Annotated in this window: 47 protein-coding genes and 2 pseudogenes (2 of these 49 running past the window's edge); 23 read left to right on the top strand and 26 right to left on the bottom strand. The window is 44.3% G+C overall.

Going from position 1 to position 57,671, the window contains the following annotated elements; genetic code table 11:
* Positions 1-896: the 3' portion of a formate-dependent phosphoribosylglycinamide formyltransferase gene (gene purT, locus ACTS60_RS22790; protein WP_440890100.1), read on the top strand. It extends 280 nt beyond the left edge of the window; 896 of the gene's 1,176 nt are visible here — the last part of the coding sequence; its start codon lies beyond the left edge, outside the window; it ends in the stop codon at positions 894-896.
* Between the two features lie 79 nt (positions 897-975).
* Here the strand turns inward: purT and ACTS60_RS22785 are convergent, their stop codons facing one another.
* A complete protein-coding gene (locus ACTS60_RS22785) occupies positions 976-1,626 on the bottom strand; it encodes a thiopurine S-methyltransferase (RefSeq protein WP_440890099.1) in 651 nt (216 codons plus the stop codon).
* Positions 1,627-1,962: 336 nt separating this feature from the next.
* On the opposite strand from ACTS60_RS22785, the gene ACTS60_RS22780 reads away from it, so the two are divergent.
* Positions 1,963-2,736 carry a RelA/SpoT domain-containing protein gene (locus ACTS60_RS22780; protein WP_440890098.1) on the top strand — a complete coding sequence of 258 codons (774 nt, stop codon included), beginning with the start codon at positions 1,963-1,965 and terminating at the stop codon, positions 2,734-2,736.
* Between the two features lie 121 nt (positions 2,737-2,857).
* Here ACTS60_RS22780 and ihfA read toward each other — a convergent pair whose 3' ends face one another.
* Complete coding sequence (gene ihfA, locus ACTS60_RS22775; RefSeq protein ID WP_010448692.1) at positions 2,858-3,154, bottom strand: integration host factor subunit alpha; 297 nt, start codon at positions 3,152-3,154, stop codon at positions 2,858-2,860.
* A gap of 540 nt (positions 3,155-3,694) precedes the next feature.
* Here ihfA and ACTS60_RS22770 point away from each other — a divergent pair.
* Positions 3,695-4,419 (top strand): annotated as a pseudogene (locus tag ACTS60_RS22770) (metallophosphoesterase family protein).
* Positions 4,420-4,513: 94 nt separating this feature from the next.
* On the opposite strand, the gene pheT reads toward ACTS60_RS22770, so the two are convergent.
* The 13 genes and pseudogenes from pheT to ACTS60_RS22705 all read right to left on the bottom strand — a co-directional run bounded on the left by pheT (position 4,514) and on the right by ACTS60_RS22705 (position 17,966).
* On the bottom strand, positions 4,514-6,901 hold the full coding sequence (pheT, locus tag ACTS60_RS22765) for a phenylalanine--tRNA ligase subunit beta (RefSeq protein ID WP_440890097.1): 2,388 nt from the start codon (positions 6,899-6,901) through the stop codon (positions 4,514-4,516).
* An 18-nt stretch (positions 6,902-6,919) separates the two neighbouring features.
* Entirely contained in the window at positions 6,920-7,903 is a 984-nt protein-coding gene (gene pheS / locus ACTS60_RS22760) for a phenylalanine--tRNA ligase subunit alpha (RefSeq protein WP_005439802.1), read from the bottom strand.
* 235 nt (positions 7,904-8,138) lie between these two features.
* Entirely contained in the window at positions 8,139-9,257 is a 1,119-nt protein-coding gene (locus ACTS60_RS22755; protein WP_440890096.1) for a GGDEF domain-containing protein, read from the bottom strand.
* 244 nt (positions 9,258-9,501) lie between these two features.
* On the bottom strand, positions 9,502-10,311 hold the full coding sequence (locus ACTS60_RS22750) for a helix-turn-helix domain-containing protein (RefSeq protein ID WP_440890095.1): 810 nt from the start codon (positions 10,309-10,311) through the stop codon (positions 9,502-9,504).
* A 339-nt stretch (positions 10,312-10,650) separates the two neighbouring features.
* The gene (locus tag ACTS60_RS22745; protein ID WP_440890094.1) at positions 10,651-11,106 is read right to left on the bottom strand and encodes a hypothetical protein; all 456 of its coding nucleotides are present in this window, start codon (positions 11,104-11,106) and stop codon (positions 10,651-10,653) included.
* Between the two features lie 144 nt (positions 11,107-11,250).
* Positions 11,251-11,565 carry a heavy metal-binding domain-containing protein gene (locus ACTS60_RS22740; protein ID WP_440890093.1) on the bottom strand — a complete coding sequence of 105 codons (315 nt, stop codon included), beginning with the start codon at positions 11,563-11,565 and terminating at the stop codon, positions 11,251-11,253.
* Position 11,566: 1 nt separating this feature from the next.
* Positions 11,567-11,674 (bottom strand): annotated as a pseudogene (locus tag ACTS60_RS22735) (VOC family protein); the annotation flags it as partial.
* A 191-nt stretch (positions 11,675-11,865) separates the two neighbouring features.
* Positions 11,866-12,219, bottom strand: a complete 354-nt coding sequence (rplT, locus tag ACTS60_RS22730; RefSeq protein ID WP_004727974.1) for a 50S ribosomal protein L20 — start codon at positions 12,217-12,219, stop codon at positions 11,866-11,868.
* Positions 12,220-12,259: 40 nt separating this feature from the next.
* A complete protein-coding gene (gene rpmI / locus ACTS60_RS22725; RefSeq protein ID WP_009705876.1) occupies positions 12,260-12,454 on the bottom strand; it encodes a 50S ribosomal protein L35 in 195 nt (64 codons plus the stop codon).
* Between the two features lie 123 nt (positions 12,455-12,577).
* Positions 12,578-13,129: a translation initiation factor IF-3 gene (gene infC / locus ACTS60_RS22720; RefSeq protein ID WP_081469140.1), complete on the bottom strand. Its 552-nt coding sequence runs from the start codon at positions 13,127-13,129 to the stop codon at positions 12,578-12,580.
* A gap of 3 nt (positions 13,130-13,132) precedes the next feature.
* Positions 13,133-15,061, bottom strand: a complete 1,929-nt coding sequence (gene thrS / locus ACTS60_RS22715; protein ID WP_440890092.1) for a threonine--tRNA ligase — start codon at positions 15,059-15,061, stop codon at positions 13,133-13,135.
* 401 nt (positions 15,062-15,462) lie between these two features.
* Positions 15,463-16,878 (bottom strand): diguanylate cyclase, encoded by a 1,416-nt coding sequence (locus ACTS60_RS22710; protein ID WP_440890091.1) that lies wholly within the window; start codon positions 16,876-16,878, stop codon positions 15,463-15,465.
* 347 nt (positions 16,879-17,225) lie between these two features.
* Positions 17,226-17,966 carry a sporulation protein gene (locus ACTS60_RS22705; RefSeq protein ID WP_440890090.1) on the bottom strand — a complete coding sequence of 247 codons (741 nt, stop codon included), beginning with the start codon at positions 17,964-17,966 and terminating at the stop codon, positions 17,226-17,228.
* A gap of 189 nt (positions 17,967-18,155) precedes the next feature.
* Between ACTS60_RS22705 and hutC the strand changes: the two genes are divergently transcribed.
* The 6 genes from hutC to ACTS60_RS22675 all read left to right on the top strand — a co-directional run bounded on the left by hutC (position 18,156) and on the right by ACTS60_RS22675 (position 25,590).
* Positions 18,156-18,863: a histidine utilization repressor gene (gene hutC, locus ACTS60_RS22700; RefSeq protein ID WP_440890089.1), complete on the top strand. Its 708-nt coding sequence runs from the start codon at positions 18,156-18,158 to the stop codon at positions 18,861-18,863.
* A 120-nt stretch (positions 18,864-18,983) separates the two neighbouring features.
* Positions 18,984-20,234 carry an imidazolonepropionase gene (hutI, locus tag ACTS60_RS22695; RefSeq protein WP_440890088.1) on the top strand — a complete coding sequence of 417 codons (1,251 nt, stop codon included), beginning with the start codon at positions 18,984-18,986 and terminating at the stop codon, positions 20,232-20,234.
* A 1-nt stretch (position 20,235) separates the two neighbouring features.
* Positions 20,236-21,249, top strand: coding sequence for a formimidoylglutamase (gene hutG / locus ACTS60_RS22690; protein ID WP_440890087.1), 1,014 nt, complete (start codon positions 20,236-20,238; stop codon positions 21,247-21,249).
* Between the two features lie 112 nt (positions 21,250-21,361).
* Positions 21,362-23,059: a urocanate hydratase gene (gene hutU / locus ACTS60_RS22685; RefSeq protein WP_440890086.1), complete on the top strand. Its 1,698-nt coding sequence runs from the start codon at positions 21,362-21,364 to the stop codon at positions 23,057-23,059.
* Positions 23,060-23,070: 11 nt separating this feature from the next.
* Positions 23,071-24,606: a histidine ammonia-lyase gene (gene hutH / locus ACTS60_RS22680; protein WP_440890085.1), complete on the top strand. Its 1,536-nt coding sequence runs from the start codon at positions 23,071-23,073 to the stop codon at positions 24,604-24,606.
* Positions 24,607-24,864: 258 nt separating this feature from the next.
* On the top strand, positions 24,865-25,590 hold the full coding sequence (locus tag ACTS60_RS22675; RefSeq protein ID WP_440890084.1) for a DUF3581 domain-containing protein: 726 nt from the start codon (positions 24,865-24,867) through the stop codon (positions 25,588-25,590).
* A gap of 80 nt (positions 25,591-25,670) precedes the next feature.
* Here the strand turns inward: ACTS60_RS22675 and ACTS60_RS22670 are convergent, their stop codons facing one another.
* Together ACTS60_RS22670 and ydiJ are read right to left on the bottom strand one after the other, a co-directional pair.
* Entirely contained in the window at positions 25,671-26,132 is a 462-nt protein-coding gene (locus ACTS60_RS22670) for a methyltransferase family protein (protein WP_440890083.1), read from the bottom strand.
* Between the two features lie 92 nt (positions 26,133-26,224).
* Positions 26,225-29,260: a D-2-hydroxyglutarate dehydrogenase YdiJ gene (gene ydiJ / locus ACTS60_RS22665; protein ID WP_440890082.1), complete on the bottom strand. Its 3,036-nt coding sequence runs from the start codon at positions 29,258-29,260 to the stop codon at positions 26,225-26,227.
* A gap of 265 nt (positions 29,261-29,525) precedes the next feature.
* Here ydiJ and ACTS60_RS22660 point away from each other — a divergent pair, with 265 nt between their 5' ends.
* The 7 genes from ACTS60_RS22660 (at position 29,526) to ACTS60_RS22630 (ending at position 35,433) form a co-directional block, all read left to right on the top strand.
* Positions 29,526-30,206: a DUF3334 family protein gene (locus tag ACTS60_RS22660; RefSeq protein WP_440890081.1), complete on the top strand. Its 681-nt coding sequence runs from the start codon at positions 29,526-29,528 to the stop codon at positions 30,204-30,206.
* Positions 30,207-30,378: 172 nt separating this feature from the next.
* On the top strand, positions 30,379-31,068 hold the full coding sequence (locus ACTS60_RS22655) for a DUF2786 domain-containing protein (RefSeq protein WP_440890080.1): 690 nt from the start codon (positions 30,379-30,381) through the stop codon (positions 31,066-31,068).
* A 130-nt stretch (positions 31,069-31,198) separates the two neighbouring features.
* Positions 31,199-31,858 (top strand): OmpA family protein, encoded by a 660-nt coding sequence (locus ACTS60_RS22650; protein ID WP_440890158.1) that lies wholly within the window; start codon positions 31,199-31,201, stop codon positions 31,856-31,858.
* Between the two features lie 76 nt (positions 31,859-31,934).
* Positions 31,935-32,915 (top strand): J domain-containing protein, encoded by a 981-nt coding sequence (locus ACTS60_RS22645; RefSeq protein WP_440890079.1) that lies wholly within the window; start codon positions 31,935-31,937, stop codon positions 32,913-32,915.
* Between the two features lie 178 nt (positions 32,916-33,093).
* A complete protein-coding gene (locus ACTS60_RS22640; protein WP_440890078.1) occupies positions 33,094-33,279 on the top strand; it encodes a hypothetical protein in 186 nt (61 codons plus the stop codon).
* A 453-nt stretch (positions 33,280-33,732) separates the two neighbouring features.
* Positions 33,733-34,125, top strand: coding sequence for a SulA-like leucine-rich domain-containing protein (locus ACTS60_RS22635; protein WP_010448625.1), 393 nt, complete (start codon positions 33,733-33,735; stop codon positions 34,123-34,125).
* A 204-nt stretch (positions 34,126-34,329) separates the two neighbouring features.
* Positions 34,330-35,433, top strand: a complete 1,104-nt coding sequence (locus ACTS60_RS22630) for a phosphoribosylaminoimidazolesuccinocarboxamide synthase (RefSeq protein ID WP_440890077.1) — start codon at positions 34,330-34,332, stop codon at positions 35,431-35,433.
* Positions 35,434-35,525: 92 nt separating this feature from the next.
* Here ACTS60_RS22630 and ACTS60_RS22625 read toward each other — a convergent pair whose 3' ends face one another.
* The 4 genes from ACTS60_RS22625 to ACTS60_RS22610 form a co-directional block, all read right to left on the bottom strand.
* Positions 35,526-37,202: an alkaline phosphatase D family protein gene (locus tag ACTS60_RS22625; protein WP_440890076.1), complete on the bottom strand. Its 1,677-nt coding sequence runs from the start codon at positions 37,200-37,202 to the stop codon at positions 35,526-35,528.
* A gap of 308 nt (positions 37,203-37,510) precedes the next feature.
* Entirely contained in the window at positions 37,511-37,888 is a 378-nt protein-coding gene (locus ACTS60_RS22620) for a transporter (protein ID WP_440890157.1), read from the bottom strand.
* Positions 37,889-38,122: 234 nt separating this feature from the next.
* A complete protein-coding gene (locus ACTS60_RS22615) occupies positions 38,123-38,881 on the bottom strand; it encodes a phospholipase A (protein WP_440890075.1) in 759 nt (252 codons plus the stop codon).
* A gap of 134 nt (positions 38,882-39,015) precedes the next feature.
* A complete protein-coding gene (locus tag ACTS60_RS22610) occupies positions 39,016-41,370 on the bottom strand; it encodes a helicase-related protein (RefSeq protein ID WP_440890074.1) in 2,355 nt (784 codons plus the stop codon).
* Between the two features lie 217 nt (positions 41,371-41,587).
* Between ACTS60_RS22610 and ACTS60_RS22605 the strand changes: the two genes are divergently transcribed.
* The 3 genes from ACTS60_RS22605 to ACTS60_RS22595 all read left to right on the top strand — a co-directional run bounded on the left by ACTS60_RS22605 (position 41,588) and on the right by ACTS60_RS22595 (position 45,755).
* Positions 41,588-43,276, top strand: a complete 1,689-nt coding sequence (locus ACTS60_RS22605; protein WP_440890073.1) for an NAD-dependent malic enzyme — start codon at positions 41,588-41,590, stop codon at positions 43,274-43,276.
* 201 nt (positions 43,277-43,477) lie between these two features.
* Complete coding sequence (locus ACTS60_RS22600) at positions 43,478-44,203, top strand: SanA/YdcF family protein (RefSeq protein WP_440890072.1); 726 nt, start codon at positions 43,478-43,480, stop codon at positions 44,201-44,203.
* A gap of 181 nt (positions 44,204-44,384) precedes the next feature.
* Positions 44,385-45,755, top strand: a complete 1,371-nt coding sequence (locus tag ACTS60_RS22595; protein WP_440890071.1) for an SLC13 family permease — start codon at positions 44,385-44,387, stop codon at positions 45,753-45,755.
* A gap of 161 nt (positions 45,756-45,916) precedes the next feature.
* Here ACTS60_RS22595 and ACTS60_RS22590 read toward each other — a convergent pair whose 3' ends face one another.
* Positions 45,917-47,242, bottom strand: coding sequence for a diguanylate cyclase (locus ACTS60_RS22590; RefSeq protein WP_440890070.1), 1,326 nt, complete (start codon positions 47,240-47,242; stop codon positions 45,917-45,919).
* Between the two features lie 270 nt (positions 47,243-47,512).
* Here ACTS60_RS22590 and ACTS60_RS22585 point away from each other — a divergent pair, with 270 nt between their 5' ends.
* Positions 47,513-48,337, top strand: a complete 825-nt coding sequence (locus ACTS60_RS22585) for a DUF2797 domain-containing protein (RefSeq protein WP_440890069.1) — start codon at positions 47,513-47,515, stop codon at positions 48,335-48,337.
* Positions 48,338-48,412: 75 nt separating this feature from the next.
* On the opposite strand, the gene ACTS60_RS22580 is transcribed toward ACTS60_RS22585, so the two are convergent.
* On the bottom strand, positions 48,413-49,648 hold the full coding sequence (locus ACTS60_RS22580) for a cysteine desulfurase-like protein (protein ID WP_440890068.1): 1,236 nt from the start codon (positions 49,646-49,648) through the stop codon (positions 48,413-48,415).
* Complete coding sequence (locus ACTS60_RS22575; RefSeq protein WP_010448603.1) at positions 49,632-50,291, bottom strand: 2OG-Fe dioxygenase family protein; 660 nt, start codon at positions 50,289-50,291, stop codon at positions 49,632-49,634. Before ACTS60_RS22575 ends, ACTS60_RS22580 begins: the two co-directional genes overlap by 17 nt.
* 367 nt (positions 50,292-50,658) lie before the next feature.
* On the opposite strand from ACTS60_RS22575, the gene trxB reads away from it, so the two are divergent.
* The 3 genes from trxB (at position 50,659) to cydC (ending at position 55,226) form a co-directional block, all read left to right on the top strand.
* Positions 50,659-51,618, top strand: coding sequence for a thioredoxin-disulfide reductase (gene trxB, locus ACTS60_RS22570; RefSeq protein WP_440890067.1), 960 nt, complete (start codon positions 50,659-50,661; stop codon positions 51,616-51,618).
* 103 nt (positions 51,619-51,721) lie between these two features.
* A complete protein-coding gene (cydD, locus tag ACTS60_RS22565) occupies positions 51,722-53,509 on the top strand; it encodes a heme ABC transporter permease/ATP-binding protein CydD (protein ID WP_440890066.1) in 1,788 nt (595 codons plus the stop codon).
* Entirely contained in the window at positions 53,502-55,226 is a 1,725-nt protein-coding gene (gene cydC / locus ACTS60_RS22560) for a heme ABC transporter ATP-binding protein/permease CydC (protein WP_440890065.1), read from the top strand. The genes cydD and cydC overlap by 8 nt, the downstream gene beginning before the upstream one ends.
* Before the next feature lie 89 nt (positions 55,227-55,315).
* Here the strand turns inward: cydC and ACTS60_RS22555 are convergent, their stop codons facing one another.
* Together ACTS60_RS22555 and dsdX are read right to left on the bottom strand one after the other, a co-directional pair.
* Positions 55,316-56,647 carry a D-serine ammonia-lyase gene (locus tag ACTS60_RS22555; protein WP_440890064.1) on the bottom strand — a complete coding sequence of 444 codons (1,332 nt, stop codon included), beginning with the start codon at positions 56,645-56,647 and terminating at the stop codon, positions 55,316-55,318.
* Between the two features lie 15 nt (positions 56,648-56,662).
* Positions 56,663-57,671, bottom strand: partial view of a D-serine transporter DsdX gene (dsdX, locus tag ACTS60_RS22550; RefSeq protein ID WP_440890063.1) — the 3' portion only. It continues 329 nt past the right edge of the window; 1,009 of the gene's 1,338 nt are visible here — the last part of the coding sequence; its start codon lies off the right edge, out of view — the gene reads right to left on this strand; the stop codon is at positions 56,663-56,665.

Genomic DNA, 57,671 nt, shown 5'->3' with positions numbered 1-57,671 from the left:
AAAAAGGGTTGAACGTAGTCCCTACAGCGCAAGCCACCAAGTTGACTATGAACCGTGAAGGTATTCGTCGTTTGGCCGCAGAAGAATTAGGTTTAACCACCTCCCCTTATCAGTTTGCCGATAACGTTGAAGACTTCAAAGCAGCTGTGGAACATGTTGGTATCCCATGTGTTGTTAAACCGGTGATGAGCTCTTCTGGTAAAGGCCAAAGCGTGATTAAAACAGAAGACGATGTTCTGACAGCTTGGGAATATGCGCAAGAAGGCGGCCGCACGGGCGCTGGTCGGGTCATTGTTGAAGGCTTTATTGATTTCGACTATGAAATCACACTTCTAACGGTACGTGCAGTGGACGGCGTACATTTCTGTGCTCCGATTGGACATCGCCAAGAAGATGGTGATTACCGTGAATCCTGGCAGCCACAAGCCATGTCAGAGAACGCAATAAAAGCCGCTGAATACACGGCAGAAAAAGTGGTTGATGCCCTTGGCGGCTTCGGTATCTTCGGTGTCGAGCTGTTTGTTAAAGGCGACAAAGTTATTTTCAACGAAGTCTCCCCTCGCCCGCACGATACTGGCATGGTGACTATGATTTCTCAAGAGATGTCTGAGTTTGCGCTCCATGTTCGCGCATTTACAGGTATGCCAATCAACAACATCGTTCAATATGGTCCATCTGCATCTGCAGTAATTCTTGGCCAAGGTACCTCAACTGATATTCGCTTTGACAACTTGGGCAAAACACTGGCTCAGCCGCAAACTCAAGTTCGTCTGTTTGGTAAGCCAGAAATCGATGGTCGCCGTCGCTTAGGTGTTGTTTTAACGCGCCGTAAGACTATTGAAGATTCGATTGAAGATGCAGTGAACAGCGCTTCTAAAGTGCAGATCATTTACTAATTCCGCGAATCCACTCAAGAAAAACAAAAGCGCAGCTCAATTGGCTGCGCTTTTTCTTTGTATAAACTTAAGTAGCCCTTTATTTGCTCTCAATCAAATACACTTCTTCGGAGAAGCGGCTGAGTCCTTTCTTAGCGATTTTAGGATGGTTCTCATCGGCCTTGTCTACGTTCAAACACGTAATTTTGTAACCCGAAAACAATTGTTCAATCTCCTCAACTGGAACACTAAACGGAGGTCCTGCCATCTCATCCTGAGGATAGTTGAGCGTCACTAATAAAATTCGCCCACCCGGATTTAGTAACTGCTTAACGCGCGCGGCGTACTCTTCTCTCATCTCTTGAGGCAACGCCACAAGCGCCGCACGATCATAAATAATGTCTGCCTTAGTCACAGGAGCGGTGAAAAAGTCCCCCGTATAGATAGACAGTTCATCGAACTGATACAGTTCATGCATGCCATTTACTGGCGTCACCATAGGCGTATAAAAATGTTCAGCAAAAAATGCGCGTACAGCTATTTGGCTTAGCTCCACACCTTGCACTTCATTATGTTTCATCGCAAGCCAAATTAGGTCTTCTGACTTGCCGCATAATGGAACCAATACGGTATCTTCACGTGTTGGCTTTGTATCCTGCCAAAACGCAGGTAATAGTGGATTCACATCTTCAAGGTGGAAACCAATTTGGTTACTCGCCCATTTGTAGTGCCAAAATTCTTGATCTCTCATTTTTCTTCTACTTGTCGGCTGATTGTGGATTCGAGCTTTGAGCTTCACTTTTGTGGACTAAGACTAATGATTTTTCCAAATTTGTCTATGCCGTTCATCTTTGGTTAATACTGCAATGGTAGGATGGCTATCGTTCAAGAATGAACCCTTGCTTTTTCTGGTTGTCAGATTAAAGGAAGGAAAAATGGTGATCTAGAACACGATTCCACTATAAGGCAAAAAAGCGACCTTGGAATCTTCCATAGAGACCCCATTAATTAGGTAGTACCTGATTTGTTAATCTTAGTGACCTTTTCGTTACCCATTTTCTAAGTGCAAGCAAGTTAAGGAGAGTGAATGAGCTTATTTTTACGTACTACAGCATTGATGCTTCTAGTACTAAGCCGTGCGCCGGCATTCGCCGCACTTCCAAATGTCCCGAGTAACGAGCAAGACCGTTCTGCTGGCCAAAACGAAGTCTGCTCAAAATTGTTCAAGCATAGCCTTAGTGGTTTGTATGGCATTCAGTCAATCGACTCCAAACCAACTCAACCTTATTCAGATTTCGACATCCTTTACAGCAAAGCTCACCAAGCACAATTCGAGCTAGAAACCATCTGTAAAAGCACGGCCCTTCTTACCGATGCTCAGCCTTACTTTGCTGGCGTTAAATCTCAGCAACGTGCCCAAGAAAAAATCGCTCTCGAGCTTGACGGCCAAGTAGAGCGCATTACTGACTTAGCACGTGCGACCATCGTTGCAGATGACGTAGCAAGCTTAGTATCTGTGTATGAAGCATTGGAGCGTGAAACAACGATTGTAAAAGTAAAAAACCGCTTTAAAAAACCAACTGTTTCTGGCTACCGAGACTTGAACCTGTTAGTTCGTCTCCCTAAAACCAACCTTATTGCCGAAGTTCAATTACACCTAAAAGCAATCGCTGATGTTAAGAACGGTCCTGAACATGATTTATACGAACAAATTCAGAACCTAGAACGTCAAGCGCTAGTCGAGGGTCGTAGCCTTAACGACATCGAGACGGCATCGATTAAAAACATGCGTGCTCAATCTAAAAACTTGTACCAAGACGCTTGGCATCCATATCTAACCACTCACTTAGAAGCCGCTTAAACTAATAGACTTATCCTGAAACTAAAAACCACCGCAATTGCGGTGGTTTTTTATTTGTTCTTTTGAAACCTAAAGACAAAAAGACCACGGCAAAGCGTGGTCTCATTCCATGTCACATGGCTTACTGGTCAATCTTTATGTTCTCTACGCGAGCTTTTAACTTCTGACCCGGGCGGAACGTAACGACTCGTCGAGCAGTAATTGGAATATCTTCACCAGTTTTCGGGTTACGACCAGGTCGTTCGTTTTTGTCACGAAGGTCAAAATTACCAAAACCTGACAGTTTTACCTGTTCGCCACTTTCGAGTGCCTTACGAATTTCTTCAAAAAACACTTCCACCGTTTCCTTGGCGTCCCGTTTACTAAATCCCAATTTATCAAACAGGTTTTCTGCAAGTTCGGCTTTTGTGAGCGCCATAAAACTTTCCTCAAAGCTATGTTAAACAATGCTACCTTAGCGTAGCGCCAGAGCAGTTTTACCCTACCAATTCAACAACATATCGGGGTTACATCAGGAAGTGTATGCCAAGCTTATGATTTTCGCCAACTTTTTTCTTTGCTAATATATGCTTTATCTCGCAGGTAAAACATTATACCTTTCAATAACCCAATATTTTTCTTTGCATTTATCTTCCAAAAAACCACCGACGCAGATAAACACACTGCACAAAAACAAAATGTTAGCATTAATAACTATTTAATAAAAATATCAGATACAGGTCATTTTACAAACAATTGACAAAAAACTTTCTAATTTTTCAGTAGTTTGAAAGCATCGAGCATCTTAACGACTGAACCACATTTAGAGTATTTTTGCCCATATACTGCAGTCCCTTTCTAAACGAAGAAGTCCTAGGTCTTAGCAACATGGCAAGGTGATACCACTATCTTTCCACTAAAGAAAGCGGTTAAATGACAGACAAACACAGCGAGAGTTATACTCTTACCGATAATCAGTATGAAATCAATTATCCAGATCAGCGATTGCCATTTAAGTGATCAATCTAGCTTTGAAAACCTGCGCAAAGCCCTACGTTTTGTTCACAACGAATCATCCTGCGATACCCTTTGCTTACTGGTGATCTTTGTTGCCATCCCAAAGCTGGTGATTACCACGCTCTACTAAGCTTTGTAGAAGAACACATCCAAGATAAGTACATCTTTGCGATTGCTGGTAACCATGATGACTCTAAATTAATGGAAAAAGAGCTCCGTGGCAGTTGTATCAAAGTTACCGATAAAGCGAGAATCAACAACCGTGAGGTATTGTTCTTAGATTCCAGTGCTAAACCATTGGATAAGCGCCACCCTCTGGGGACAGGTCGTGTCGATAGACGTGAAGTAGCACGTCTAACAAAGCAGCTTCGCCATACAACCAACCCAATCGTTGTTGTCCACCACCCTATTATTCCTGTCGGTTCAGATTGGATGCAAGCCATTTGCCTAGAGAACGACGCTAGCTTACTGAAGCTGCTAGGTAAGCATCAAGTTCGCGACGTTCTCTGCGGACACGGCCATGATGCACTTACTGTAACGCGAAAAGGGATCACTCAATACATGGCACCTGCGACGGCATACGGATTTGACCACAGTGTCGATGAATATAACCAAACGGAAAAGATCGGTGTGAATAAGATTTGCTTCGAAGGTGAGAGGATAAAAGTGGAGACAATTTGGCTCTAGCTATTCCCTATTCCCTATTCCCTATTCCCAAAATACAAAAAACCCTGCCAAACTGGCAGGGTTTTCATTTCTTAAGAAGATACGTTACGTGATATTAGTCACGCAGAGACGCACCAAACTTCTCAGAAACGTGAGCAACGATAGCGTCAACCGCACCAGCGATATCTGCATCTTCAAGCGTACGCTCAAGTGACTGTAGAGTCAGAGCGATTGCTAGGCTCTTCTTACCTTCTTCAACGCCTTTACCTACGTAAACGTCGAACAGTTTCGCATCTTTAAGGAACTCGCCACCTTGCTCTAGACAAGCGTTAACGATGTCACCAGATGCTACAGCTTCGTCCACTACTACCGCGATATCACGACGGTTTGAAGGGAACTTAGAAAGTGCTACCGCTTCTGGGATCACTTTGCTGTTGATTGCAGACCATTCGATTTCGAATACGATAGTACGACCGTTTAGACCGAACTTACGCTCAAGCTCAGGGTGAACTGTACCGATCACGCCCACATCTTTGCCATCTACAATGATTGCCGCAGATTGACCTGGGTGAAGTGCTGGGTGCTTAGCTGCAGCGAAAGAGTATGCTTTTTCGTTAGCAGATAGCTCTAGAATCGCTTCTAAATCGCCCTTAAGGTCGAAGAAATCAACAGTGTTAGTTTCGATATCCCAGTGCTCTTCACCGCGAGTACCTGCGATAACACCTGCAAGCATTGGCTCTTGGCGCATGCCGTTTTCTGCAGATTCACATGGGATGAAACGTAGGCCGTATTCGAATAGACGAACGCGGGGCTGTTGACGCTTCTGGTTGTGAACAACCGTGTTCAGCAGGCCTTGGATAAGACCAAGACGCATTGCTGACATGTCTGCAGAAATTGGGTTTGGAAGCACTAGAGGCTCAACACCAGGTACAACTAGCTTTTGTTGTTCAGGCTCAACGAAGCTGTATGTAATTGCTTCGTGGTAACCACGGTCAACAAGAAGATCACGAACGCGTTTCAGTGGAAGATCCGCTTCAACGTGGTTGTGCATCTTAAGTGCTGCTGCTGGGTGTTGGTTAGGAATGTTGTCGTAACCGTAGATACGGCCAACTTCTTCAATCAGGTCTTGCTCGATAGCGATATCGAAACGCCATGTTGGTGCTACTGCTAGCCAACCTTCTTCTGAAGCTTCAACAGTCAAACCTAGACGCTCTAGGATTTCTACTACGTCAGCATCAGCGATGTGGTGACCTAGTAGGTTGTCTAGTTTAGTGCGACGTAGAGCAACTTTGTTTGGTTTAGGTAGGTCTGCTTCAGACTCTACAGCAACAACAGGTGCTACTTCACCGCCACAGATTTCAACAAGAAGCTGAGTTGCACGATCCATTGCGCTTACTTGCAGTGCGTAATCCACACCACGTTCGAAACGCATTGAAGAATCAGTGTGAAGACCGTAGTTACGTGCGCGACCACGGATATGGTCAGGTGCAAAGAATGCACACTCTAGTAGAACATCTTTAGTCTCAGTGGTTACACCAGACTCTTCACCACCAAAGATACCTGCGATTGCAAGTGCTTTATTGTGGTCTGCTACTACTAGTGTATCTGCGTTTAGTTCTGCTTCGCTGCCGTCAAGAAGTGTTAGCTTCTCACCTTGCTCAGCCATACGAACGACGATGCCACCTTCGATCTTCGCTAGATCGAATGCGTGCATTGGTTGGCCTTGCTCTAGAAGAACGTAGTTAGTGATGTCTACTACAGGGTCGATAGAGCGGATACCACAACGACGCAATTTCTCTTGCATCCATAGTGGCGTTTCTGCTTGAACGTTTACGTTCTTAACCACACGACCTAGGTAACGTGGACACGCAGCTGGCGCTTTCACTTCGATAGACACTTTGTCTTCGATTGAAGCCGCTACTGCTTCTACTGATGGCTCAGTCACGTCAGCGCGGTTTAGTACGCCAACTTCACGAGCTAGACCACGAATGCTGAAACAGTCAGCGCGGTTCGCTGTTAGGTCTACGTCTACTGTTACGTCATCTAGACCTAGGAATTCACGGAAATCGGTACCGATTACTGCGTCTTCTGCTAGCTCCATGATGCCGTCTGACTCAACGTCGATACCCAGTTCAGTGAATGAACAAAGCATGCCGTGAGAAGGTTGACCACGTAGTTTCGCTTTTTTGATTTTGAAATCGCCTGGAAGAACAGCACCAACCGTTGCTACTGCTACTTTCAGACCTTGGCGACAGTTAGATGCGCCACAAACGATGTCTAGAAGCTCTTCTTCACCCACGTCAACTTTAGTCACGCGCAGCTTGTCTGCATCTGGGTGTTGACCACATTCAACAACGTGACCAACTTTAACGCCGTTGAACGTACCTGCTACAGGTAGCACGTCATCAACTTCTAGACCCGCCATTGTAATTTGGTGAGTTAGTTCGTCAGTGGTAATCGAAGGACTAACCCACTCACGAAGCCATGATTCGCTGAATTTCATAGTGATTTATCCCCTGGATTACTTGAACTGTTTTAGGAAACGAAGATCGTTCTCGAAGAACGCACGTAGGTCGTTTACGCCGTAACGAAGCATTGTTAGACGCTCAACACCCATACCGAATGCGAAACCAGAGTATTTTTCAGGGTCGATGCCTACGCTACGTAGTACGTTCGGGTGAACCATACCGCAACCCAGTACTTCTAGCCATTTACCGTTTTTGCCTTTCACGTCAACTTCTGCAGAAGGCTCTGTGAATGGGAAGTAAGATGGACGGAAACGTACTTCCACTTCCTCTTCGAAGAAGTTACATAGGAAATCGTGCAGGATACCTTTCAGCTGTGCGAAGTTTACGTTCTCATCAACCAGCATACCTTCCACTTGGTGGAACATTGGCGTGTGTGTTTGGTCGTAGTCGTTACGGTATACACGGCCTGGTGCGATGAAACGGAATGGTGGTTTACCATTTTCCATCGTACGGATCTGTACGCCTGACGTATGAGTACGAAGCATCAAATCTGGGTTGAAGAAGAAAGTATCGTGGTCAGTACGCGCTGGGTGATCAGCTGCGATGTTTAGTGCATCAAAGTTGTGGAATGCATCTTCGATTTCTGGACCAGACTCTGTGTTAAAGCCAAGTTCGCCAAAGAACTTCTCAATACGCTCAACAGTACGAGTAACTGGGTGTAGACCACCGTTCTCGATACGACGACCTGGTAGTGTCACGTCAATCGTTTCTGCTGCTAGCTTCGCTTCTAGCTCTGCACGTTGTAGTGCATCTTTACGAGCTGCGATAGCTTGCTGAACTACGCCTTTCGCTTTGTTGATCTCTTGACCAGCTTCACGGCGCTCTTCTGGTGGTAGTTTACCTAGGCTTTGAAGTTGAGCCGTTAGCTCACCTTTTTTACCTAGATACTGAACACGCACTTCATCAAGTACGACTAGCGATTCTGCAGCTTCAATTGCTGCACTCGCGTTAGCAATGATCTCTTCTAGATGTTGCATCGTTTCCTCATCTACCTATTGGTAGTGTCCATAAAGGAGTGATTGGTTTTTTGATAGCTGTACATAGTAGCCAAACCAGCCACCAATGCCAAATTGAATTACGAAAAGAAGAGGTTATTGAATAAAAAGAAGGCAAAAACGCAAAAAAACAACTAACCATACAAACCTTGATACCGCACTCAATAAACTCGAGTGCGTTTTTAGATACACTATGGTTGTGTTTTTACTTACTTAATCACAGCGATGGCTCTTGGACTGAGCACACTGTGTTTTTGCCATTTTGTTTAGCTAAATAGACAGACTCATCGGCAGCTTTGATGAGATCAGTATACGTTTTCATTTCGTTGCGACGCTCAGCAACACCCACGCTTATACTGCCTCGCCAAGGCTCAAGACCTGTTGGTATGAGGATATGAGAAATTTGCTTTCTTACCGCTTCAGCGACATGTAAACCGCCTTTTAGCTGTGTTTCTGGACAAATTACTAAGAATTCATCACCACCTAGACGACAGACAATATCATCACTTCTGAAATAATGTCTTAACGCCTTGGCCAACTCACAGAGCACAATATCTCCAGCATCATGGCCACAGGTGTCATTCACCTGTTTAAAATAATCAGCATCAATCATGATACAAACTAAAGGCTCTAGCTCCATATCCTGCTCTTGCCAACAATCTTTAAGCGTACGAATTGCTGAGCGACGATTAGGTAACCCAGTCAACGAGTCAGTGAGTGATAGTTCTTCCAGTTGCTTATTGGCTTGAGATAGCTGTTTAGTTCGCTCGGCTACTTTTTCTTCTAGTACCAAGTTAAGCTTCAATAACTCACGATTTCGCTCTGACACTTGGAGAAAGAGTGCGCTTAATGCCTCAAGCAAAGGCTCTGTAGAGTCGTCAGCTTTACGCTCTTCGGCTTCATAAGCTTCCAACGCTGAGCTACCATTTTTGATCGCTTCAACTTGACGAGCCATATTTTGGTCAATGCCCAGAATATGGTATGCCAACCAATGAATTAGAAAATCAAGAAGTTGCTCCGCTGCTTTTTTGTTCTCATCACTAATAAAGCTTTGCATACTGACAATGTCTGTCATGAAAGAACGATGAACCTGTATATGCTTTTGAATGTGATCGTAGTGGACTCCAACTTCTCGCATTAGGTTTTCTTCTTCTTTGAAGTGGAACTCTGCGTAGCGAGAAAGCTCAAATAAAGCTAATTGAATATCTTGCAGTGATATGTTGTTGTGCGCGATGAGCTCACCATATTTATTTATGAATTCTACGAGATACTGGTGCTGCTCATCGACTAGGTCTATCCCAGTTTCAAAATACTTATCCCAACGAAATGAATTCACCGTTACAACTCCTAACCAACTAGCGGGCATACCCGGTTGCTTATGTGCAGCAACCAATACCACAATTAATATAAGGAATAGTAACGATAAACATCTGTAATTGCTTTAATAGTCAGCCAAAATAATGATATAGATCTCCATACCATACAACTTTTAACTTAGCTTTCTAATCCAACCTAAAGTCGTATCGGATTGAGCTCAACAAATTCGTCCCATGAAGAAGGTGCGAAAAATCGATAGGCGTTTATATAGATAAGCTAGGTTTATCACCTGCCGAGGCTATCGCATAACGAATATCATCGATAAAGTTTTCTTCCGTTTGAATAATACCATCCGAAAAAGTAACAGGTTGATGTGGCCCCGCAATCAACAAAACATTGGTAAAGTCCGATACATTGAAATTCTCAGCAACCACGTTTTTTGAGTGAAAGTCGAGAACGGTATTTGCCACCTGTTCTTCCAATAGTAGTAATTGCTCTTCTGTAATTTTCATGCGAGACAAGGCTACTCGTACACATTTTTCATGAGTCGTAGTCTGTTCCTTAATTATCTCAGTATATTTGTCGTTAAGCTTTGAGTTGTCGGCATAACTATAATAAAGAGGACCATGCAACGTGATGTTGTTTTCCTCGTCGACATAAACCAGATCGAGCAGTTCGAGCGCTCCCAGATAATCTGACATGCTTTGTTTTGAAAGATCATACTTTTTCATAAGAATACTGTAGCCGTCTTTCCCACGTAGCATGCGTAACTCACGATAGAAATCATACAAGTGTGGAAATTGAAAAAAGACTTCGTCTTGTGTATGGCTAAAGTAGTCCTGATCTTCAGCTTGAAGTTGATTCGCCAGTTTTTGTAACTCATCTAACGTGCAATCTACTGCTCGGCAGTACTCTAGCAGTTTATCTAAAGCTAGGTTGGTGCTGGTAAGATGGCGCTTAAAGGTGGACAGTGGCATCCCCATTTTTTCTGATAGCTCTCGATACGTTAGCCCTTTTGTTTTTATCGCCTGCCTCAATGCGGCCAACAAGTACTCGGGAGTGAGTTCTCTCATTAAAAATTCCTAGTTCTCTGTTACGTTTATATTATATTTGTAACAATTTAGAACCAAGTAGCAAGACATAAGTTCATATTTTTATAAGAAAAGTATGAATTAATATACCATCCCTCACATTTGTGAGCCCAACACTACCCATCAAAATGCATTCAGTTTCATTATAAATTGCAAATCAATCAGATTATAAACATTGCAAACAACATGCTATTTGTCGCATTAAATGCTATTTTTGAGCGGTACTTTGAGTATTTCTTACTCAAAGCATCATCCTAATTTAGAATATTCATCCTAAAAAGCATGCTGGCAAAATTGCATTTTTATGCAATGTCGTGATGTTTATTTTCGGTAAATTGCTTTTTTGCAAACACTACGATCGACATCAACCAGGTGAGCACGTAAAAACAGTAAGTGGATAACGGAGATTCCGACAATAATGATAGGAATGTAGATACTAGATACTGATATCACGATATGAACCAACGTCATTTTGAGCTTTTCAATTACACCAACTGAATGCTCGATACCCTTCGTATTGCCATCAGAAAAAATACCAAAAGCAAGGTAATACAACATCAGGAACATCAAGATAGATTCTTTCCACTGCCCCCTCTCCAAGTGAAGAATCGCCACACCGGAAACAAGCCAAGATAAAAGTAATAAAGTAAGTAAACCCAAGAAGTCGATAGGAAAAGACAACATGGTGGTAAGTAGATTGCCTTTAGTCGCTAACGTCGCAACAAGTAAGCAAACGCAGAAAGTCACAATCGTATTGTTTAACACCGTATCACGCATAAATACACCTCCCTTGTTAGGGGGCGGATTATGAATCACAATCGACAATCTGCGTTTTTACTTGAGATGGTTAGCCGAGGAAGAGCTTACTAATCCATCTTATTAATCATGACCTTGCAACACACCGTACAGTGCCAACCATTTCTAGACAAGCTTTACGGCGGTGCCGAATGCAAGAATTTCTGAAGAACCATCGACGATCGAACTGGTGGTAAAACGAATACCAACAACAGCATCTGCTCCTAGGTTCGCGGCATCCTCTACCATGCGTTGAATAGCGATATTTCTGGCTTCAGTCATCATTTCTGTATAACCCCGAATTTCACCACCAACAATACTTTTTAAGCCAGCCATTAGATCACGACCAATATGCTTTGACTGAACTACATTCCCTGTCACAACACCTTTTATCTCGGCTATTTCTCGTCCTGGAATTGTCTCTGTTGTTGAATAAATCATGTTATCCCTCAGTAAGATAGTTAGATAGCTCAATCAAGTTACCATCTGGGGCTCTATTGTAAACCAATAGACTGTTACTAATTGCGCCAGTTCTTTGAACTGCTCCATCCTTCCCCTGTAGAACACACCTTGAACGGGAAACGGGAAACGGGAAACGGGAAACGGGAAACGGGAAACGGGAAACGGGAAACGGGAAACGGGAAACGGGAAACGGGAAACGGGAAAGTTTATGACAAGTAAAACAGAAGGCAATAAAAAAGGAGAGCTAATGCTCTCCTTTTCTTAATCCTAAACTGCTAATTAAAGAGCAGCTTTCGCTTTTTCAACTAGAACAGCAAATGCTGCTTTGTCGAATACTGCGATGTCCGCTAGGATCTTACGGTCGATCTCGATAGATGCTTTCTTAAGACCGTTGATGAAACGGCTGTAAGATAGACCATTTTGACGAGATGCTGCGTTGATACGTGCAATCCATAGTTGACGGAATTGACGTTTCTTAGCGCGACGGTCACGGTAAGCGTATTGACCAGCTTTAGTAACTGCTTGGAAAGCTACGCGGTAAACACGTGAACGTGCACCGTAGTAACCTTTAGCTTGTTTTAGAACTTTCTTATGACGTGCACGAGCTTGTACACCACGTTTTACGCGAGGCATTATGCTTCTCCTAAACTAAACGATTGATAACTATAAAGAATTAAGCGTATGGCAACATACGAACAACTGCAGCAACTTCACAACGTGGAAGAATTGCATTTGGACGTAGTTGACGCTTGTTCTTAGTAGTACGCTTAGTCAGGATGTGACGTTTAGTAGCGTGCTTGTACTTAATACCACCAGCAGTTTTCTTAAAACGCTTAGCAGCACCTTTGTTGGTTTTCATCTTAGGCATGATGAATAACTCCGCATTGAGTAGGTTTAATAAACAACGTAATTAGGGCGAACAAAACCCAGCCGCTATACCTTTTATTAGAAGGAAAGGCGGCTAGGTCTTAATTACTTGATGAGCCGTTAATTACTTCTTTTTAGGGGCAAGAACCATGATCATCTGACGACCTTCAATCTTACTTGGGAAAGATTCCACTACAGCAAAGTCTACAGTGTCTTCTTTCAAGCGATTTAGAACGTCAACACCGATGTCTTGGTGTGCCATTTCTCGGCCACGGAAGCGAATTGTTACCTTCACTTTGTTGCCTTCTTCAAGGAAACGCGTCAGGTTGCGTAGTTTTACCTGATAGTCTCCAATATCAGTTCCAGGACGGAATTTTACTTCCTTAATCTGAACCTGCTTTTGCTTTTTCTTCTGCTCTTTAGCAGATTTGCTCTTCTCAAAGAGGAATTTGCCGTAGTCCATAACACGACATACTGGCGGCTCAGCGTTAGGACTGATCTCCACAAGATCCATGCCTGCTTCTTCAGCAGCTGCGATCGCTTCTTGAATCGATACAACACCAACTGATTCACCGTCAGCGCCAGTTAGTCGAACTTCACGAACGCCACGAATTTCACCGTTCATACGGTGTGGGTTTTGTTTTACCGGCTGTTGGCCGCGTCTTCCGCCTTTAATAGCTTATTCCTCCAGATTGAGCTTACGGCTTGAAATCTCGTCTTGGATGTATGAAATGAAATCATCCACTTTAAATTTGCCGAGATCTTTACCTTTACGAGTACGTACTGCGATTTCGCCTGCTTCCATCTCTTGGTCACCGACAACAAGCATATACGGTACACGCTTCAAAGTGTGTTCGCGGATTTTAAAGCCAATCTTCTCATTTCTCAAGTCCGCTTTAGCTCTAATTCCACTTTTTTGTAGTTTTTGTACTACTTCTTGAACATAATCTGACTGTTTATCAGTAATGTTCATAAGAATTGCCTGTTCCGGCGCCAACCAAGTTGGGAAGAAACCTGCATAATCTTCAATAAGAATACCAATGAAACGCTCTAGCGAACCTAGAATTGCACGGTGAATCATCACCGGAACAAGACGTTCATTGTTTTCACCTACATAAGTTGCACCTAAGCGACCTGGTAGGTTGAAGTCTAACTGAACAGTACCACACTGCCATGCACGATCTAGACAGTCGTATAGCGTGAATTCAATCTTAGGACCGTAGAATGCACCCTCACCTTCTTGAATCTCGTATGGAATTTCCATTGATTCTAGAGATTGTTTTAGTGCTTCTTCTGATTGATCCCAGATTTCATCTGAGCCTACACGTTTTTCTGGACGAGTAGACAGTTTCACTACGATATTGTCGAAACCAAATGTTTGGTACGTATCGTACACCATCTTGATGCAGTTTGTTACTTCTTCTTGAATTTGACTCTCAGTACAGAAGATATGAGCGTCATCCTGAGTGAAGCCACGTACACGCATAATGCCGTGTAGTGCACCAGATGGTTCGTTACGGTGACATGAGCCGAACTCAGCCATACGTAGCGGTAAGTCACGGTATGATTTTAGACCTTGGTTAAAGATCTGTACGTGACCAGGACAGTTCATTGGTTTAATCGCGTATTCACGGTTCTCAGAAGAAGTTGTGAACATTGCGTCTGCGTATTTGTCCCAGTGACCAGAGCGTTCCCAAAGAACACGGTCCATCATTAGAGGACCTTTTACTTCTTGGTAGCCATATTCATCTAGCTTAGCACGGATAAATACTTCTAGATCACGGAAGATAGACCAACCATTGTGGTGCCAGAACACCATACCTGGTGCTTCTTGCTGCATGTGAAATAGGTCTAGTTGCTTACCAATCTTACGGTGGTCACGTTTCGCCGCTTCTTCTAAGCGAGTTAGATGCGCTTTCAGTGCTTTCTTATCGTGGAAAGCAGTACCGTAGATACGTTGAAGCATTTTGTTGTCGCTGTTACCACGCCAGTAAGCACCTGCAACATTCAATAGAGTGAAATGTTGGCAGAAGCCCATGTTAGGAACGTGAGGGCCGCGACACATGTCGATGTATTCTTCATGGTGGTAAAGACCTGGACGATCATCACGAGATACGTTTTCGTCTAGGATTTCCACTTTGTATGGTTCGCCACGTGATTCAAACGTATCACGTGCTTCCTGCCAGCTTACTTTTTTCTTAACAACTTCGTACTTGGTTTTCGCTAGTTCTTTCATGCGCTTTTCAATCTTTTCAAGATCGTCTTGCGTTAGAGACTCGTCTAGGTCAATGTCGTAGTAGAAACCGTTATCGATGGTTGGACCAATCGCCATTTTAGCTTGAGGGTAAAGCTGTTTAAGAGCGTGACCAAGAAGGTGAGCACAAGAGTGACGAACGATTTCTAGACCGTCTACTTCATCTTTAACTGTGATGATTTCTAGGCTTGCGTCTTCTTCAATTAAATCACACGCATCAACGCGGTTACCGTTTACACGACCAGCGATAGTTGCTTTTGCAAGACCAGGACCGATCGATTGCGCAACTTCCATAGTAGAAACTGGGTTGTCAAATTGACGCTGACTGCCGTCAGGAAGAGTAATAATAGGCATGCTATATCCTTTACAGTGGTGTTGCATACCAAGCAACACATGATTTTAGTTTTTTGCATTTGTAGCAATGATTTCGTCGTTCAGCTAATGATAGCTAAACGTTGTTGGTACAAAACTTGGTACAAATACCGATGTACACCTTTTTTGTACGAACGAGCATTGTAAAGAAACGACATGAAATCACAACCGCTTTCTCTGCTTCTATTATTACTGTAATAAGAAGTAAGCATTCCAACCATTGAGATGCCACAAATCCAGAACTATTATTGGTTTCGCCCTATTGAGATTGGCTACAAAAACATACGACTAAGAAGTCTATCTTTAAACATAACAAATCGCATTTCGGGCAAAGAAAGCAGAGATACATTTAAGCACCAACTCCCTTAAAAACAAATATTTATCTAACGTACTTTAATCTGATTTCTGCCGCTCTTTTTTGCATCATATAGAGCTAAATCGGCCCTATCCATCGCAGATTTAAAACTGTCGTTTATCAGAATATCTGTAATGCCGATAGACAATGAAACCATCGTTTCTTTCTCAACACTCTCCAGCATCCTATTGGCAATATGAATAACTTCTTGAGCTTTAATGTCAAAAAGGATAATGAATTCATCCCCACCCCACCGAATAAACTCATCACTCTCTCTTAAGCAACGTCTAACTATTGTCGCGACTTGCGTTAAGGTACGATCACCTTCTAGATGACCAAGTGTGTCATTAACATGTTTAAAATGGTCAATATCAAAGACAATCATTGAACACCCTGATTGCTGAACATCTTGCCAATAACCACGTTTTTGCTTTCTACTTTCGATGTATTGCCGATTACGACAAAAAGTCAGTGAATCATAATAAGCTGTACGTGATAATTTTTTATTCTGATAAAGAAGATTAAATAGATTTAAGATCACAATAACTACTGTCAATCCTAAACCAATAAGGAACGAATATAAATGTTGCCTTATTGATTGAACATAATAATCTGTAATATCCATTTTAATGAGAAGCATTCTATTAATCTCTTTAAAATGGTGTATATATAACAACTCACTCTTATTTAAGCTGTATTCATAAACAATACGGTCCTGCTTTTTAGCAGCTTCATACTGTTCATAAGATATGTTCTGGAAAAGAGTAAATATAGACTCTCCTTTTATCTTCTTCGGAAGCCTTACTTCTCCATCTTTGGTTAAGAATAAAACACTGACATTTTCATCCAATCCCTGAACCTTTCTGTAAAACGCTTCATAGTTTATTCCTACACCAAAAATACCGATAACTTGGCCAAGATGATTTTTAAGTTTGTGATCATAATAAAACGAGTACAACGGCTCATACTCAGATTGGTCTGGGTCGTAGAAATGATATCGAGAATCTTCTTTTTGATCTATAAACTCTTGAACCCACCTATCTCTTTCCGACGTTGTATCAATTGAAAGCACACGACCAAAACTATCCAAATAGAGATTATTTCTAATATCCACCAAACCAATAGTATGAACAGAAAGTTGCTTTTTTTTACTCTTAAGGTCTAGCAATATCTCTTCAATATTATAATGGTTCTGTAGCTTATACTCATATAATTCTGCCAAGGTTTTGCTTAAGCATGTATACGTATTATTAACATCTTCTAGCGTTCTTGAAATATAGTTAGTAGTTCTTTGAAGAGCTGTATCAGAAATATTTTTCTGAAAAATTTCAAGTGCCATGTAAAAATGAGCAACATTAAGAATAGAAAACACCAAGATAACGACTATCGCAACTCTAACCGTCTCAAGTATATGACCATCAAACCGTTGCCACTTACTTCTCATGCATACCTCATGAACTCTCTTGGATGGGATTCAAGGTAAAAATCTCTTTTTATCACGCTTCATTTTTAATCATAGAATAAATGTACAGTTGAAAATGCCAAGTCAATCTCATTCTGATAGCAGTATGAAATGGACTAGAACTTAATTATCGACACTTAGGTATCGCTTATGCTGCCCAAAGATGATGGACAAACGGACAGCGAACAGAAGAAAAAGAATGCCGCAGATAAAGCACAAAAGAACGATAAAGCATTGTACTTCTGATTATTTGAACTTTGGCACTCAATTTATCGAATTCGTTTGCTTATCGTATATAAGTATCGAACGAACAACAAACAAAGAGTATTTTAACCGATAACAGATGCAAGAGCTGAGGCGACCTGGCTGCCGGATGCGTCCTGCGGTAAAGTAAATGAACGGTATTGGTCACCCGACATGCTAAATGAGCGGTCGATCTCCGCTAAACAATGAATCGTTCCACCGTCCAAGATAAAGGAAAGCTCAATCTCTTTAGTAGAAACAAAACCGTTATTACGAAACTCTAGCTCTTGGTAAATGCCAGAGCGAGAAGAGAAGGTATTGCCACGTAAGAAACCTTTCTCTACATCTGCTTTCACCATAGTAAAGCCCGCTTGTTCAATCGCTTGAATCACGCGAGAGACTACTGGTAACGGCTTTACTTCAATATAATCACGGTCGCGAGGATCAATTGCAAAACCGATATCAAGAGTCGTTTCCACCCATACATAGCAGTGGTTCTTTAATGCGCTCACTGCCGTGATAGGTGTTTCATCGTGCAACTTGAGTTCAAAGGGGACTTGCTTTTCTTCATTCGGTTGAATAACAAATGGTTCTACTGCTTTCAGCTGATCGATAGTGAAAGTTTGGTAGCTAACGCTATCATCTACTTCCACTTTCATTTCCGTATTCAACTTGATGGTGATGGCATCAATTTGTTGCTCCACATCACCACCTTTGATTTGAACGTGACCGCGTAAAGTCGCGCCTTGATATACGCTCATCTCATCTAAAATCGTATCTACTTTTGCTGATCCGATACCAAGTGACGCTTTTAGTTTCTTAAACATGTGATTCCTTCGTGACTGTCTGTTTTCATTATTTTGATATCTGTTTACACAACAGATACAGCTCCTGCAAGTAATAGACTGTAAGAATGCGGAGTAATTCCTTTTATCAGCGCACAAAATGACTCTATCTGTTTGCAATTTGTGCATAGATTACGCACTATTTGTATAGTCAATTAAAAGGAAGTTATTATGTCTGCGCCCCTCTACATGCAAATCAAACAGTTTATCCTCGATAAAATTGATTCGGGTGAGTGGATGGTGGGGCATCGTATCGCAACTGAAATCGAATTAACGGAACAGTTTGGTGTGAGCCGAATGACCGTTAACAAAGCGATTCGAGACTTAGTTAATGAAGGTAAACTGCAACGCCGCCCTCGCCTCGGCACCTTTGTTTGTGATCCGGCTGAGAAGTCTGAATCTCCCCTATTAGACATTCGCAACATTGCCGATGAAATAACGAATCGGGGCCGCGCTCACCACAGTGAAGTGCTGCAACAAATCGCTATCAAAGCCGATGACAGTATTGCGACAAAACTTGGCGTGATGCTTGGTACCACAGTGTTTTACAGCGAGATCATCCACTTTGAAGACGGCAATCCAATCCAGCTTGAGCTGCGTTGGGTAAACAGCCAGTACGCGCCTAGTTACCTACGACAAGACTTTACTTGCATGACACCAAACCAGTACCTTTCTGATAGCTGTCCTCTCAGTGCAATAGAGCACACTGTCGAGGCGATAGTGCCAGAAGGACGCGTTAAACAAGACTTGAAAATGCAAGCTAACGAGCCTTGTTTACTGCTCAACCGCCGAACGTGGAGTCAAGATAAACTGGTGAGTACTGCGCTACTTTACCACCCGGGCAATAAGTACAAATTAAGCTCTAAGATCCTGCTATAAACTAGGAGTTACTTCTTCGTTTTGATCACATTTCAGCAACATTAGCCTTGCCACTGATGCTCTTTTCTCCTATTTATTTGTATATACATTTAAAAGTACAAATCAAAAGGAAGTATCAGAATGGATTTGCTGATTGAAAATGCACGCCTCGTCACTATGCAAGAAGGAGAGCAAGGCTACCTACCCTCTCCCCTTGCTCGCGTCGGCATTCGGTCAGGAAAAATTGTTGCACTCAGTACCGCAGCAAGAGGCGAAGACAGCGCAGAAACCGAATCCATCCTGAATCCAAACCACTACGAACAGTCCATTGACCTTCAAGGCAAGCTGTTGCTACCAGGTTTGATTGATTGCCACACTCATCTTGTGTACGCCGGAAATCGTGCCAAGGAGTTTGAAATGCGCCTAAACGGCGTGCCTTATGAAAAGATCGCCAAGCAAGGCGGCGGTATTCTTTCTACCGTTCGTGCTACTCGTGCCGCTACAGAAGAGCAACTTATTGAACTTGCTCTACCACGTTTAGATGGATTGCTTGCAAGCGGTGTTACCTCTATCGAAGTTAAGTCAGGTTACGGACTGACACTGCAAGATGAAATCAAGATGCTGCTCGCAGCGAAAGCCTTAGAGCAAGAACGCAAAGTAAAAGTCACCACAACCCTACTCGCCGCTCATGCACTTCCACCAGAATTTAAAGACCGCGCTGACGACTATATCCAACACATTTGTGATGACATCATTCCCCTCGTGGCAGAAGAAAAGCTCGCCACCAGCGTCGATGTGTTTTGTGAATCGATAGGTTTTAACTTAGCGCAAACCGAGCGTGTCTTCGAGGCAGCAAAAAAACACGGCTTGCATGTGAAAGGCCATACTGAACAGCTTTCTGATTTAGGCGGCACTGCGCTAACGGCAAAATACAATGGCCTTTCTGCCGATCATATTGAGTATCTCGATGAAATTGGTGTGCGTGCCCTTGCCAATTCCTCGACCGTGGCAACCTTGCTCCCTGGTGCATTTTACTTCTTACGTGAAACCCAGTTGCCTCCTATCGACTTACTCAGGACGCACAAGGTGCCAATGGCGATAGCGACAGACATCAACCCGGGGACATCGCCATTTGCTGATTTAACCTTGATGCTGAACATGGCTTGCACTCTTTTCCGCTTAACCCCTCAAGAAGCACTGCGTGGCGTCACTCAAAACGCAGCAAAAGCATTGGGTTATGGGGAGTCTCGTGGCGTAATTGAAGTCGGTTATGACGCAGATTGCTCAATTTGGGATATCGAACACCCGGCAGACCTTAGTTACCAAGTCGGCGCAAAACGTTTAGTAGGTCGTATAGTAAATGGTGAATATGTCTCTGACGGAGGACTGTAACATGGCTCAATCAGATCCAAATACCGCTCCATTTCACTGGCAAGGTCGCCACGATGCAGAAGATGGAGAACTGGGTAAACGCGTTCACCACGTGATTAAAAATATTTCTGTCGAAGAGTTGTCGAGCAAAAGCGAAGGCGTCTCGATCCTTGGTTTTGCGACCGATGCAGGTGTTGCCAGAAACAAAGGCCGTATTGGCGCGAAAAAGTCACCGGATTTAATCCGTCGTGCCCTAGCCAATCTCGCTTGGCACCAAGATGCGCCGCTTTATTACCTCGGTACTGTCGTTTGCGAAGACGACTTACTAGAAAGCAGCCAATCGCAATGCGCAGCCACGGTTGCTCAAGCGCTGCCCCATTCACCTGTCGTGGTATTAGGGGGCGGACACGAGATCGCATGGGCGTCATTTTCTGGGTTGGCCGAATACTTCAAAACTCATCACCCAGAAAAGCAGCCGAAGATTGGCATTATCAACTTCGATGCACATTTCGACCTGCGCGCTTTTGAAAGTTCGCTGGCAGATGTAAAACCGAGCTCAGGCACACCATTTAATCAGATTCATCACTTCTGCCAACGCAATGATTGGAAGTTTCATTACGCTTGCATTGGCGTCAGTCGCAGCAGCAATACCAAAGCGCTATTCCAGAAAGCGGACGAACTCAATGTTTGGTATGTGGAAGACAAACAGCTTTGCTACATGAACCACAGCTACCATTTAACGCAGCTACAGCACTTTATCGACGACTGCGACTACCTCTATCTAACGATTGATTTGGACGTGTTCCCTGCGGCAACAGCTCCGGGTGTAAGCGCTCCAGCAGCAAGAGGGGTCAGTTACGACATCATTTCGCCGTTTCTCGACCGAATCCTACATTACAAAAACAAGCTCATGCTGGCAGACATTGCCGAGTATAACCCTACTTATGACGTCGATAGCCAAACCGCTCGATTGGCAGCCCGCCTATGTTGGGACATCGCCAATGCTATGGCAGAGAAAGACCATAAACCAAAATAACCTAACCCAATAACGATCAACTCGAACAAGGCACAGCTCAAACAGCACTTTACTCGAGTAGAAATAGCCAAGCACAGACTTGGTACACACGTGAAACTAAAGGAGTCTTAAAATGACACAGCGCCAGGGACAAGATCCACGACTTGATACCAGCAGAACGATTCGTGCTCCACACGGTACACAACTGCGCGCCAAATCTTGGCTGACTGAAGCCCCACTTCGTATGCTGATGAACAACCTTGACCCAGACGTAGCCGAGCACCCTCACTCGCTCGTTGTATACGGTGGTATTGGCCGAGCAGCACGCAATTGGGAATGCTTCGATAAGATTGTTGAAGTGTTAGAAAGACTCGACGATGACCAAACGCTTCTCGTCCAATCAGGCAAACCAGTGGGCGTATTTCCGACTCATAAAAATGCGCCACGCGTTCTGATTGCTAACTCAAACCTCGTACCACATTGGGCCAATTGGGAGCACTTCAATGAGCTCGATAAAGAAGGCTTGATGATGTACGGACAGATGACTGCAGGTAGCTGGATTTACATCGGCTCACAAGGCATTGTTCAAGGCACTTACGAAACCTTTGTATCAGTCGCGAAGAAACACTTTAACGGCGACGCGAAAGGTCGATGGATCCTGACAGGCGGCCTTGGTGGTATGGGCGGCGCTCAACCTCTAGCTGGCACAATGGCAGGTTTCTCAATGATTGCTGTTGAGTGTGACGAGTCACGCATCGATTACCGTCTACGCACAGGCTACGTCGACAAGAAAGCCACATCGCTAGATGAAGCACTAGCGATGATTAAGGAATCCGACGCGCCTATTTCTGTCGGTCTACTAGGCAACGCAGCAGACATCTTCCCGGAGCTTGTGGAACGTAACATCACGCCAGATGTAGTAACAGACCAAACCTCTGCGCACGATCCATTGAACGGTTACTTGCCTCAAGGTTGGAGTATGTCTCACGCAGCAGAAATGCGCTTGCAAGATGAAGGGGCCGTGGTTAAAGCTGCGAAACAATCAATGGCTGTGCAGGTTCAAGCCATGCTGGAGCTGCAAAACCGGGGCGCTGCAACACTGGATTACGGTAACAACATCCGTCAAATGGCGTTGGAAGAAGGCGTCGAAAACGCGTTTGATTTCCCAGGTTTCGTACCGGCTTACATTCGTCCTTTATTCTGTGAAGGTATTGGGCCATTCCGTTGGGCAGCGTTGTCTGGCGATCCAGAGGACATCTACAAAACCGATCAGAAAGTAAAAGAACTGATCCCAGATAACCCTCACCTACATAACTGGCTAGACATGGCACGTGAACGCATTCAGTTCCAAGGTCTGCCTGCGCGCATCTGTTGGGTAGGTCTGAAAGACCGAGAACGCCTTGGCCAAGCCTTCAATGAAATGGTGAAAAACGGTGAACTGAAAGCGCCGGTTGTGATTGGCCGTGACCACCTAGACTCTGGCTCGGTAGCCAGTCCGAACCGTGAAACTGAAGGCATGATGGATGGCTCTGATGCGGTATCGGATTGGCCATTACTTAATGCCCTATTGAATACCGCGGGTGGTGCAACTTGGGTATCACTTCACCATGGTGGTGGCGTCGGCATGGGCTTCTCTCAACACTCAGGTATGGTGATTTGTTGTGACGGCAGTGATGATGCGTCTGAGCGTATTGCTCGCGTACTTCACAATGACCCTGCGACGGGCGTTATGCGTCATGCCGATGCGGGATATGACATCGCAAAACAATGTGCAGCTGAGCAAAAACTGGATTTGCCAATGCTCAATGAAGAACTGAAAAAGCTGAAGTAAGGATGAAAGACATGCTCAATTTAACGCTAAAGCCAGGCTATATTAGCTTAAACGAACTGCGTCAGGTGAGCCGCTCACCTGTCAACCTTACTCTCGATCCAGAAGCGATTCCGGCCATTGAGGAAAGCACTCAAGTTGTCGACCGCGTGATTGCAGAAGATCGCACCGTTTATGGCATCAATACGGGTTTCGGTCTACTCGCGAACACACGTATTGCACCAGAAGATTTAGAAACGCTGCAACGCAGTATTGTGCTTTCACACGCTGCGGGCATCGGTAAATTCATGTCAGATGAAACCGTTCGTTTGATGATGGTGCTGAAAATCAACAGTCTTGCACGTGGCTTCTCAGGCTTGCGTTTGAAAGTCATCAACATGCTGATTGACCTTGTGAACGCACAAGTATACCCATGCGTGCCTCAAAAGGGCTCTGTCGGCGCATCGGGTGACTTAGCGCCGCTGGCTCACATGAGTACGGTGCTTCTTGGTGAAGGCCAAGCGCGTCACAATGGCAAGGTAATATCAGGTCTAGAAGCTCTGCAAATTGCTGGTCTAGAACCAATTACACTAGCGCCTAAAGAAGGTCTTGCACTGCTTAACGGTACTCAAGCGTCAACGGCGTTTGCGCTAGAAGGCTTGTTCATTGCCGAGGATCTATTCTCATCGGCGACCGTTTGTGGTGCGATGTCGGTAGAAGCGGCACTAGGCAGTCGTCGTCCATTCGATCCACGTATCCATCGTGTTCGTGGCCATCGTAGCCAAATGGATGCGGCGTTAGCGTATCGACATATGCTAGAAGCAACCAGCGAGATTGGTGAATCGCACACCAACTGTGAGAAGGTTCAAGACCCATACTCACTGCGCTGTCAGCCTCAAGTTATGGGTGCTTGTTTACAGCAAATTCGCAACGCGGCAGACACTCTGCAAGTAGAGGCGAACTCGGTGTCGGACAACCCGCTTGTGTTTGCGGAAGATAACGACATTATCTCTGGCGGTAACTTCCACGCTGAGCCCGTTGCTATGGCCGCGGATAACCTTGCACTGGCGATTGCAGAGATTGGTAGCTTGTCAGAGCGTCGCATGGCACTACTTATTGATAGCGCGCTATCTAAACTTCCTCCATTCTTGGTCGACAATGGCGGCGTTAACTCAGGCTTTATGATTGCGCAGGTGACGTCAGCAGCACTGGCGAGTGAAAACAAAACGCTCGCTCACCCTGCTTCTGTCGATAGCTTGCCTACGTCTGCAAACCAAGAAGATCACGTCTCAATGGCCACGTTTGCGGCTCGTCGTTTGAAAGAAATGGGAGAGAATACGCGTGGTATTTTGGCGGTTGAATACTTGTCAGCCGCGCAAGGGTTGGATTTCCGAGCGCCAAACAAATCTTCTGAGCGTATCGAAATTGCCAAGCAAATGCTGCGCGAGAAAGTATCGTTCTACGATAAAGACCGCTACTTCGCGCCAGATATTGAGCAAGCCAATGCCCTACTCAAGCTTGCTCTGCATAACGCATTGATGCCAGAAAGCTTACTGCCAAGCGTGCATTAATCTATCGTGCTAATGATCCTAAAGGCCCCTTCTTGGAGCCTTTATTGTATTTATACGCATCAAGTCCCTCAATGATATGGTAAATTACTGATTTATAGCCATACTGAATAGTGCAATACAAAAGCGCCATTTTTGGTGCTTTATTCCGCTGCGTTATCGTTTCATTGTTAAGATACAGTGAAGTTTTCACTGGATGGACCATTGCTACGCAGATATTCGCATATAATCCCTGACAGTTTTGGTTACTACGTAAAAATTATGTTTCTAACACCTTATTTTTCAAACACTAATCACCAATTTCAGTTCACTCGTGAGCAAGCAAGTCACTTCGCAAAACGCGTAGCTGGTGATTACAACCCTATCCATGATGAAGACAACAAACGCTTTTGTGTGCCAGGCGATCTGCTTTTTGCTGTTTTGCTGAGCAAAGAAGGCGTAAGCCAAAAGATGCGTTTCGATTTCTCTGGAATGGTGAATGATGGCGTTGCACTTCATATTGAGAATAAGTGTGAGAAAGAAAGCGCCGTAGTTGATAACGCAGGTAAAGAATATCTGCACATGTCGCGTGAAGGTGAAACTAACCACAATCCTGCGTTCATTGAGCATGTAGTAACAAACTACGTGCAATTCTCAGGCATGAACTTCCCACACATCATGGTTCCTCTCATGGAAGAGAAGCAAATGATGATCAACTGCCAACGACCTCTAGTAATCTACGAGAGTATGGAAGTGGAGTTCAACCGTCTAGACCTAACTCATCCAGAAGTGGATTTTACTGGCGCAACATTTGATGTTGAAGGCAAACGCGGTCTTGTAACACTGAACTTCGCATTCAAAGAAGATGGTGAGATCGTTGGTAAAGGCATTAAGCGAATGGTAGCTAGTGGTCTTAAGCCATACGATCAAGAGGCGGTAGACGATTTAGTTCAACGCTTCCACGAACGCAAAGATGCTTTTTTAGCAAAGTTCGCTAAGGCAGCTTAATCAGCCGCCGTCAAACTTAAAAAGAAAACCCAGCTACTTAGCTGGGTTTTCTTTTTAATACCAGTGTCCACGGGCTTTCATTAAATCCAACGACGAACTTGGTTCTTGTAATCCAAATAATCTTCACCAAACAATCTTTCTAATGCGCGTTCTTCTGGCTTAATTTGAAAACGATTCATATATGCGACAAACAATATGCTACACAAAATGACACTTAGATGTTGCCACCATAAGCCAATCGCAATAATGACCAATAGTAGAGCTACGTACATTGGATTACGCGTGTAAGCAAAAATGCCTGTATCGACCACCATCGATGCGGTTTCTGGCTTAACGGGGTTTACCGTCGTCTTAGCTTTACGAAACTCGTAAACCCCAGCAATACCGACTGCACCTGCAAGAGCGATTAGCCCTACGGTAACAAACTCAACAAAAGGCACCGTAATCTTCATCTCTGGCAACGTTCCCTTTAACCAGTACATCAATAGTACCATCAGCAAAAAAAGAGCAACGGGCGGTACTTTAAGCTCTAGCTTTTTCACTCTTCATATCCTTATGAGAATAAATCATTGTTATGATTGGTAACGTTTCGCTACTGACAAAAAGCCCAGTTAGACTGGGCTTTGGTTAAGTATTATATCAAGGTTAGCAAAGCTTGAACTGGGTGCTTAGGTTTTACTCCTTCAAAGCGCTTGACTTGGCTTCGGCAGGAGTATCCGGTAATTAAACAGCGCTCATTATCGAGTTTATCCAAGTTTGGCTTCCAACTCAGATCATAAATATCACGCGACATTGATAGCTTATCCACCTCATGACCAAATGTGCCAGCCATACCACAACAACCTACTGGAACAGTATTAAGAACCGCTCCAAAGTGAGCAAAAATAGCCCCCCACTCTTTCTCTGCATTTGGCATTTTAGTTTTCTCAGTACAGTGAGCGAATAAATACCAAGGCGCTTGCTGTTTAGGTTCAAATGCGTCGAAATCACTCAATCTTGGGTAAAGCCACTCATGCGCAGTAAGAACGTCAAATTCGCCACGTTTACTACCCAGCACTTCTGCGTATTCATCTCGGTAACAGAGCACCAGTGCAGGATCGACCCCCACCATTGGGATATCCAAATCCGCAACCATTTCCAAGAACTTCGCGGTGTCTTGAGCTGTGTTTCTAAACTGACGTAAGAACCCCTTAATATGTTGTGCTTTGCCGTTTGGTTTAAATGGCAACAATACCGGATTCATACCCAGTTTCTTTACTAACTTAATAAAATCTTCGACCACGTCAGCATCGTAGTAGCTGGTAAATGGGTCTTGAACAATCAGCACATGCTTTTTCTTATCTTCGCTAGATAAGCCGCTTAGAGCTTGCAGTTCGTAGGCCGTTGTTAAGGCTTCAACGCGCTGCTTCAACGTCGGAACTGACAGCAATGGTGCATCTACATAACCTACTGTCGAAGCAGTTAAGCTTTGAACCCAAGATTGCTTCAATACACCATTAACTACTTTTGGCGCTTTCGCCATCAATGGCAACATGGATTCGATGTTCGACACCAAGTAGTCTTTTGCCGGACGTTGGTAACGTGAGTGGTAAATATTGAGGAAGCGAGAGCGAAAGCTAGGCACATCCACTTTGATAGGACACTGGCTCGCACACGCTTTACACGCCAAACAACCATTCATTGCTTCGTACACTTCGTGTGAGAAGTCATACTCATGACGACGATTAATCGAATGACGGACACGATCAATCATGGTTTTGATGGATGTCTTGTTTTCTAGCGTTTGCTGCTCCAGATCGAGAATATCGATACCCTGCTCTGTTAACTGGCGTAACCATTCACGAACCAAACCTGCACGCCCTTTTGGTGAATGACGACGGTCTGCCGTCACCTTCATCGAAGGACACATTGGTGAACTGGTGTCGTAGTTAAAGCACAATCCGTTACCGTTACATTCCATCGCCTGTTTGAAGCTGTCGCGGACTTGAACGTCAATCTGGCGGTCGAAGTAGCCGCGTTTGGTATCGGAGACTTTTACCAGCTCTGCATCGCTATTTAGCGGCGTACAGATCTTACCCGGATTCATTTTATTGTGCGGGTCGAAAGCTGCTTTTACTCGGCGTAACTCAGTAAAGAGTTCTTCACCAAAAAACTCAGGCCCATATTCAGAGCGGAAACCTTTCCCGTGCTCACCCCACATTAAGCCGCCGTATTTCGCCACCAGCTTAACCACCTCATCTGAGATTTCATGCATCAATGCTTCTTGGTGAGGGTCGCACAGATCCAGTGCTGGGCGAACGTGAAGCACCCCCGCATCTACGTGCCCAAACATACCGTAGTTGAGTGATTTCGCGTCTAGTAACTCACGGAACTCAACAATAAAATCCGCCAGGTTTTCTGGTGGTACACAAGTATCTTCCGCGAAGGCGACTGGCTTAGCGCGCCCTTTAGCAGCACCAAGCAGGCCAACCGCTTTTTTGCGCATATTGTAAATACGGCCGATACTCGCCACATCATTACTCACTTGATAACCGATAATGCCTGCTTCTTCAGTTTCTAACATGCTATCTAGCTGTGCGGTCAGAGAAGCAACTTGCGATTCGACCTCTTGCTCATCTTGCCCTGCATATTCCACCATGTTGATGCCAAGCATCTCTTTATCTGGAACGTCAGTGATTAAGTCGCTGACCGTGTGCCAAACAATATCTTGTTTGGCAAGATTAAGAACTTTTGAATCGACGGTTTCAACCGACATCGCATTCGCTTGCACCATAAACGGCGCGTTACGAAGTGCAGAGTCAAAACTGTTATACTTGACGTTTACCAAGGTACGCGCTTTGGGAATACGAGTTAGGTTAAGCTTAGCTTCAGTAATAAAGGCTAAAGAACCTTCTGCGCCACATAATACACGCGTAATGTCGAAGCTACCCGTTTCTTCATCAAGTGCATTCTTTAAATCATAGCCCGTTAGAAATCGGTTTAAAGGTGGAAACTTATCGTTAATTTTCTGGCGATTTTCACGACACACCGACTCAGTCACACTCATTGCGGTATGCGCAAACTCACCTTCAGTTGGCAAACCATTCGAAAGGTCTGATTCGAGGACTGAACCGTCAGCGAAAACCGCTTGTAATGACAACACATGATCAGACGTCTTACCGTATTTGAGAGAACCTTGGCCAGATGCATCGGTGTTGATCATCCCGCCAATGGTAGCTCGATTGCTAGTGGATAAATCTGGCGAGAAAAAATAACCGTAAGGTCGGACGGCATCATTGAGTTGGTCTTTTACCACACCCGTTTGAACACGAACCCAACCTTCTTCTTCATTCACCTCAATAACTTTGTTCATGTGGCGAGACAAATCAACCACTATCCCTTTGGTTAGTGACTGACCATTAGTCCCAGTTCCACCTCCACGCGGAGAAAAGGTAATTCGTTCGTACTCTTCTTTGTTGCTTAGTTGTCCAATTAGAGACACATCGTGCGTTGATTTAGGATGGATAACAGCCTGAGGTAGTTGCTGATAAACGCTGTTATCAGTCGCCATTGCGAGACGGCTAGAGTATTGGCTTTCGATATCGCCTGTGAATCCTGCATTTTCTAGTTCTTTCAAAAAAGATAATACGAGAGGATCGACATCTGTTTGAGAGTGTAATCTTGGTAACATTGCTTCCTGCCCCTACGACACTATTCCGATCAGTGATAGGTATTGTTTTTTGTTTACTTTGCCTGTTCAACAATCTGCTATTGCGATAATTGAAGAAGTTGATAGGTTAAGTAATATTCTTTGAATTTCGTCACTTTACAACATTTAAAAAAGTGATCAAATCAGAATCTCATTGCAACAATTCAACTTATGCTTTCTTTTTTAGCTATTCACACCTACATTGATGCAAAACTCGCTTTCAAGACCAATATATTGAGCATTTAGAATGAAAAAAAATAAAGTAGTCACTACTGAGGATATCCTTTTAAAACTTTGTCAGTCAGTTTCTGGCGTCTTAACTTCAGCAACATCTTCTCAAGTTCACTATTCAGCAATGGTGCAAAAGATCAACAAAACCAGTCTTAAGCCAGATTTTGGCTGCTTTGTCCTTTTTGACGGTGGTTTTACTGGCTTAGTTGTTATTAACTTTACCGCAAAGGCAGCACTAGAGATCTATACGAATTACATGCGAAATATGGGCATGCCTGAAGAAGAACTAGCAATCTCTCACACTTCTGACGAAGTCGGTGATGTCCTTGGTGAGCTGATGAACCAATTAGTGGGTGACTTCACAAATAAAATCCGTAAAGAGCTACAAACAAACATCACTCAGAACCAACCTAAGATGCTAGCACTGAACAAACAGGTCATCTTACAAGTTGACACGAACCTAGACCGCCCACAAGCACGTCGAGTGACATTCTCTACAGCGAACAACAACATCTTCTATTTAGAACTAGCAATGGATAAAACTGAATTTATCCAGCTAGAAGAGTTTGAAATTACTGAAGATGAAACGCCAGATGACATCTTAGAAGCCACTCGCAAGAGCATGGAAGAAAAGTCGAAGCCAGAGACAACATCACATAGCTCAGCAGATGACCTGCTTGACGAACTCGGTATCTAGTTAAGCATCAAGCCTCTTTTCGAAGCACCCTTCTCTGGGTGCTTTTCTTTAGGTTTCCACACCTTCAAACCAGCCCAAAACCTTTAGACACAAAGTCCTGTGTTTCGTTTTTACGCCAAAAAAGGTAATATATCCGACTTCTCAAATTTTGTGTTTTTGTTATTGGTCGTCAATGGATAAACAAAAAGCTCTTAAGAAAATCGCTAAGTGTCTAGAACTAGGTAACTCTGCCAATGTAAACGAGGCCGCAAACGCTATAAAAATGGCGCACCGCCTCATGCTCAAATATGGTCTAGATAAAGATGACATTGAGTTTATCAAGATGGGTAAGACGCAATCTTCCCACCTGTTACCTTCTAACATCAGCTCGACGATACTGCGCGTGATTCGAGGTATTAATACCAAGTTTGGTGTAGAAGCAGTTTTGTTGAACCATAAGGGGCTAAAACGAGTTGAGTTTATCGGTGAAGCTGACCGAGCTATCTTTGCCGCGTTTGCCTTTGACATTATCTATCGCGAAATGAATGAAAGTACCGGACAGTTCCGCAATAGTTTTGCTGGTTCGGGAACATCATCAATGGAAGTAACTCGCCGAGTTAACTCATTTGTCTCTGGTTGGGTTGAAGGTGCGTTGGAAAAACTACCGACCATTTCACCTGATGAAGAGTCGGCAAATAAAATCAATAACTACATAGACAAAGAATTCAAAAACATCGACCGCGAGACGTTCAAGAAACAGCTTAAAGAAGCGATGAAAAACCTCACCGCTGATTATGAAGTTGGATTAAAAAAAGGACGCAAGGTATCAGTTAACCGCGGGGTCGGTGGAGCACAAGCTAGAAAGATGCTTGATAGCAAATAGTTTTTGGCTGAGTTCTTTATCAGTCTGACTTTTACATAACAAATATCAATAACACCCTACGTATAATTCGGTTCCTAATGTGAGGCTTACTATAGCCTCTGTTTTATATGGAGATATTCCTTTGAAAAAGATGTCTATTGCACTTGCACTAGTGCTTGCTCTTACCGGCTGTCAAGCTACTCAACGCCAAAATGCTACAACAGGCGAGTACGAAACAAATTCAACAACTCAAGGTGCTCTAATTGGCGCTATTGCTGGTGCTGCAATCGGCCTAGCAACAGGTGACAACGCAAAAGAACGTCGTAAGCATGCGCTAATTGGCGCGGCTGCAGGTGGTGCAACAGGTGCTGGTGTCGGTTACTATTTTGACCAACAAGAAGCAGAACTGCGCCGTGCACTACTTAACTCTGGTGTACAAGTAGAACGTGTTGGTGAGAACCAACTGCTACTTCGCATGGAAAATGGCATCGGTTTCTCATCTAGCTCATACCAACTAGATGCAGGTATCCACAATACACTTCGTGGCGTCGCACGCATTCTTGTTGAATACCCAGATACAAGCCTAGTGATCGACGGTTACACAGACAGCACTGGTAGTGAATCATACAACCAAACGCTATCTGAGCGTCGCGCAGAATCAGTGCGTCAATTCCTAATATCACAAAACGTAGCACCAGGTCGCGCAATCGCTCGTGGCTACGGTGAACGTAGCCCATTATGTTCAAACCAAACTTCTGAAGGTCGTGCTTGCAACCGTCGTGTTGAAATCCAGATCTTGCCACTGAAGTAATTTGGTTGCACCATATCGGTAATAATAACGATTACCGGAGCAGGTCTAGCGAACTCCGCTAGACCTGACATACCCAATGTCTTTCAGAACAATCGCCCTTACCTTAACTTTAAGTGCCTGCCTTACAAGTACTGCATTCGCTTCTCAAAGTCCTACGCAACCTGAATCCCAATTCGATCTAGCGCAACAACTGGCGTTAAAGCCCAATCCAGACTCTCCTTCTGACGTGCGTTATTGGCTAGAGCAAGCGGCAAGACAAAGCTATATTCCTGCCCAGAAACAATTAGCTGAAGACTACGCCAGAGGATTAACAGGAAACGTAGACTTCGCGCAAGCAACCTATTGGTTTACTTCAGTGGCCTTAAACGACCCAACCGATAGAGGCTTCCTCCTTGCAGACTTTGTTCAGCACCATCAAAATCGCATCACCACCGAAGATCTACTTGAGGCTTGGTACCAATTAGCGGCACTAAAAAACCCTCAAGCCGAAGAAGCTTATAATCAGTTTTTAGAAGAGCGCTTCAACCAACTAAGGGCGAAACAGGTTTCCGAGATTGTAGAGCTAGATAAAACTGCCACACACGAAGAAGCACAAGATATAGCTACATTTGAACAGGAACAGAAAGCAGAGACCACGAATATATGGTATGCCTCAGGTGCGCTCGGATTGAGTGTATTGATTGGCGGCTTTGCTTTTGGTTACCGAAGACACAATAAAAAAGTGGCAGCCAATATAGCGCATGAAGCGTCGCAATCTCTGCTATTAGAAACTCAGGTGAAAGAACTTCAGTTTTCTAACAAACAACTTAAACGCCAACTAGAAAAAGTGTTCAAAGAGTTTAAGAAAATTAAGGGGCAGTCTGACAATCAAAAACTGGCAATAGCGTGCGCCACATTTGGTTATACCCCACAAAACATTCCAGAGAGTAAAACAGTGAAATTGCGCTACAGACAATTATCAAAACTCTACCACCCTGATTCTAGAGGAAGTGAAGATGAGATGAAGCGTTTAAATCAAGCGTTTAAAATCATTTCACAAAATGTTACAAAAGAGTAAAAAGTAGCAGTACTCCCTTTCCTTGCGAGCTTTTCATCCTAGAAAACAAAGGCTCGCAATCGATCTCCCTCTCAAACAAATTAACAGACATTTAACTAAACGTTCGTTTGTATGCCATAATGCGTGGCGAAAAATAACACCTAGCGACTCAAAACTAATTTAGGTGGGGAGAAAATCAATGTTCACTGAAGAAGGCACCTGTGACTGGTGTAAAAAACCTAGCTTTGTAATTCGTCATGATTACCTTGATGGTAAGTATCATCGCTCATGCAAATCTTGCTTCGACATCGCGAAAATCGACGTTCGCCTGTTTAACCAAGGCGAAATGCAGATGCGTGAACGCATGGCACACCAAGCAAGCTAATCAGAACAAATCAATGGAACTGATTTTCAAAGGCGCCTTTTTAGAGGCGCTTTTTTGTTCTCTAAAACATGATACCAACCGGATCAAACAACGACGCACTCTAGTTTGCGACAACACAGTATCGAATCACTTCCTGAGATCGTACCTTTGAGTGGGTAAACTCATCTCAGAGCATTCTCTCCTTTCTCCAAAACACTGTATAGATGGACTAAAAGTACTGTGTATACAGTACTAATGACCTGTACATAGAAAAAAGAATACTACTTACCTCACATTTATCACCCTTCATAAAAACAAGTAATTCCACAATTATTTCAATATATTTCAGCAACTTAAAAGCATGCAGATACGTAATCATCGGAAAATCTTACGTTCAACTTTTAGAAATCGGTTGATCAGTCACCAAAAACAAACTACTGTATAGACATACAGCATGTATAAAGGAACAGTAAGATGCAGTTACAAAGTCAATCTCATACATACTCTCGCTACAACGTATTGGCACAAGCAACACAACCTATGGATGTGTCTGACCAACTTCTTTCTAAGTTGGCTGTATTGTCTCAACAGCAACAGTGGATTCTGTTTACTGCTGAGTGCCCTCGCCCTGATTTTGAGCAACTTGCTGCTTCTAACATTCGCTGTCAAAACATCATTCAGATGAAGCCCTCTCAACAGCTTTCTGAAGTGGAAATTGTTATTAAGGCTATTCAATCTGGTAATGCTAGCGCTGTCGTCGCATCGAACAAGATTGCATTAATGAATCAATCAATGCTGCGCGATATTGCCCAACGTTATCAGTGTGAAGTCTTTTTCGTCGAAGGCAGAGTGAACAAGTACCACTAATAAGATCGACGTTATCCATCCTGCATCTCGCCTCCTTTCAAGGAGGCTTTTTTTGTACTTCAATAAATTAAGGCAAACGTTTGCTTTTTCTCTGGCGAGTTAAAATAGTTCTGGTATGATGCCCTCATTCGATTTATTCAGCGCACATTGTTCGCTGGATATCTTCTCTTTATGACGTTTGATTAAGATGATAGGAATGTCGCAATGAGCCTTGCTAATCAAGTACTTGCCGTCAATGACGACCTGCCAATTCGCACCCACAAGCCTGTACACAGCGGAAAAGTTCGCTCTGTTTACTGGTTAACTGAAGAAGACAGCGCACGACTGATCAAAGAAAAAGGATACGATGTCGCTCCTGATGCCCCACTGGCCATCATGGTGATCAGTGACCGTATCTCTGCATTCGATTGTATCTGGCACGGCGAAGGTGGACTAAAAGGCGTTCCGGGTAAAGGTGCAGCACTAAACGCGATTTCTAACCACTGGTTCAAATTGTTTAAAGACAACGGCCTTGCTGACAGCCATATTTTGGACATTCCTCACCCATTCGTTTGGATTGTGCAAAAAGCGAAGCCAGTGAAGATTGAAGCGATCTGCCGCAAATACATTACTGGCTCTATGTGGCGCGCTTATTCAAATGGCGAGCGCGAGTTCTGTGGAATTCAGCTTCCAGAAGGTCTTGAGAAAGATAAAGCACTACCAGAACTATTAATGACACCTTCAACCAAAGGTATTTTGAAAGGCATTCCTGGCGTTCCTGAAGCCGATGATGTGAACATCACGCGCCAAAACATCGTGGATAACTATGAAGCTTTCAACTTCTCAAGTGCAGAAGACATTGCACAATACGAGAAGCTATTGAAAGAAGGCTTTAACGTGATCAGCGATGCGCTTGAAGCCGTTGACCAAACGTTCGTAGATACTAAGTTTGAGTTTGGTTACGTACACGACGCAGCAGGTAACGAAAAACTGATCTACATGGATGAAGTAGGTACACCAGACTCTTCACGCATTTGGGATACGAAAGAATACCAAGCGGGCAATATCGTAGAAAACTCTAAAGAAGGTTTCCGTCAATTCCTACTAAACCACTTCCCTGACCCCGATATTCTGCTTAACAAAGAACGAATGCCAGAACGTGAAGCGCTCGCTCGTGATAACGACCTGCCAGTGGAGTCTTTGATGGACATCTCACGCACTTATATCGGTATCGCAGAAAAAATTACTGGTCAGCCAATCACGTTAAGCGACAACCCCAAAGCGGAGATCATCGAGATCTTAAGCAAAGAGTACGGTTTGATCGACTAACTTTATCTCTAAAATGAATGGTTAAAATGAACCAAATAAAAAGTCCGCAAAATGCGGACTTTTTTGTTCAAACTAAAATCAACGTTAACTGTCTAGTTAATATCTAACGTTACACCATCGGTAGTAGAAGCCGATTTAGTCGTAACTCGATACTCTTTATCTATAATAGTCGAAACCATGTACCACGTTGATTCTGCTTTTTCCGGAGTGAAGGTTACGCGCATAAAACCACGCTGTTTAATATCTGTCCATTGAAGCTCTTTCGATAAGTGAGGAAGCGTAAACTCCATTTGAGCAATCGCAACCGGATCCAACCCTAAATAAGCTTCTAAACCGGGAGAACTGACAGAGCTTGTTGCAAACTCCACACCGATGGGATTCCCCGACATATCCGCCAGCTCGCTTGTCCATGCGTTATGGGTATCCCCTGCTAGACAAACGAAATTGCCAGAAACGGATTGTGCTAACTGGTACAGCCTTTCTCGTTCAACATAGTAACCATCCCACGCATCAAGGTTGTACGGTAACGTTACTGGGTCTGAACTAGGATCAGCAAGATACGCTGTCATTGCAGAGTTAACGGCCAATAACGCAGCCGATTTCTGCTCGTCTGTGGCAGTGAACAGTTGAAACATCGCTAGCATGACACTGCTTGGAATTTCCATCTTCGACATTAGTACTTGCTGACCTAGCACGTTCCACTTTGAGTTGTTAGTTGTGAACTGTTCAACTAACCACCCCAACTGATCCATCCCAAGAAGCTCTCTATCGCTTGCTCTCGACTGAGCCACAAGCTGAGCAATACCCTCCATAGATGGGGGGGACATGGAAAAGTAGTCTAAAGGCTTATCACGACCTACTAGGCGAGTATCAAGCATCATAAGATTAACAAGGTCACCAAACGCAAACTGCCTATATATCAGCATGTTTGATATTGGGTTTTCTCGTACTGGTAGCCACTCTACCCAAGCTGCTGCAGCAGCCGCTCGACGATCATAAAAACTCCCATCTGAATCTTGATGGTTTTCAGCGCCTTCCTTCCAAGCATCATTGGCAAGTTCGTGATCATCCCAAACGGCAATCATTGGTAAAGTCGCATGCAGTTCCTGCAAATCGGAATCTTGTCGATATTGAGCATAACGAGCTCGATAGTCTTCTAATGTGAGACATTCCGTTCCTTTACTTGGTTCTCTGCCAAGAGTAGTAGCATTCTCAGTCGCGTATTCACCTGAACCATATTCATAGATATAGTCCCCCAAATGTAAAACCACATCGATAGATTTGCTTTTATGTTGGTTGATAATTTCACGATAAACATTGAAATAACCCGCGGGATAATTCGCACACGACACGACTGCCATCGATATTTCATCAATAGCGCCCTCCGGCAGAGTGTGCGTCTCTCCAATAACACTTGAAGAATCTCCAACCAAGAAGCGATAGAAGTATTTGGTGTTGGCGTTGAGGTTCATCACATCAACTTTTACGGTAAAGTCTCGACTCGTATCAGTTGAAAACACGCCTTGCTGAACAACATCGGAAAAATTCATATCAGACGCAACTTGCCACTCTACGTCGACGTTTGCTGCCTCGGTAGAGACTCGCGTCCAAATAATGACTTGGCTTTGTGTTGGGTCCCCGCTCGCAACCCCATGCTCAAAAGCTGCACTTGTTACTGACGTATCTTCATCGCTACTACATCCAGCTAGACCCGTTGCAACTGCCGTCGAAGACATGGCTTTGATAAAATCTCTACGTGACAAAGACATATTAACTTCCCTTGTTATGTTTTGTTCCTTTAGCTAAGAGCGATTGTTCGGCCTAATGCGAATAAGTTCTCAACCACAAATAGCGTTTAAACATTGTTTGTGAAACACAAACTTAGAAGCACGTTATGACAATTGCATGTCAGAAGGTTACAAAAATGTTAATTTAAGTGTAAATACTCTATATTCATCACACTTATTATCAATTCTGCATTAATAACAAATAGGAAAATTTTGTTTTCGGAGACAAAAAAAGCGACTGGTGGATCAGTCGCTTCTATTAGATGTTTGAAAGTGAGGAAAAAGAAAGGCTAAAGTTTTACAGTCAAAACATCCGGTTCACTACTCTCTATTTTGAGTTTACTTCTTTGCTCAATGTATTCAATTTGCTGAGTTTCCAAAGCATAAGGCATAACTACTCGTAGTTCATGTATACCTTCACCTTGCGCTAACCTTACCAAAGTAACCAGATTGGATTCATCACTCTGACGCGAAGACATCGATTTTAATGCTGCTTCCCAAAGGCGATCTTCAGGCTCCGTCAATTCCACGATGTTCTGTTTCCACATCATGCCAAAAATGGGAGCGATGGTGGTAAACGCCTCTAGAAAGGTCCACTTTTTACTGCCAGATGCGCCTAGAAAGCTTGTGTAGTCGAATTCAATGCTTCTCTTTCCTTGTTGCTCCATCATAGGCCTCGACACGCTTTTTATTAGATATACCAAATATCGTTCAACTGTTTTGATATAGCAATAGGATATAAGACAATGGTCTTTTATGCCCTAATTTACATTCAAAAGGAAATATAAGAACCAGATTTGTAACAAACAATGTACAGCTTAGCCATATATAAGCATTCAATTGATTAATATTTTAGCCAGTAAAGAAAAAGCGACACCATTAACAAAATGGATGAAAAATATTTATAAATTCATAAGTTTAATGCCAAGCCCAAGTCGAGTCTGAGAATGGTTGTAATCAATCAAGGTTTCACCGTATCCATGATAACCCTGCACATAGATACCTAAAATATCGTTAATCGAGTGCGTATAACCCAGTTCAACTCCACCTTTATCCGACGAGAAATTGTAAAAACCTCGGGCATCAATCACGCCAGGTCCAGTATAGAGTTTGCTCCAAAGCTTATAGGGAGCATAAAAGTCCTCCATGTCATCATGTTCAGACTTAAATACCCACCAGCCTTGAATACCATACTCAACCGGCCCCGACACTCTTTCCAAAGATAGGTAGAGGCGGTCCCAACTGCGAGATAAAGCCGTCGACTGACCATTTGATTCATGCAAATAACCCGTCTCTAAATGATTGAAGAGCAACATATTCGACTGGTGGGCCAAAAATAACTGAGGCTTGTAATTGGTTTCTCTAAAAGGTGAAGAAATATCGTTGTTTGCCAATTGCCACAAAGATTTTTGTGTGTAGGAAGCTAACACAGCAGTACCGGAGTTAAAGCGATATACCGGCACTGATGCAGAGATTTGAAACTTAACTTCAAATTGCTGAAGTTGGTCGACGTCTTCTGCTTTTCCTCTCAGAACGTCTTTATTAATATCTGTCGTGTATGTACCCAAAACATAGTTATCTTCATATGTTGCAATATTAGTGAGGCTTTTACCCTGCACAAACATTGGACATAAAAGAAGTGGAAGTATCTTAAATTTCATTACTCTCCTATTCTCGCCACCCACAGAGCGGCAATGGTGTTCCTCTTAAGCTCCTTTACGTGAGCCACAATTAAAAAGAACGGTATTTAAAGCAAATACCGTTCCAGTTCAAAAATCTCGCTGTCTGCTGGCGATTACTTCACATCGATCACACGGCTGGCTTTCTTATATTGCACCTTCCATCCCGCCCATCTTGGTAGTTCCCAGCGTTTCGGGTCGCCCTTTCGATTGCCATCAGTGTAAATAACATGAACCAACTTACGAGACACAAAGTACTCCACGTCGAGCTTTAATTCAGCCAACAGCAATTTAAGCGGAAACTGCTCTACAAAGTCCTGATATTCCCAATCGGGGATGCCTTCGAATGGGATGTCGTCCGCTTCAAACAGTTCAATGTCTTCCATGCTTTCCACGCCAAGCGTTTCTAACTGTTCCACGAGCCAAGTTGAAAAAGACAAATCATCAAGCGTGGCTTTATCGACAGGCTCTTGATTTAACCCAAGCGCGTTATAAATCTTCCAATGTTGTATCTGTTGTTTTCTTAACGGGGCAAAACCCGGCAGTATTGCTTCGTCTTCAATCATCTCCACGATGGACTGAACCGCAACACCACCTTGAAGCACTTGGTATTCAGTGCAAATGGTTCGTCCTGCATAGATCAAGTGCATGGTCGCGCGCGGAGCTTCTTCCTCATAGTTGGTTTCGCCTTGCTGCCACTCACCAAGCTCTAACGCACGCAGCAGATTCAGAGAAACAGGTACCATCACGGTTGCAAGGTTGAGCGTCTGCTTTACACCTCTTCCGGGAACGCTGTGGCTGTCTAAAATCAGTGCTGCTTCACTTTTGTCAGGAAAACGGCTGTTGCGACCGACCATCATTTCCATCAAACCATTACCCAATGCATCACGACGACGTTCTCGGCGCACAAACACCAACTCAGGATGTAACGTGGCAATGGCTTTGGTTAGTTCATCACGCTTGTATCGCGACGCCACTTCAAGTTCTGGCAATTCAAATACTTCTCGCATCTGCTTCGCTAAACCTTGCGCTTCTTCAAGCACACTCGCATCAACATTAACGCCGGGAAGTTGCTCCCCTCGCACCAAGCGAATCATCATAGAAGCATCGCAACCAAATGGTTCTTCTTGTGCTAATGCGTCAACAGACTCCCCACCTTGAAGTTGATACAACTGAGCCGGTACCGATAGGGCTGCAGCCAAGTCAATCATCGCTTCTTTTTCTGATTTGGTCTGAATACGAGTCACTAAATCCGCAAATAAGGCATCAATTGGTAGGGGATAAACTTTTTTGCCGTGCTCAGTGATATCGCCTTGCTCGTCTATCGCTTCCATCTTTTGCAGGGTTTGGAGTGCTGAGTTGAGTGACTTTTCCGGCACAGAATCAAGGAATGAAAGTTCGGAAAGTCTATAACCACAACAAGCTGCTGCGAGCATTGGCTCGACAAGTTCTTCACGATGCAATTCAGGCGGCGTGACTAATTCTAATGGCGCATGCTCACCAAACAAACGAATGCACGCCCCTTCAGCAACACGACCTGCACGCCCCATTCGCTGCGCTGCGCTGGCTTTAGAAATGTTGGTTAACGTCAGTGCTGTACGTCCATTTCGTTGTACGGTTCTGCGCTCCAAACCACTGTCGATCACCACACGAATATTTGGAATAGTCAGAGAGGTTTCCGCGACGTTAGTAGCCAGTACGACTTTGCGTTGCTTTTGCACTGTCAGTGCACGGTGGCGCTCTTCATCACTGACAGAAGCATGTAACTTTACCACCAGCACATCATCGAGATTTTGCAGCATCTGTGAACATTGAGTGATCTCTTTACGACCCGGTAAGAAAACAAGAAGATCACCCTCTTCGTCTTCTAGCGCTTCTTTCACTGTTCGAACGACATCGTTCTCACAACCTTTTTTGTTCGGCAAATAACGACTATCCTCCGAGCGATGGGTCACGGTGACAGGAAAACATCGTCCTTCAGAACGTAAGCGCTTTGCATCCAGATAATTCGCCAGCTTTTCGCCCTCTAAGGTTGCAGACGTGACAATCAAACGGTGCTGTTTTTCTTGCTTTAAAATCGCCGTAAGGAGATCAATGTCCCAGCGGCGTTCATGAAATTCATCCACCATCACGATATCGAAGCTAGCCAGTTTATTTTCCGCGAACCAGCGCAGTGCAACTCCGGGTGTCACGAACACAACATTGGTGTTTTCATCGTAGTGAGCATGAAGCTTAATCGCGTAACCAATCTGCTTACCTAACGGTTGACCGGATTGCTCAGCTAGAAACTCAGCTAAAGATGTACAAGCAATTCGACGTGGCTCAATCACCAATACTCGACCGTGATTGGCAGCCCAAAGCGGCAAGCGTGTGGATTTACCTGAACCTGTTTCGGCTTCTACCACCAAGTGATGTTGATTCACCAGTCGGTCAAATTCAGCTTGTAAGCTATCGATAGGTAATTGAGACATAATAGATTAGAACGTGATATTAGATAGCGAGGGAGTATACCAGAGTCAGAAATCCCTGCTCTAAGATTCACTATGCTCGATTCAGTGACGATATTTTCGTCTAGAAGCAGATTTTTTTGCGACATTACGTTGATGTACATCAACGAATGTTTACAACTAAATGGCGAACCCGTTAGAATTTTACACGCATCCTTCAACCCTACATTTAAGGCACCTAATGAACAACGACAAGCGCCCACTCTATATCCCATATGCGGGTCCGGCTCTTTTAGCGACCCCTCTTTTGAACAAGGGCAGTGCGTTCTCTGCAGAAGAACGTAGTTCATTTAACTTGGAAGGTCTTCTACCAGAAACAACAGAAACCATCCAAGAGCAGGTAGAGCGTGCATACCAACAATACAAAAACTTTGAAAGTGATATGGATAAGCACATTTATCTGCGCAACATCCAAGACACCAATGAGACACTATTCTACCGCCTAGTTCAAAACCACATTTCTGAGATGATGCCTATCATCTATACACCAACCGTCGGTGCAGCATGTGAAAACTTTTCCAATATTTACCGTCGTGGTCGTGGCCTATTTATTTCGTACCCGAACCGTGACCGTATCGATGATCTACTCAACAATGCTGCAAATCACAACGTTAAAGTTATCGTAGTAACCGATGGTGAGCGTATCTTGGGCTTGGGTGACCAAGGTATCGGCGGTATGGGTATTCCAATTGGTAAACTTGCTCTTTACACCGCATGTGGTGGTATCAGCCCTGCTTATACACTGCCAATCGTACTGGATGTGGGCACGAACAACCCGCAGCGCCTTGCAGATCCAATGTACATGGGCTGGCGTCATCCTCGTATCACTGGTCCTGATTACGATGCATTTGTAGAAGAGTTTATCCAAGCTGTACAACGCCGCTGGCCAGATGCTCTGATCCAGTTTGAAGACTTTGCACAGAAAAACGCAATGCCACTTCTTGAGCGTTACAAAGATCGAATCTGTTGTTTCAACGATGATATTCAGGGTACCGCTGCGGTAACCGTAGGCTCTCTTCTAGCGGCATGTAAAGCAGCAGGTACGAAGCTGTCTGATCAACGTATCACTTTCTTGGGTGCTGGCTCAGCAGGTTGCGGTATTGCAGAAGCGATCATCGCACAAATGGTTTCAGAAGGGATTTCTGATAAAAAAGCGCGTTCACAAGTTTACATGGTAGACCGCTGGGGCCTATTGCAAGAAGGCATGCCTAACCTTCTTGACTTCCAACAGCGCCTTGTTCAGAAGTTTGATAACACTAAAAAGTGGGAAAATGAAGGAAATGGTTTCTCGCTTCTTGATGTAATGCATAACGCTAAGCCAACCGTTCTTGTCGGCGTATCGGGTGCTCCAGGCTTATTCAGTGAGGAAGTGATCAAAGAGATGCACAAACATTGTGCGCGCCCTATCGTATTCCCACTATCGAACCCAACAAGCCGTGTCGAAGCGACACCAAACGACATCATTCGTTGGACAAACGGTGAAGCATTGGTTGCCACAGGTAGCCCATTTGAGCCAGTGGTTCATGAAGGTCATTCTTACCCTATCGCACAATGTAACAACAGCTATATTTTCCCAGGTATAGGCCTTGGTGTTCTGGCAGTAAACGCAAGACGTGTCACTGACGAAATGCTAATGGAGTCTAGCCGTGCGTTGGCGACATGCTCGCCATTGGCAATCAACGGCAACGGCGCTCTTCTACCTCCTTTGGAAGAAATCCATCTAGTATCTAAAAAGATTGCCTTCGCGGTCGCTAAAAAAGCGATTGAGCAAGGTGTCGCCTTAGAAATCACCGATGAAGCACTGAATGATGCGATTGAGCAAGCATTCTGGCAGCCTGTGTACCGTCGCTATAAGCGTACAGCCTTCTAGTTTTTGAGACAAAACGGATAATAAATAGCCCCCGCAGTGCGGGGGCTTTTGTTTTTTATGCTTTTTTTTACCATTCTAACCAGATTTTGGCATAAATAGACTTCTCTAGTTTCCGGACTATCGGATATGATGAGAAGCATCTTAATACTCAAGGATAATTCTGGTTTGTTTCTCTCTCAGATAAAGTCAAAGTGCAAGTTTATGCTTTCATGGAAGCGAATAGCTTTGGTTTTGTCGATCATTATAGTTAGCTTCATCACGGTGATTTTTGCCATCGACCGCTGGGTTGCTACACAATCTGAAGATCGTATTTTTACTTCTTATGAGCAAGTACCTTCACATGAAGTTGCTGTTGTGCTCGGCACGAGTAAGTATATTGGAAAAGTACTGAACACTTACTACATCCATCGAATCAATGCGGCTATCGATCTTTACAATCAAGGAAAAGTTCAGCAGTTTCTATTAAGCGGCGACAACGCTCATCGCTCTTATAACGAACCTTGGACTATGAAACGAGATTTACTAAAGGCTGGTGTACCTGAAGAGTCGATTCATCTCGACTATGCTGGCTTTCGCACACTAGACTCTATTGTTCGAGCTAAAAAGATCTTTGCTTCTGAACGTTTTCTCATCGTAACCCAAAGGTTTCATTGTGAACGCGCACTCTTTATCGCTAATGCCTACAATATTGATGCACAGTGCCTAGCGGTGGCAGGACCTGATACTCAAAAACAGAAGAGCTCCATGCGTATGAGAGAGTTACTCGCAAGAGTAAAAGCATTTCTCGACCTGTACGTGATGAACACCCAACCAAAATTTCTTGGTCCACAGGAGCCTATTGTTCCTCACGATGAGCAACCAGAGTTAGAAAGCACGCCCAATTTGGGAGATGAGCCCCCAAAATCTGACACCCCATCTCCTTTGTAGAATATCTTATGGGTAGATTACTACCCATTTCTAAATCCTTACCTCACATTTCCGTTACAGCTGCACCAAACTCTCCAACTTTATCGCCTTAACCAAAGTAACATTTAATCAATAAATAAAAACAAGTCAGTTACTTTGCCATAAATAATAATTAATAAGGCGCTGAACAAGGAGCTCAAATATGACCGCACTCGCCGTGACATTGAAGAACTGGTTCTTCACCCGAAACAGTATGATTTTAACCGCTAATATCGTATTGTTTTTAGTCTTACTTACCACCCTTCCCTTCGAACCAAAAGTAGTAACTGGTTTGAGTATCCTAGTATTTGTCGCGGTACTTTGGTTAACCGAAGCCATCCATGTCAGCATTACCGCGTTACTTGTCCCTTTACTAGCGGTGTTCCTTGGTGTGTTCAATACCCAAACAGCGCTTAACAACTTTTCCAACTCAATCATCTTTTTGTTTCTAGGAGGGTTTGCTCTAGCAGCCGCTCTACATAAACAAAAGCTCGACCAAGCCATTGCCGATAAAGTATTGCTTATTGCTCGCGGCAAAATGTCCGTCGCTGTATTTATGCTATTTGGTGTAAGCGCAGGGCTCTCAATGTGGATCTCTAACACCGCAACTACAGCAATGATGTTACCGTTGGTCCTAGGTGTGATGAGCAAATTGGATGCTAAAAAGAATCACAGCACCTACCTATTTGTACTCCTTGGCATTGCATACAGTGCTTCAATTGGTGGTATAGCAACTTTGGTAGGTAGTCCACCGAATGCCATTGCGGCTGCGGAAGTTGGCCTGAGCTTTACGGAATGGATGGAGTTAGGTTTACCTATCTCATTAATTCTGATGCCAATAGCAATTTTGATTCTTTACACCATGACCAAACCAGATTTGAGCCATCAATTTGAGCTTACTCATAAGCCAGTCGAATGGACCAACGGAAAAAAGATCACTTTAGCTATCTTTTTGCTCACCGTGACTTTCTGGATATTTAGCAAACCAATCAACGCCATGTTAGGTGGCTTTGCGAAGTTTGATACGCTTGTTGCTATAGGTGCTATCTTACTGCTTGGCGCATCTCGCGCAGTAGAATGGAAAGACATCGAAAAAACTACCGATTGGGGTGTATTAATTCTGTTCGGTGGTGGTATCTGTTTGAGTAATGTACTTAAAGCAACAGGTACTAGTGTATTCCTAGCCAATGGTCTGGCCGGATTCCTAGAGCAAGCAGGCATTCTTATTACTATTCTTTCTGTGGTTGCTTTTGTCGTGTTCTTAACTGAGTTTGCAAGCAACACGGCAAGTGCTGCACTACTCGTACCCGTTTTCGCTACCATTGCCGAGGCGCTTGGTCTATCGCCAGTGATCCTCTCAGCCCTAATCGCTGTCGCGGCTTCATGTGCCTTCATGCTTCCAGTGGCAACGCCACCAAATGCCATTGTTTTTGGTACAGGTCACATCAAGCAGCAAGAGATGATGCGAATCGGTATGGTGCTTAACATCGCCTGTATCGCAGCGCTTACCCTATTCGCTTGGTTATTCTGGTAAAAAGCAAAAAGAGCCGCGTTATACGCGACTCTTTTTAGTAAAAATCTAGCACTACACTGCTGTTCTCGGTAATCAATTTGAATACCTAACTACTACCCCCTAGTCATGTTCAGCAGTTTCCCTTTTGGTGGTCGAATGACCACCTTTTTTATATCTAGTGTTTACTTCACTACTTTCAATGGAACTAACCCGAAGTTAACCTCAACTCGGTTACGGCCCTTATGTTTCGCTTGATACAGCGCCTCATCAGCCCTTGCCATTGCTTCGGTCATCCGCTCCTTTTGCATCTCTGCAACGCCGATACTACAAGTTAACTTTTCACCGTGTATCCAAAGGTGATTTTCTACATTCTTTCGAAGTTTTTCTGCAATTTCTTGTGCCTGATGAACAGAACAATCTGGGCAAAAGACCACAAATTCTTCACCTCCCCAGCGAACAAGACGATATTCCTCTGGGATTGAACTGGCGATGACCATCACAAACTCTCGTAAAACATCATCACCCATTTGGTGTCCGTACTTATCGTTAACGGCTTTAAAATGATCTAAGTCCAGATACAAGATAGAAAATGACTCAGTTCCCCACCTCACTTGACGTGCTTTTTGTTCCATCCAATTGCGCACTGCGTGCCTGTTCATGGCACCCGTCAAGGCATCCCGATGAGCCAATTCTGCGAACTCATAGTTTTGCGCACGTAGTGTGCTGTTTGTTTTTTCTAAATGGCGATGTCTCTTTTGTGACTTATCAAAAGCTTGCTTACTTTTTCTCAACTCATTTAAAGAGAATGCCAGCCCCAATGCCATCCATGAAAATAGCAGTGTGAACAACAGCGTTTCCTGGGCTAGATATGCACCTTCAAATTCGATCTTTTCAATAGTAATTTTGTGATGGCCTAAGCCAGCCCCCGCGCCGGTAGCTAGATCAATTCGCGTAATATTTGAAAATTCAGGACCAGAATGTTCAACAGGAACTTTATTATCTGCAAGCCACCAAGTCATCACTTGAAGATTTTTAATCGGGATTTCAATTGTCTGATCTACACCAGATGACTGAAATTGCATTCCGTTATATTTTATCGTGTATTCATCCGATGGCTTTGAGTAGATTTCATTGAAATTTCTTAGGTACACCCTAAGGTTTTTCGCCCCCTTCCCTGACTCAGCATAGTTAAGCTTGATGCGTATCGTGTGGTAATTTGAGAGGTCAATACCTTTCGTTGCTTCCTTCACGTCTGTGTATATTGATATTCCGCAGTAAGGCCAAGCATAGCTGCTTTCCTTTAAGTCACAGTTTAGCTGTAAATCACCTTGCCCCCACTCAATACTTGACTGACTAGCACCGCCCTCTACAGAGTCATTAGTAGCATAGAACTTATATTTTTCTGGTGTTACAACCAGCTTGCGGGTGTCTCCTAGCACACTGTAGAGAGCAACCAAACTGATGGTGCATATAGACAACGCAAAAATGAGTTTATGTATCCACTTCATATTTAGCCACGAGATAATTAATGATTTTACAGCCCACTGTACTGAAAGTTTTTTAGAACTTCAAATAAAGTTCTTTATCAAGCCTAAAAAAACCAAACAAAGCCAACGTCTCAGCACTGATACACTTAAGATCCTAGCTTGTGATGTTAATTCCATAAAACATTAGGACTTATTTAAAAACTAGTTTGCGAAACAGTTCACAACATGTGCTACAAGCAGTGAGCAAGCCATTCTGGTATACTGTGCAAAAACACAATAATGAGTAATGTCATGTCAATAATTGCTACGGGCACGCTAAACAAAATGCGTGCTACTCTTGATGGTGCGGTAAGCTACCGTCTTCCTGTAGGTGATGAAGAAGTGGATCTAAGCCCATTTCTTGGTCAAACACTTAGCCTGACTCATACTGGCAATATTTACTGCTGCTCTTGCGGTAAGAAAACTAAGAAAAGCTATTCGCAGGGTCACTGCTTTGTCTGTATGAAGAAATTAGCGAGTTGCGACATGTGCATCATGAAGCCAGAGACCTGCCATTACGAACAAGGCACCTGCCGTGAACCACAGTGGGGTGAAGAGAACTGCATGGTAGACCACTTCGTTTACCTATCAAATACATCAAGTTTAAAAGTGGGCATCACGCGCCATACGCAAATTCCAACCCGTTGGATCGATCAAGGGGCGACACAAGGTCTGCCTATCTTCAAAGTGAAAACTCGTCATATCTCTGGCTTGATTGAAGTCGAGCTAGCAAAACACATTGCCGATAAAACAAACTGGCGAACGCTACTTAAGGGCGATGGTGATCCAATTGAGCTACAAGATCGCTTTGCAGAGTTATTGCCGTTGGTGGAAGGCAAAATCGCCGAGATCAAACAACAATACGGTGATGATGCAATTGAGGTATTGAGTGAGAATATCACTGCCCTGAGCTATCCAGTTCAGCAGCATCCAACCAAAATCACCTCACACAACTTCGATAAAAACCCAGTAGTAACGGGGACATTGCAAGGCATTAAAGGCCAATACCTGATCTTTGATACTGGCGTGATCAATGTGCGTAAGTTTACCTCTTATGAAGTTGAAGTGAGCGCATAAGCCCTTCTTCACTCTATAAAAACGAAAAAGCTCGAGCCAAATGCTCGAGCTTTTAGTTTGTGCCGTCATCGATTCTTACGCGTCAAGGATACTTTCTAACACATCAAACAACATATCGATCTCTGCTGTTGTGTTGTAGTGCATACAACCGATTCGCACCACGCCCCCAGATTCTTCGAGGCCAAGTTGACGAACCAAACCAAGCGCATAGAAGTGGCCGTTCCAAACGCAGATATTGTGCTCACCTAATGTCTTAGCAATGAACTCTGGAGAGTATTTGTCAAACGTCAAAGCAAACGTTGGCGTTCTCAGTTGGCTACTTTCGTTATTTATACCAAACAGGTTCACCCCATCAAGCGCTCCTAGACGCTGTAAGAAATGTTCACTCAGTTGCTGCTCATGCTGATTATACAAAGCATAACTTTGCTCTAAACGCTGACGAAGTGATGCACCTTCATCACCAAATTGCGCTAGGTATTCGATAGCAGCAGTCACGCCAGCTAAACCTTCGAAGCTCTGCGTGCCCGTTTCAAAACGTCCTGGGCCAATATTGGTTGCCGGCTCTACTTTATAGGGCTTGATGGTGTGTAACCATTGGTCGGCGATGTAAGCTATGCCCACATGGGGCCCAAAGAACTTATAAGCAGAACAAGCAAGGAAATCACAACCTAGCGCTTGTACATCAACCAAATGATGTGGCGCATAATGAACAGCATCCACATAGACCTGAGCACCAATGTTGTGTGCCATTTCAACCACACGGTGCATATCGACAATCGAGCCGGTGGTATTCGATGCGTAAGTCACCGCGACTAAACGCGTTTTCTCATTCAACAAGCAGTGAAGATGCTCAAGATCCAGCGTGCAATCTTCTTCATTAATTCTGACTTGGTGAACCACAACGCCTTTGTCTTGAGCCGCTTGCTGCCAGCTCGACACGTTAGAGTAATGGTCTAGCGCAGAAACGATGATCTCATCGCCTTCTTTCCAATCGCGACTGATTGCGCGGCTTAACTGGAAAGTCAGTGACGTCATGTTGGCACCAAATACAATATTTCCGGATGACGGTGCGTTCAACAGAGCTTGTGCAGACTCACGAGCGGATTGCATAACGTCAACCGTCGCTTGGCTTGAGAAATAGTGTCCGCCAAGATTGGAATTAAAACGGCCAAGGTAATCCACCATGCTGTCCAATACCGATTGCGGCACCTGTGAACCACCAGGACCGTCAAAAAATGTCACAGGGCGGTCGTTGTGGTATTGCGCCAATGCCGGAAACTGCTCTCGAATTTGATTAAGATTGAAGTTCATTTCGTTTGTCCGTCGCTGTCAGCACAAATACATCCATGTGACCTTCTTGATCATTAATCACAGAGCGAATTGGCACCGCATTGTGCCACAACTTGCTGTCTGCCAGCATTGCGACTTCCCCATTCTCCAGCACTTTACGGAAGAAAGGCGCTTGATTGTGACTGCTGTATAGCATGATGTCCCCGCCCATGATGTTATGGCGCCCCACGCCGACAAGCGCGATATGATCAAAACCATCTTGGTGTACACCTTCCGGTGCGACTTGAGTTTCATCGTAGATTGCAGTGATTCGAATTTGGTGGATTTCGATTTCCTGGCCGTTTGGTAAGTGGTTTGCGTTAACAAACAGCTCACACATTTCTCGGAAACCTTCACTGGAAAGAATTCCTTTTTCAATCGGCTCAAACTGACGAATGACATCACCTTGGAAACGGTTGATATCAGAAGATTGTACAAAGCTGTTTTTGTTTAAATCGACTACCTGACCATTTTCGAACCCCACCACCGAGTAACGGCGAAGGCGATATTGGCCGTCAGCGTGTTCAGTACGAGGTAAGCCTTCGAAGGAAGGTGAAAGCTGCTCAATCGCTGCCATGCTGAGCTGAGTTAAATGTAGGGTGTTCTCACGTGAATGTAACATCATTGGCTCCTTTAATGAGGCACATCTGGTTTATTTGATTAACATTTAATTTACATTCTAGGATACGCAAATATTCTGTAATTGCCAGAATTTGACGTTGATAGCTTCAACAAAAACAAAAAAACGACATACATATCTATGATGTGGCCATATGCTAGTTTAAACATTCAAATTAGATAACAGACAGCATTTGAAACTAGAACTCTCCACTATGAACAGCATTTTATGCTAGCGGAAAGCAGTTCTCCGTAAACATCAGCAAGTTCTAACCTATAACCAATAATTCGATCAGCTCAATCCGTTTATGCTTTTAAAGCACTACGATTTTCCATACAATCGGATGAAATGTTCAGCCCTCTATGGAGCCATAATGAGCGACGTAAAACACTGTAAATTATTAATTCTTGGTTCTGGCCCAGCTGGTTACACTGCCGCGGTATACGCAGCGCGTGCAAACTTAAACCCTGTGCTAGTAACGGGAATGCAGCAAGGTGGTCAGCTAACGACCACAACTGAAGTAGAAAACTGGCCTGGTGACGCAGAAGGCCTCACTGGCCCAGGTTTGATGGAGCGCATGAAAGAGCACGCAGAACGATTCGAAACAGAAATCGTGTTCGATCACATCAACGAAGTGGAATTGTCTCAGCGTCCATTCCGTCTAAAAGGTGACTCTGGTGAGTACACTTGTGACGCATTAATCATCTCTACAGGCGCATCAGCAAAATACCTAGGTCTTGAATCTGAAGAAGCATTCAAAGGTCGTGGTGTATCGGCATGTGCAACCTGTGATGGTTTCTTCTACCGTAACCAAAAAGTAGCAGTTGCAGGTGGCGGTAATACTGCTGTCGAAGAAGCGCTTTACCTATCAAACATTGCATCAGAAGTTCACTTGATCCACCGCCGTGATACCTTCCGCGCGGAAAAAATCCTTGTGAAACGTCTGATGGACAAAGTAGAAAACGGCAATATCATTCTTCACACCGATCGTACCCTGGATGAAGTTCTTGGCGACGATATGGGCGTAACTGGCGTTCGTATTAAAGATGTAAACAGCGGTGCGACCGAGAATTTGGAAGTAATGGGTGCATTCATCGCAATCGGTCACCAACCAAATACGCAAATCTTTGAAGGTCAGGTAGACATGAAAGACGGCTACATCATCGTTAAGTCAGGTCTAGAAGGCAACGCGACGGAAACCAGTATCCAAGGTGTGTTTGCTGCAGGTGACGTAATGGATCATAACTACCGTCAAGCAATTACCTCTGCAGGTACAGGCTGTATGGCAGCATTGGATGCAGAACGTTTCTTGGACGCACTTACTGACAAATAACTTTTCACATTTGTGTCATATCCTTAAAGCCCAGCGGTATTCCCGCTGGGTTTTCTTTTGTATACTACCGCCTCATTAAAACAATTATCATTAAGCCTTCACAATGGATAAGAAAAAGCAAAGCAGCTTGAATAAGTGGCTTAAGCAACAAAGTAAGTTGGCCAAGCGCTGGCTGATGGTTGCGATAGGCCTAGGCGTACTATCAAGCGTGTTTTTATTGGCTCAAGCAGCCCTGCTCGCCTCCATTCTTCACCAATTAATCATCGAGCATGTCGACAAGAGTGAACTTGTTTGGCACTTCGTCGGATTGGGTGTCACCGTTGTCGGTCGCGCGGCCTGTACTTGGGGGCGCGAAATTGCCGGTTACCGTTGCGGCGAACAAATCCGCGTTTATATTCGTCAACTGATTCTCGATAAAGTCCACCAACTGGGTCCTGCTTATATCAAAGGCAAGCCAGCAGGTAGCTGGGCAACGTTGATTTTGGAACAAGTAGAAGACATGCAAGATTTCTTCTCTCGCTACCTTCCACAAATGTCGTTGTCTGTATTGGTACCTTTCATCATCCTAGTGGTGGTTTTCCCAATCAACTGGGCGGCAGGCCTCATTTTCCTTGTGACGGCACCTCTTGTTCCTATGTTTATGGCATTGGTCGGCATGAAAGCCGCGGATGCAAACCGCAAGAACTTCAAAGCTCTGCAACGTTTATCCGGTCACTTCTATGACCGTTTGCAAGCGATGACTACTATTCGTTTGTTCGACCGCACCAAGTCAGAAACCGAGACGTTAAAAGGGGCATCTGAAGTTTTCCGTACACGTACGATGGATGTCTTGAAGATTGCCTTTCTATCCTCTGCGGTACTTGAGTTCTTCACTTCGATTTCAATTGCAATTACGGCGGTTTACTTCGGTTTCAGCTACATCGGTGAACTTAACTTTGGTTACTACGGTGCTGGTGTAACCCTCTTCGCAGGTTTGTTTATTCTGATCCTTGCGCCTGAGTTCTACCAACCACTTCGCGACCTTGGCACTTTTTACCATGCGAAGCAACAAGCGGTCGGTGCAGCAGAAAGTATCGTTGAATTCCTAGAGCTAGACGTTGACCAAGTAAAAGATGGTCACAAAGCTGTTGAACAAAACGCCGCAATTTATATCGAGGCAAACGATCTTGTTATCTTCAGCCCTGAAGGTAAGCAACTCGTCGGTCCCCTATCCTTCTCTCTGGATGCCAACCAAAGCACCGCATTAGTTGGTCCTAGTGGTGCAGGTAAAACTAGCTTAGTAAACACCATCCTTGGTTTTATGCCATACAAGGGCAGTTTGAAAATTAATGGCTGTGAGTTGTCTGAGTTGGACCTAGCAACATGGCGTGAAGCCATCAGTTGGATTGGTCAAAACCCAATGCTTCTACACGGCAGTATTCGTGACAATGTCACCTTGGGTAAGCAAGATATTCAAGACCAACAAGTCCATTCGGTACTCAACGACTCCCACGCAGCTGAGTTTGTTGAAATGCACGGCCTGGATTACCAAATCTCTGATCGTTCTGGCGGTTTATCTGTTGGTCAGGCACAACGCCTTGCGCTTGCTCGTGCCATGCTACAAAACGGTCGTTTTTGGTTACTTGATGAGCCAACCGCAAGTCTGGATGCACGAAGCGAAAAACTGGTTATGGAAGGCATCGGTAAATACACCGAGTCCACCACTAACTTAATGATCACTCACCAATTGGCACCACTGCAAAATGTCTCTCAGATTTTGGTGATGCAACAAGGACAAATTGTCCAACGTGGTGATTACGCGACGTTGGCATCGCAAGATGGTTTATTTAAAGAAATGTTGGCTGCCAACCTAGCTCAACATGAATCAGACAAGGGGAACTTAGATGCGTGATTTACTCCCTTATCTAAAACTGTATAAAAAACATTGGTTTGGTTTGTCACTGGGCATGCTACTGGCATTCCTGACGTTAGCTGCCTCTATCGGCCTATTAACACTGTCCGGCTGGTTTATTTCCGCAGCTGCAGTTGCAGGACTGACAATTGCTCGTGAAACCTTTAACTACATGCTGCCTGGCGCAGGCGTTCGTGGCGCTGCGATGGCACGTACAGCGGGCCGTTGGGGTGAGCGTGTTGTTAGCCACAATGCAACATTTAAGCTACTGACCGATCTACGTATCTTCTTCTTCAAGAAGCTTGCGCCGCTGATCCCTGGTCGCGTTTCAACCATGCGTGATGCGGATCTACTGAACCGCCTAGTGGCAGACGTAGATGCAATGGACCATGTGTACTTGCGTCTTATCAGCCCTGTGATTGTTGGCGTGTTTGGTATCTTATCGCTAACCGCAGTGCTGGCTTTCTTTGACTGGCATCTTGCCCTTCTGCTTGGCGGCATCCTAACGGTAATGCTGCTTGTTTGGCCGGTACTGTTCTATAAACTGGGTAAGCACAACGGTGAACACCTAACTCAGAACAAAGCACAGTTACGAGTTGCAACACTGGACTGGCTACAGGGTTACAGCGAGTTAAGTCTATTTGGCGCAGAAGAGCGCTACCGCAACGTGATTCTAGAAAAGCAAAAGCAGCTACTATCCAACCAATTCGTCAACGCTAACCTAACAGGCATGGCTTCTGGTCTACTGATGCTAGCGAATGGTTTAACGCTCGTTGCTATGCTTTGGTTTGCCGCAGACGGCGTTGGTGGCCGTGCACCAGATCCTTGGATTGCGCTGTTTGCATTTGCAACTATGGCGAGTTTTGAAATACTGATGCCAATAGCAGGCGCGTTCCAATATCTAGGTCAAACACTGACTTCGGCACGCCGCTTAAATGAAATCACCTTGGCTCAGCCAGATGTTGTCTTCCCAGAAGCATCAAAACGTGAAGATGATAAACCGCTAGATATCGAGTTCAACAAGGTTGATTTCACCTACCCTGATGGTCAGCAAAAAGTACTGAAAAATCTAACGCTATCACTGCCATTGGGCTCAAAGACTGCGATTGTCGGTCAAACCGGTTCAGGTAAATCAACGCTTATTCAATTGCTTTGTCGCTACTGGGATGTAAACCAAGGTCAAGTGAACATTGGTGGTGCTTCTCTGCAAAATTGGAGCGAATCTGATCTGCGCGCTGCAATCACAGTAGTTAGCCAACGTGTAGATGTGCTTAATGGCACACTGCGTGACAACCTATTGCTTGCGGCTCCAGAGGCTACGGACGAGCAACTGGCTGATATTTTGACCAAAGTGGACTTGGCTAATCTCCTAGAAGAGCCAGGATTGAACGCTTGGTTAGGTGATGGCGGACGTCAGCTATCCGGTGGTGAGAAGCGTCGAATCGGTATTGCTCGCGCTCTATTACGCGATGCCCCAATCCTGCTTCTTGATGAACCAACTGAAGGCCTGGACAAACGCACTGAGCAAACGGTAATGGAACTGTTCAAAGAGCACTTTGCGAACAAAACCGTGGTATTTATTACCCATCGTTTGATTGAGCTAGAAAGCATGGACAACATCTGTCTGATGGAACAAGGCGAGATCATTGAACAAGGTAACCACCAAGCGCTACTTGCCGAGAAAGGTCGTTACCACCAGTTATTACAATCTCTATAGTTCTGGAATTAACATAAACAAAGGGCTCATCCATTGATGAGCCCTTTTATTTGTGCTCTCACGGTTCCCAGCGCAGAGCAAAGAATACATTAGCGTCCTGACTTCGCCAGGTACGCCGACATTTCAGCCTCTGGCACCATACCGCCGCCTGTCGCCCACACTAGGTGCGTCGCGTTTTTCAATCTGTCTTCAGTAAACGCCATTCGTACTTGGTACTCCTGGTCATTTGAAACATGCACCGCACCAACCATACCAGCTAACGCAGAAGGCTCTAAGCGAATACTTTCTAGATCACACAACTCACCCAAGTGATGGTACATACGCTCGTCCGTCATGGTGTAGTAACCGTCAAGAAGTCTTTCCATTGCTCGTCCCACAAAGCCAGACGCACGCCCTACTGCTAAGCCATCAGCAGCGGTAATGTTGTCGATACCAAGATCTTGCACCGCAATGTCATCATGCAAGCCAGTGTGCACACCAAGCAGCATACACGGAGAGTGTGTCGGCTCCGCGAAGATACAATGAACGTGGTCACCAAACGCCATCTTCAAGCCAAACGCCACACCACCAGGGCCACCGCCCACCCCACATGGTAGGTAAACAAACAAAGGATGCTCCGCGTCAACGATGATGCCCATATCATCAAACTGCTTTTTCAAGCGTTCGCCTGCAACGGAGTAACCTAAGAACAAGGTTTGAGAGTTTTCATCATCAATAAAGAAGCAAGTTGGATCTTTTTCCGCTTCTTTTCGTCCCTGCTCAACAGCAACACCGTAGTCTTGCTCGTACTCCACCACGTTTACACCGTGAGAACGCAGCTTGTTTTTCTTCCACCCTCTTGCATCCGCTGACATATGAACCGATACAGAGAAGCCGAGTTTTGCACTCATGATGCCGATAGACATGCCCAGATTCCCTGTCGAACCTACGGCAATGCTGTATTGCTGAAAGAACTGACGAAACTCTTCACTGAACAATTTGCTGTAGTCATCACTTTCACTCAGAAGCCCAGCTTCAATCGCCAACTTCTCTGCGTGTGTTAGCACTTCATAGATGCCACCACGCGCTTTTATTGAACCTGAAATAGGTAAATGGCTGTCTTGTTTAAGCATCAAACGTCCAAGAATTTGAGTGTCGTATTGCGCTTCCAAGCACGACTTCATCTTGTTGATTTCAACAACGCTCGATTCAATGATTCCGTTAGAAGCCGCCGTTTCAGGGAAGGCTTTCATTAAGTATGGAGCAAAGCGTTTTAGTCGTTCACTCGCGTCTTTTATGTGAGCAGCACCTAAGCCAACGTACGGCAGCCCTTCTTCAAGTGTGGTGATATTTGGGTTGAACCAAACCACCTCTTCTAACCCAATGAGTCGCTCAACCAAAGGGAATTCTGCTACTAGTGTGTTTACATTATGCGTAGTCATTATTGTTTACCTTTATTAGATCATGTACGACAGAAGGAATGTGCCAGCTAATGCAACAAAAGAGGCAATGAATGTCGCTGTCGTGTAGTACTTGAAGATTTCTGTCATCGTGGCTCCGCAATATTGCTTCACCAACCAAAAGAGCGAATCGGTTACTATCGTACAACCAATTGCGCCAGAGCCTATAGCCAGAGTAATGATTTCTGGACTTACGTTTGGATATAGAGGGAGTAATGGAGCAACGATTGCCGTCGCGCCCATCATGGCAACGGTGGCAGAACCGACTGCTGCATGAAGAATAATTGCAACAAGCCATGCAAGCAGGATCGGATGCATATCAAGATTAGAAAGTAGCTGTGCCAGCACATCCGCCAAGCCACTGCCCTTTAATACGCCGTTGAATGCACCACCAGCACCAATAATCAGTAAGATGTTGGCAATCGAAGAAAAGGCACCTTCCGTTTTCTCAAGCAGTACACCCATACCCATGTTCTGTTTAATCCCGAGCATGTAGTAAGCCACGAAAGCCGCAATGAACATCGCTGTAATTGGGTTACCTATGAACTCCAGCGTGGTGTATAACGCACTGCCGTGTTCCATGTTCAGTTCAGCAGCAGTTTTCAGCAGCATCAGGACAATCGGCAGCATTACAGTGAAGAGTGTTGCACCTAAAGAAGGTAGCTGGGCTTCATCTCTAACTTCTAACGAGCTAAATTCATCAGGTACTGACTTAAACGGTAAACGAGAGCCCATAGCTTTTAAGAACAAAGGGCCGCCGACTAAAGACGCAACTAGACCAATAAGCAAACCATAAAATATCACTGAACCAATATCAGCACCGAGTTCGTTAGTCACAAATAGTGCAGCTGGGTGTGGAGGAACGATACAGTGAACCGCCATCAAGGCAGTACAAAGTGGAATAGCAAGATTTAAAAGTGAAGTATTGGTCTTCTTCGCAATAGAGAAAGCAAGAGGAATAAGGAGTACCACACCCACTTCTACAAATAAGGTGATCCCACAAACA

The sequence above is a fragment of the Vibrio sp. WZ-1 genome, assembly GCF_052037695.1.
GTDB lineage: Bacteria > Pseudomonadota > Gammaproteobacteria > Enterobacterales > Vibrionaceae > Vibrio.
The sequence above is the reverse complement of the archived record's forward strand: the minus strand, read 5'-3'. Positions and strand labels throughout refer to the sequence as shown.

Bases quoted from the DNA above. Each gene is read 5' to 3' on its own strand.
- hutC (WP_440890089.1), top strand. From the start codon at position 18,156: ATGTCTGCGCCCCTCTACATGCAAATCAAACAGTTTATCCTCGATAAA.
- pheT (WP_440890097.1), bottom strand. From the start codon at position 6,901: ATGAAATTCAGCGAATCATGGCTTCGTGAGTGGGTTAGTCCTTCGATT.
- ACTS60_RS22750 (WP_440890095.1), bottom strand. From the start codon at position 10,311: ATGAGAGAACTCACTCCCGAGTACTTGTTGGCCGCATTGAGGCAGGCG.
- ACTS60_RS22605 (WP_440890073.1), top strand. From the start codon at position 41,588: ATGAACAACGACAAGCGCCCACTCTATATCCCATATGCGGGTCCGGCT.
- ACTS60_RS22610 (WP_440890074.1), bottom strand. From the start codon at position 41,370: ATGTCTCAATTACCTATCGATAGCTTACAAGCTGAATTTGACCGACTG.
- ACTS60_RS22580 (WP_440890068.1), bottom strand. From the start codon at position 49,648: ATGAACTTCAATCTTAATCAAATTCGAGAGCAGTTTCCGGCATTGGCG.
- ihfA (WP_010448692.1), bottom strand. From the start codon at position 3,154: ATGGCGCTCACAAAAGCCGAACTTGCAGAAAACCTGTTTGATAAATTG.
- thrS (WP_440890092.1), bottom strand. From the start codon at position 15,061: ATGCCTATTATTACTCTTCCTGACGGCAGTCAGCGTCAATTTGACAAC.
- ACTS60_RS22625 (WP_440890076.1), bottom strand. From the start codon at position 37,202: ATGTCTTTGTCACGTAGAGATTTTATCAAAGCCATGTCTTCGACGGCA.
- ACTS60_RS22615 (WP_440890075.1), bottom strand. From the start codon at position 38,881: ATGAAATTTAAGATACTTCCACTTCTTTTATGTCCAATGTTTGTGCAG.
- rpmI (WP_009705876.1), bottom strand. From the start codon at position 12,454: ATGCCTAAGATGAAAACCAACAAAGGTGCTGCTAAGCGTTTTAAGAAA.
- hutI (WP_440890088.1), top strand. From the start codon at position 18,984: ATGGATTTGCTGATTGAAAATGCACGCCTCGTCACTATGCAAGAAGGA.
- hutU (WP_440890086.1), top strand. From the start codon at position 21,362: ATGACACAGCGCCAGGGACAAGATCCACGACTTGATACCAGCAGAACG.
- ACTS60_RS22620 (WP_440890157.1), bottom strand. From the start codon at position 37,888: ATGGAGCAACAAGGAAAGAGAAGCATTGAATTCGACTACACAAGCTTT.
- ACTS60_RS22635 (WP_010448625.1), top strand. From the start codon at position 33,733: ATGCAGTTACAAAGTCAATCTCATACATACTCTCGCTACAACGTATTG.
- ACTS60_RS22595 (WP_440890071.1), top strand. From the start codon at position 44,385: ATGACCGCACTCGCCGTGACATTGAAGAACTGGTTCTTCACCCGAAAC.
- ACTS60_RS22640 (WP_440890078.1), top strand. From the start codon at position 33,094: ATGTTCACTGAAGAAGGCACCTGTGACTGGTGTAAAAAACCTAGCTTT.
- ACTS60_RS22710 (WP_440890091.1), bottom strand. From the start codon at position 16,878: ATGAGAAGTAAGTGGCAACGGTTTGATGGTCATATACTTGAGACGGTT.
- pheS (WP_005439802.1), bottom strand. From the start codon at position 7,903: ATGCAACATCTAGAAGAGATCATTGCTAACGCGAGTGCAGCAATTGAA.
- ACTS60_RS22705 (WP_440890090.1), bottom strand. From the start codon at position 17,966: ATGTTTAAGAAACTAAAAGCGTCACTTGGTATCGGATCAGCAAAAGTA.
- ACTS60_RS22575 (WP_010448603.1), bottom strand. From the start codon at position 50,291: ATGATGTTACATTCACGTGAGAACACCCTACATTTAACTCAGCTCAGC.
- hutH (WP_440890085.1), top strand. From the start codon at position 23,071: ATGCTCAATTTAACGCTAAAGCCAGGCTATATTAGCTTAAACGAACTG.
- ACTS60_RS22780 (WP_440890098.1), top strand. From the start codon at position 1,963: ATGAGCTTATTTTTACGTACTACAGCATTGATGCTTCTAGTACTAAGC.
- ACTS60_RS22585 (WP_440890069.1), top strand. From the start codon at position 47,513: ATGTCAATAATTGCTACGGGCACGCTAAACAAAATGCGTGCTACTCTT.
- ACTS60_RS22785 (WP_440890099.1), bottom strand. From the start codon at position 1,626: ATGAGAGATCAAGAATTTTGGCACTACAAATGGGCGAGTAACCAAATT.
- ACTS60_RS22650 (WP_440890158.1), top strand. From the start codon at position 31,199: ATGTCTATTGCACTTGCACTAGTGCTTGCTCTTACCGGCTGTCAAGCT.
- ACTS60_RS22600 (WP_440890072.1), top strand. From the start codon at position 43,478: ATGCTTTCATGGAAGCGAATAGCTTTGGTTTTGTCGATCATTATAGTT.
- ACTS60_RS22645 (WP_440890079.1), top strand. From the start codon at position 31,935: ATGTCTTTCAGAACAATCGCCCTTACCTTAACTTTAAGTGCCTGCCTT.
- ACTS60_RS22740 (WP_440890093.1), bottom strand. From the start codon at position 11,565: ATGATTTATTCAACAACAGAGACAATTCCAGGACGAGAAATAGCCGAG.
- rplT (WP_004727974.1), bottom strand. From the start codon at position 12,219: ATGCCTCGCGTAAAACGTGGTGTACAAGCTCGTGCACGTCATAAGAAA.
- trxB (WP_440890067.1), top strand. From the start codon at position 50,659: ATGAGCGACGTAAAACACTGTAAATTATTAATTCTTGGTTCTGGCCCA.
- ydiJ (WP_440890082.1), bottom strand. From the start codon at position 29,260: ATGTTACCAAGATTACACTCTCAAACAGATGTCGATCCTCTCGTATTA.
- cydD (WP_440890066.1), top strand. From the start codon at position 51,722: ATGGATAAGAAAAAGCAAAGCAGCTTGAATAAGTGGCTTAAGCAACAA.
- hutG (WP_440890087.1), top strand. From the start codon at position 20,236: ATGGCTCAATCAGATCCAAATACCGCTCCATTTCACTGGCAAGGTCGC.
- ACTS60_RS22745 (WP_440890094.1), bottom strand. From the start codon at position 11,106: ATGCGTGATACGGTGTTAAACAATACGATTGTGACTTTCTGCGTTTGC.
- ACTS60_RS22630 (WP_440890077.1), top strand. From the start codon at position 34,330: ATGAGCCTTGCTAATCAAGTACTTGCCGTCAATGACGACCTGCCAATT.
- ACTS60_RS22555 (WP_440890064.1), bottom strand. From the start codon at position 56,647: ATGACTACGCATAATGTAAACACACTAGTAGCAGAATTCCCTTTGGTT.
- ACTS60_RS22660 (WP_440890081.1), top strand. From the start codon at position 29,526: ATGAAAAAAAATAAAGTAGTCACTACTGAGGATATCCTTTTAAAACTT.
- ACTS60_RS22655 (WP_440890080.1), top strand. From the start codon at position 30,379: ATGGATAAACAAAAAGCTCTTAAGAAAATCGCTAAGTGTCTAGAACTA.
- ACTS60_RS22590 (WP_440890070.1), bottom strand. From the start codon at position 47,242: ATGAAGTGGATACATAAACTCATTTTTGCGTTGTCTATATGCACCATC.
- cydC (WP_440890065.1), top strand. From the start codon at position 53,502: ATGCGTGATTTACTCCCTTATCTAAAACTGTATAAAAAACATTGGTTT.
- ACTS60_RS22675 (WP_440890084.1), top strand. From the start codon at position 24,865: ATGTTTCTAACACCTTATTTTTCAAACACTAATCACCAATTTCAGTTC.